43 protein-coding genes, 3 pseudogenes and 2 riboswitches are annotated in these 46758 nt (G+C 70.6%); of the genes and pseudogenes, 28 read left to right on the top strand and 18 right to left on the bottom strand.

Features of this window, described 5'->3' with window-relative positions; all coding sequences use genetic code 11:
* The 5 genes from AS96_RS11015 to ribH form a co-directional block, all read left to right on the top strand.
* Positions 1-189: zinc finger domain-containing protein (locus AS96_RS11015; protein ID WP_036289652.1), on the top strand; the 189-nt coding region annotated here is incomplete at its 5' end.
* Positions 190-258: 69 nt separating this feature from the next.
* A riboswitch (FMN riboswitch) is annotated at positions 259-411 on the top strand.
* A gap of 69 nt (positions 412-480) precedes the next feature.
* The gene (ribD, locus tag AS96_RS11010; protein WP_036289650.1) at positions 481-1560 is read left to right on the top strand and encodes a bifunctional diaminohydroxyphosphoribosylaminopyrimidine deaminase/5-amino-6-(5-phosphoribosylamino)uracil reductase RibD; all 1080 of its coding nucleotides are present in this window, start codon (positions 481-483) and stop codon (positions 1558-1560) included.
* Positions 1560-2213: a riboflavin synthase gene (locus tag AS96_RS11005; RefSeq protein ID WP_036289648.1), complete on the top strand. Its 654-nt coding sequence runs from the start codon at positions 1560-1562 to the stop codon at positions 2211-2213. The genes ribD and AS96_RS11005 overlap by 1 nt, the downstream gene beginning before the upstream one ends.
* Positions 2210-3490, top strand: a complete 1281-nt coding sequence (locus tag AS96_RS11000; protein WP_036289646.1) for a bifunctional 3,4-dihydroxy-2-butanone-4-phosphate synthase/GTP cyclohydrolase II — start codon at positions 2210-2212, stop codon at positions 3488-3490. Before AS96_RS11005 ends, AS96_RS11000 begins: the two co-directional genes overlap by 4 nt.
* The gene (gene ribH / locus AS96_RS10995; protein WP_036289644.1) at positions 3487-3960 is read left to right on the top strand and encodes a 6,7-dimethyl-8-ribityllumazine synthase; all 474 of its coding nucleotides are present in this window, start codon (positions 3487-3489) and stop codon (positions 3958-3960) included. Before AS96_RS11000 ends, ribH begins: the two co-directional genes overlap by 4 nt.
* 106 nt (positions 3961-4066) lie before the next feature.
* On the opposite strand, the gene AS96_RS10990 is transcribed toward ribH, so the two are convergent.
* Complete coding sequence (locus AS96_RS10990) at positions 4067-4351, bottom strand: GIY-YIG nuclease family protein (RefSeq protein ID WP_036289642.1); 285 nt, start codon at positions 4349-4351, stop codon at positions 4067-4069.
* 122 nt (positions 4352-4473) lie between these two features.
* Between AS96_RS10990 and AS96_RS10985 the strand changes: the two genes are divergently transcribed.
* Positions 4474-4824 carry a hypothetical protein gene (locus AS96_RS10985; protein ID WP_036289640.1) on the top strand — a complete coding sequence of 117 codons (351 nt, stop codon included), beginning with the start codon at positions 4474-4476 and terminating at the stop codon, positions 4822-4824.
* Positions 4825-5026: 202 nt separating this feature from the next.
* Positions 5027-6420: pseudogene (locus AS96_RS10980) on the top strand (MFS transporter).
* A gap of 25 nt (positions 6421-6445) precedes the next feature.
* On the opposite strand, the gene AS96_RS10975 reads toward AS96_RS10980, so the two are convergent.
* The 3 genes from AS96_RS10975 to AS96_RS10965 are packed head-to-tail and all read right to left on the bottom strand — an operon-like array spanning position 6446 to position 9080.
* Entirely contained in the window at positions 6446-7273 is an 828-nt protein-coding gene (locus AS96_RS10975) for an ABC transporter permease (RefSeq protein ID WP_036289638.1), read from the bottom strand.
* A complete protein-coding gene (locus AS96_RS10970; protein WP_036289636.1) occupies positions 7270-8142 on the bottom strand; it encodes an ABC transporter permease in 873 nt (290 codons plus the stop codon). The genes AS96_RS10975 and AS96_RS10970 overlap by 4 nt, the downstream gene beginning before the upstream one ends.
* Positions 8139-9080 (bottom strand): ABC transporter ATP-binding protein, encoded by a 942-nt coding sequence (locus AS96_RS10965; protein ID WP_036289634.1) that lies wholly within the window; start codon positions 9078-9080, stop codon positions 8139-8141. The genes AS96_RS10970 and AS96_RS10965 overlap by 4 nt, the downstream gene beginning before the upstream one ends.
* 97 nt (positions 9081-9177) lie before the next feature.
* Between AS96_RS10965 and AS96_RS10960 the strand changes: the two genes are divergently transcribed.
* On the top strand, positions 9178-11094 hold the full coding sequence (locus tag AS96_RS10960) for an ABC transporter ATP-binding protein (protein WP_036289632.1): 1917 nt from the start codon (positions 9178-9180) through the stop codon (positions 11092-11094).
* 36 nt (positions 11095-11130) lie between these two features.
* On the opposite strand, the gene AS96_RS10955 is transcribed toward AS96_RS10960, so the two are convergent.
* Positions 11131-13035, bottom strand: coding sequence for a phosphoenolpyruvate carboxykinase (GTP) (locus tag AS96_RS10955; RefSeq protein WP_036289656.1), 1905 nt, complete (start codon positions 13033-13035; stop codon positions 11131-11133).
* Positions 13036-13162: 127 nt separating this feature from the next.
* On the opposite strand from AS96_RS10955, the gene AS96_RS10950 reads away from it, so the two are divergent.
* The 4 genes from AS96_RS10950 to efeB all read left to right on the top strand — a co-directional run bounded on the left by AS96_RS10950 (position 13163) and on the right by efeB (position 18216).
* Positions 13163-14605 carry an XRE family transcriptional regulator gene (locus AS96_RS10950; protein WP_005048065.1) on the top strand — a complete coding sequence of 481 codons (1443 nt, stop codon included), beginning with the start codon at positions 13163-13165 and terminating at the stop codon, positions 14603-14605.
* Positions 14606-14732: 127 nt separating this feature from the next.
* Complete coding sequence (efeU, locus tag AS96_RS10945; protein WP_036289630.1) at positions 14733-15677, top strand: iron uptake transporter permease EfeU; 945 nt, start codon at positions 14733-14735, stop codon at positions 15675-15677.
* Complete coding sequence (efeO, locus tag AS96_RS10940) at positions 15674-16903, top strand: iron uptake system protein EfeO (protein ID WP_036289628.1); 1230 nt, start codon at positions 15674-15676, stop codon at positions 16901-16903. Before efeU ends, efeO begins: the two co-directional genes overlap by 4 nt.
* Positions 16900-18216 carry an iron uptake transporter deferrochelatase/peroxidase subunit gene (efeB, locus tag AS96_RS10935; RefSeq protein WP_036289626.1) on the top strand — a complete coding sequence of 439 codons (1317 nt, stop codon included), beginning with the start codon at positions 16900-16902 and terminating at the stop codon, positions 18214-18216. The genes efeO and efeB overlap by 4 nt, the downstream gene beginning before the upstream one ends.
* A gap of 18 nt (positions 18217-18234) precedes the next feature.
* On the opposite strand, the gene AS96_RS10930 is transcribed toward efeB, so the two are convergent.
* Complete coding sequence (locus AS96_RS10930; protein ID WP_036289624.1) at positions 18235-19323, bottom strand: winged helix DNA-binding domain-containing protein; 1089 nt, start codon at positions 19321-19323, stop codon at positions 18235-18237.
* Between the two features lie 140 nt (positions 19324-19463).
* Here AS96_RS10930 and AS96_RS10925 point away from each other — a divergent pair, with 140 nt between their 5' ends.
* Together AS96_RS10925 and AS96_RS10920 are read left to right on the top strand one after the other, a co-directional pair.
* The gene (locus AS96_RS10925; RefSeq protein WP_036289623.1) at positions 19464-21128 is read left to right on the top strand and encodes a thiamine pyrophosphate-binding protein; all 1665 of its coding nucleotides are present in this window, start codon (positions 19464-19466) and stop codon (positions 21126-21128) included.
* A gap of 309 nt (positions 21129-21437) precedes the next feature.
* A complete protein-coding gene (locus AS96_RS10920) occupies positions 21438-23216 on the top strand; it encodes a Na+/H+ antiporter (RefSeq protein ID WP_036289620.1) in 1779 nt (592 codons plus the stop codon).
* 23 nt (positions 23217-23239) lie between these two features.
* Here the strand turns inward: AS96_RS10920 and AS96_RS16005 are convergent.
* Positions 23240-23359: pseudogene (locus tag AS96_RS16005) on the bottom strand (hypothetical protein); the annotation flags it as partial.
* Here AS96_RS16005 and AS96_RS15740 point away from each other — a divergent pair.
* The 7 genes and pseudogenes from AS96_RS15740 to AS96_RS10890 form a co-directional block, all read left to right on the top strand.
* A pseudogene (locus tag AS96_RS15740) lies at positions 23354-23458 on the top strand (2-dehydro-3-deoxyglucarate aldolase); the annotation flags it as partial. The pseudogenes AS96_RS16005 and AS96_RS15740 overlap by 6 nt on opposite strands.
* Positions 23459-23539: 81 nt before the next feature.
* On the top strand, positions 23540-24337 hold the full coding sequence (locus tag AS96_RS10915; protein ID WP_036289618.1) for a transglutaminase-like domain-containing protein: 798 nt from the start codon (positions 23540-23542) through the stop codon (positions 24335-24337).
* Between the two features lie 66 nt (positions 24338-24403).
* Positions 24404-24856, top strand: coding sequence for a MarR family transcriptional regulator (locus AS96_RS10910; RefSeq protein ID WP_036289616.1), 453 nt, complete (start codon positions 24404-24406; stop codon positions 24854-24856).
* Entirely contained in the window at positions 24853-25539 is a 687-nt protein-coding gene (locus AS96_RS10905; RefSeq protein WP_036289614.1) for an NAD(P)H-dependent oxidoreductase, read from the top strand. The genes AS96_RS10910 and AS96_RS10905 overlap by 4 nt, the downstream gene beginning before the upstream one ends.
* 106 nt (positions 25540-25645) lie before the next feature.
* On the top strand, positions 25646-26509 hold the full coding sequence (locus tag AS96_RS10900; RefSeq protein WP_036289612.1) for an ABC transporter substrate-binding protein: 864 nt from the start codon (positions 25646-25648) through the stop codon (positions 26507-26509).
* A gap of 22 nt (positions 26510-26531) precedes the next feature.
* Positions 26532-27377, top strand: coding sequence for an amino acid ABC transporter permease (locus AS96_RS10895; RefSeq protein WP_036289610.1), 846 nt, complete (start codon positions 26532-26534; stop codon positions 27375-27377).
* Positions 27374-28132, top strand: a complete 759-nt coding sequence (locus AS96_RS10890; protein ID WP_036289608.1) for an amino acid ABC transporter ATP-binding protein — start codon at positions 27374-27376, stop codon at positions 28130-28132. Before AS96_RS10895 ends, AS96_RS10890 begins: the two co-directional genes overlap by 4 nt.
* Before the next feature lie 128 nt (positions 28133-28260).
* On the opposite strand, the gene AS96_RS10885 is transcribed toward AS96_RS10890, so the two are convergent.
* Both AS96_RS10885 and AS96_RS10880 read right to left on the bottom strand, forming a co-directional pair.
* Complete coding sequence (locus AS96_RS10885; RefSeq protein ID WP_231477238.1) at positions 28261-28872, bottom strand: GntR family transcriptional regulator; 612 nt, start codon at positions 28870-28872, stop codon at positions 28261-28263.
* Positions 28873-28897: 25 nt separating this feature from the next.
* A complete protein-coding gene (locus AS96_RS10880; protein ID WP_036289604.1) occupies positions 28898-29836 on the bottom strand; it encodes a DMT family transporter in 939 nt (312 codons plus the stop codon).
* A gap of 154 nt (positions 29837-29990) precedes the next feature.
* On the opposite strand from AS96_RS10880, the gene AS96_RS10875 reads away from it, so the two are divergent.
* On the top strand, positions 29991-30803 hold the full coding sequence (locus AS96_RS10875; RefSeq protein WP_036289602.1) for a cytochrome c oxidase assembly protein: 813 nt from the start codon (positions 29991-29993) through the stop codon (positions 30801-30803).
* Between the two features lie 48 nt (positions 30804-30851).
* On the opposite strand, the gene AS96_RS10870 is transcribed toward AS96_RS10875, so the two are convergent.
* A complete protein-coding gene (locus AS96_RS10870; RefSeq protein WP_036289600.1) occupies positions 30852-31736 on the bottom strand; it encodes a bifunctional methylenetetrahydrofolate dehydrogenase/methenyltetrahydrofolate cyclohydrolase in 885 nt (294 codons plus the stop codon).
* A 146-nt stretch (positions 31737-31882) separates the two neighbouring features.
* Positions 31883-33157 carry a serine hydroxymethyltransferase gene (gene glyA / locus AS96_RS10865; RefSeq protein WP_036289598.1) on the bottom strand — a complete coding sequence of 425 codons (1275 nt, stop codon included), beginning with the start codon at positions 33155-33157 and terminating at the stop codon, positions 31883-31885.
* A 66-nt stretch (positions 33158-33223) separates the two neighbouring features.
* Positions 33224-33307, bottom strand: a riboswitch (ZMP/ZTP riboswitch).
* A 136-nt stretch (positions 33308-33443) separates the two neighbouring features.
* Between glyA and AS96_RS10860 the strand changes: the two genes are divergently transcribed.
* The 6 genes from AS96_RS10860 (at position 33444) to AS96_RS15995 (ending at position 39658) form a co-directional block, all read left to right on the top strand.
* The gene (locus AS96_RS10860; RefSeq protein ID WP_036289596.1) at positions 33444-35018 is read left to right on the top strand and encodes a beta-N-acetylhexosaminidase; all 1575 of its coding nucleotides are present in this window, start codon (positions 33444-33446) and stop codon (positions 35016-35018) included.
* A complete protein-coding gene (nagA, locus tag AS96_RS10855) occupies positions 35015-36151 on the top strand; it encodes an N-acetylglucosamine-6-phosphate deacetylase (RefSeq protein WP_036289595.1) in 1137 nt (378 codons plus the stop codon). The genes AS96_RS10860 and nagA overlap by 4 nt, the downstream gene beginning before the upstream one ends.
* Positions 36152-36590: 439 nt before the next feature.
* Positions 36591-38366 (top strand): sigma-70 family RNA polymerase sigma factor, encoded by a 1776-nt coding sequence (locus AS96_RS14735; RefSeq protein ID WP_051498851.1) that lies wholly within the window; start codon positions 36591-36593, stop codon positions 38364-38366.
* 38 nt (positions 38367-38404) lie between these two features.
* Positions 38405-38827: a YrdB family protein gene (locus tag AS96_RS10845; protein WP_036289593.1), complete on the top strand. Its 423-nt coding sequence runs from the start codon at positions 38405-38407 to the stop codon at positions 38825-38827.
* A 13-nt stretch (positions 38828-38840) separates the two neighbouring features.
* A complete protein-coding gene (locus tag AS96_RS16000; RefSeq protein WP_442921707.1) occupies positions 38841-39296 on the top strand; it encodes an FAD-binding oxidoreductase in 456 nt (151 codons plus the stop codon).
* Complete coding sequence (locus AS96_RS15995; RefSeq protein ID WP_363331269.1) at positions 39260-39658, top strand: FAD-binding oxidoreductase; 399 nt, start codon at positions 39260-39262, stop codon at positions 39656-39658. The genes AS96_RS16000 and AS96_RS15995 overlap by 37 nt, the downstream gene beginning before the upstream one ends.
* A gap of 10 nt (positions 39659-39668) precedes the next feature.
* Here AS96_RS15995 and AS96_RS10835 read toward each other — a convergent pair whose 3' ends face one another.
* From AS96_RS10835 to AS96_RS10805, 7 genes are all read right to left on the bottom strand, one after another.
* Positions 39669-40304, bottom strand: a complete 636-nt coding sequence (locus AS96_RS10835; RefSeq protein ID WP_036289591.1) for a hypothetical protein — start codon at positions 40302-40304, stop codon at positions 39669-39671.
* An 82-nt stretch (positions 40305-40386) separates the two neighbouring features.
* The gene (locus AS96_RS10830) at positions 40387-41166 is read right to left on the bottom strand and encodes a glucosamine-6-phosphate deaminase (protein ID WP_036289589.1); all 780 of its coding nucleotides are present in this window, start codon (positions 41164-41166) and stop codon (positions 40387-40389) included.
* Positions 41159-42115, bottom strand: a complete 957-nt coding sequence (locus tag AS96_RS10825) for an ROK family protein (RefSeq protein ID WP_036289588.1) — start codon at positions 42113-42115, stop codon at positions 41159-41161. Before AS96_RS10825 ends, AS96_RS10830 begins: the two co-directional genes overlap by 8 nt.
* On the bottom strand, positions 42115-42954 hold the full coding sequence (locus AS96_RS10820; RefSeq protein ID WP_036289586.1) for a carbohydrate ABC transporter permease: 840 nt from the start codon (positions 42952-42954) through the stop codon (positions 42115-42117). The genes AS96_RS10825 and AS96_RS10820 overlap by 1 nt, the downstream gene beginning before the upstream one ends.
* A complete protein-coding gene (locus AS96_RS10815; protein ID WP_036289584.1) occupies positions 42954-43880 on the bottom strand; it encodes a carbohydrate ABC transporter permease in 927 nt (308 codons plus the stop codon). The genes AS96_RS10820 and AS96_RS10815 overlap by 1 nt, the downstream gene beginning before the upstream one ends.
* A 135-nt stretch (positions 43881-44015) precedes the next feature.
* Positions 44016-45293 carry an extracellular solute-binding protein gene (locus AS96_RS10810; RefSeq protein WP_036289583.1) on the bottom strand — a complete coding sequence of 426 codons (1278 nt, stop codon included), beginning with the start codon at positions 45291-45293 and terminating at the stop codon, positions 44016-44018.
* A gap of 58 nt (positions 45294-45351) precedes the next feature.
* Positions 45352-46527, bottom strand: coding sequence for an ROK family transcriptional regulator (locus tag AS96_RS10805; RefSeq protein WP_036289581.1), 1176 nt, complete (start codon positions 46525-46527; stop codon positions 45352-45354).
* Positions 46528-46758 lie beyond the last annotated feature (231 nt).

The raw sequence follows: 46758 nt of genomic DNA, 5'->3' as shown, positions 1-46758 counted from the left end.
CCCGCCGATCTGAAGGACGCGAAGCGCCGTGGCATGGCGGTGCACGGCCGGCGCGGCGAGGCGTGCACGGTGTGCGGCGACGAAGTGCGCAGCGTCTTCTTCGCGGACAACTCACTGGAGTACTGCCCCACCTGTCAGACGGGCGGAAAGCTACTCGCCGACCGGCGGCTGTCGCGGCTGCTGAAGTAGCGCAGCGTCCCTTGCGACCGACATGGAATGAAAACGTCGTCGGGGCGTTGAGTAGGATCAAGTGCAAGAAACGTGCTCCGGGGTCGGTGTGAATCCGAACCGGCGGTGACAGTCCGCGAGCCCCTCTCACGAGGGGTTGATCCGGTGGAACTCCGGGACCGACGGTGATGCATGACGGTTCGACAGAACCCGATCGCTAGTCCGGATGGGAGGCAGCACGGACGTGGTCGCGCGCACGCGGCGGCGTCTGCGGTGTCGGCCGTGCCCCGGAGCCTCACAGGAGGACGACGGATGGCCGCGACAGACCGCGACGACACGGCGATCGACCGTGCGATGCAGCGCGCCCTCGAGATCGCTCGACGGGGGCCGCGCGGCATCAACCCGCAGGTCGGCGCCGTGCTGCTCTCCTCCGACGGCGAGGTGCTCGCCGAAGGGTGGCACCGGGGAGCCGGCACGGCTCATGCCGAAGTCGACGCGCTGACGAACCTCGCCGCCGCGTCGGGGGCGGATGCCGCGCGCGGTGCGACCGCCGTCGTCACCCTCGAACCGTGCAACCACACCGGCCGCACCGGTCCCTGCAGCGAAGCGCTCATCGCCGCCGGTATCGCGCGCGTGGTGTTCGCCGTCACCGATCCCGGCGAGGCCTCTTCGGGCGGCGCCGCACGTCTGCGCGAGGCCGGGGTCGACGTGATCGGCGGCTGGCGCGCCGACGAGGGTGGCGCGCTCTTGGCCTCCTGGCTGGAGGTGCAGCGGCTCGGCCGCCCCCAGGTCACCGTGAAGTGGGCGCAGTCGCTCGACGGCCGCGGCGCCGCCGCCGACGGCACCAGCCAGTGGATCACCGGTCCGGCAGCCCGCACCGATGTGCATCGCCGCCGCAGCCTCGCCGACGCGATCGTGGTCGGCACCGGCACGCTGCTGGCCGACGATCCCGCCCTCACCGCACGCCGCCCCGACGGCTCGCTCTATGACGAGCAGCCGCGGCCGGTAGTCGTCGGGACCCGAGCCGTGCCGCAGGAAGCCGCCGTGCGCCGGCATCCGCGCCCGTTCATGCAGGACGAGGGCGAGGATCTGCCCGACCTTCTGGAGCGCCTCCGCGAGCTCGGCGCACACCGCGTCTTCGTCGAGGGGGGACCGACTCTCGCATCGTCCTTCCTCCGCCAGCAGCTCGCCGACGAGGTGCTCGTGTACGTCGCTCCCACCCTGCTCGGGGGGCCTCGCCTGGCCCTCGGCGATATCGGCGTCACCTCAATCGGCAACCAGCGGCGACTGCGCGCGGCATCCGTGGAACATCTCGGCGACGACCTGCTCATCGTCGGCCGGTTCGACGGCACGGCCTGCTCACACACCTCCACCACGAAGGAAGAGAACTGATGTTCACCGGAATCATCGAAGAGCGCGGCGAGATCGTCGCCGTCGAGCCGTCGGGTGACGGTGTGCGGATGACCGTCCGTGCCCCGCTGGCCGTCTCCGACGCCCACCACGGCGACTCGATCTCGGTCAGCGGCGTCTGCTTGACCGTCGTCGACCAGGGCGAGGACTGGTTCACCGCCGACGTGATGCGCCAGAGCCTGGACATGGCGACCCTCGGCGCATTCGGCCCCGGCACCCGCGTCAACCTCGAGCGCGCAATGGCCACACACGGCCGCCTGGGCGGACACATCGTTCAGGGACACGTCGACGGGACCGGCACGGTGCGGGAGGTGCGCCCCGGCGCCGAGTGGCGCGTCATCCGCATCTCGCTGCCCGCGGACCTCGCTCCGCTCGTCGTCGACAAGGGATCGATCGCCGTCGACGGGGTCTCTCTCACGGTTTCGAATGCGTCGGATGCCGCCGCCGCCGATGCCTGGTTCGAGGTGTCGCTGATTCCCGAGACCCTGGAGGCGACGACCCTCGGCGACCGCGTTGCCGGCGACCGCGTCAACCTCGAGACCGACATCCTGGCGCGCCACGTGCAGCGCCTGCTCGCCTTCGCCCCCACCGTTTCCGATTCCGCCGACTCCCTCACCGAAGGAGGCTCACGATGAGCCTTGCCACCATCCCCGAGGCCCTCGAGGCGCTGCGCGCCGGACGTCCCGTCATCGTCGCCGACGATGAGAACCGCGAGAACGAGGGTGACATCATCCTGTCGGCCCAGCTCGCCACGCCCGAGTGGCTCGCCTGGACGATCCGCTGGTCCAGCGGCTTCATCTGTGCGCCCATGCCCGCCGAGTGGGCCGACCGCCTCGACCTGCCGCCGATGGTCGCGGTGAACGAGGACGCCCGCGGCACCGCCTATACGGTGAGCGTGGATGCCGCCGACCGCGTCTCGACCGGCATCAGCGCGACCGACCGCTCGCACACCCTCAATGTGCTGGCCGACCCGGCATCCGTGCCGTCGTCGGTGATCCGGCCGGGTCACATCCTGCCGCTGCGCGCGGTGGACGGCGGCGTGCGCGAGCGTGCGGGTCACACCGAGGCCGGCGTCGAGCTGATGCGTCTCGCGGGTCTGCAGCCTGTCGCGGCGATCGGCGAGGTCGTCGCCGAGGACGGGTCGATGATGCGTCTGCCGGGTCTGATGGAGATGGGCGAGCGGGAGGGCGTTCCGGTGATCACGATCGAACAGCTCATCGCCTACCTCGACGAGGTCGAACCGGTCGCCGCGCCCGCTGCGCAGGCGGCGGCCCAGAAGCGCCGCGTGAGCCTGCGCGCCGAGGCGACCGTGCCCACCTCGCACGGAACGTTCCGCTTTCTGGCGTACAAGGACCGCGTGACCGGCACCGACCACATCGCGGTCGTCTCGGGTGACCTCACCGAGAAGGCCCCGCTCGTGCGCGTGCACTCCGAGTGCCTCACCGGTGAAGCCTTTGGCTCCCAGAAGTGCGAGTGCGGCCCGCAGCTGGACGCCGCGCTGGAGCGCATCGACAAGGACGGCGGCGTCGTCATCTACATGCGCGGCCACGAGGGCCGCGGCATCGGCCTCATCAACAAGCTGCGCGCCTACAGCCTGCAGGAGCGGGGCCTCGACACCGTCGATGCGAACCTCGCGCTGGGCCTGCCCGCCGACGCCCGCGACTACGCGGCAGCCGGCGGCATCCTCGCGGATCTGGGTGTGGACAGCATCCGGCTCCTGACCAACAACTCCGACAAGGTGAAGCAGCTGCGCGAGCTCGGACTCGATATCGTCGAGCAGGTGCCGCTGCTCGTCGGCGTCGGCGCCAACAACCATCAGTACCTGGCCACCAAGCGCGATCGCATGGGCCACATCATCAGCGCGGCAGAGCTCGACGCGGCTCTCGCCCACAGCACGGAGGAGCACGCATGAGCGGCGACGGAGCCCCCCAGACCGTCCCGATCGACGCGACCGGACTGCGGGTCGTCGTCATCGCCGGCCTCTGGCACGACGTCATCACCGACGGCCTGATCGCCGGCGCGGAGCGGGTGCTCGCGGCATCCGGGGCCGAGTGGAGCCTGGAGCGCGTTCCCGGCTCGTTCGAGCTGCCCGTCGCGGCGAAGGCGGCCCTGGATGCCGGGGCGGACGCCGTCGTCGCACTCGGTGTCATCATCCGCGGGGGCACACCCCACTTCGACTTCGTGTCGTCGGCGGCCACCGACGGCCTCACCCGTGTCGCCCTCGACACCGGCAAGCCGGTCGGCTTCGGGGTGCTGACCCTGGACGACGAGCAGCAGGGCATCGACCGGGCGGGCCTTCCGGGCTCGAAGGAGGACAAGGGCGCGGAAGCCGCGGATGCCGCGCTGCGCACCGCGCTGCTGCTGCAGCGCCTTCGCGGCTGACACCGCACCGACCAGAAGCCGCGTTTCGACTCGCTGCGCTCGCTCAACGACCGGGGCTCTCATCCCGGTCGTTGAGCGAGGCGCGCAGCGCCGAGTCGAAACGCCCTCAGCCTCGGCGGTGACGCGCGCTCCACCCGCGCACGGCATCGATGCCGCCCTGCGCGTAGGCGAGCCGCTTCGCGTGGCTCCATCCCTGCAACCGCTTCTTCCACGCGAAGGCATCGGAGACACGCGCCATCTCCGCACTCCACACCAGCTCGACCGGCAGGCGTCTCCGCGTGTAGACGGCTCCCTCCCCGGCGGCATGCTGGGCGAGGCGCCGATCGAGATCGAGCGTGCTGCCGACGTACAACGTGCCGTCGGCGCAACGGAGCATGTACACGAACGGCATAGCGGGACCGTCATCGTCCGCGACGGTTACGGCGGCGACAATCCACAGGAACCGCGTTTCGACTCGCTGCTCGCTCAACGACCGGGGGCGCGGACGCGCGCACTATCAGTTAGGCTGAAGGCATGGAGATCCTGCGTCACGTCGTCGTCCTCGTCCATCTCACCGGATTCGCCATCCTCTTCGGCGCCTGGGTCGTCGAGGCGGTGGGACAGCGGCGCGTCACCCGCCTGATGACGTGGGGCATGCTCGTCGCCGCCGTCGCCGGCCTCGCCCTGGCCGCGCCGTGGGGCATCGACTACCCGCTGAACTACACGAAGCTGGGCGTCAAGCTCGTCGTGCTGCTCGCGATCGGCGCGCTCCTCGGAATCGGCACCGCTCGCCAGCGCAAGACCGGATCCGTGCCGCCGGCCATGTTCTGGCTGGTCGGCATCCTGACCTTCCTCAACGCCGCCCTCGCCGTCCTCTGGCGCTGACCGCGTCGACGCCGGCAGGTTCCCGCTGCACGAACGAGACGCGCCACGCGGCGTAGACTCGATAGCCGTGCGCCGGGAACCTGCCGGCGGCCCGGTGACCTCATTGTCGCGGCGCCCGCTGCACACACCCCTGCCCCGGACGCCCACCACCGGTGCGTCCCACGAGGACCTACGATCTCTCATCGATAGGTAGCCTCTGCGCATGTCCTCAGCCACCGCGGCCCCCACCGCACCCGTCAACTCCCGCGCCCGCGTGATCACCGCGAGCCTGGTCGGAACGACGATCGAGTTCTACGACTTCTACGTCTACGCGACCGCCGCCGTGCTCGTCTTCCCCGCCCTCTTCTTCCCGACCGGCAACGAGACCACCGCCCTCCTGTCGTCGTTCGCCGTCTTCGGGGCCGCGATGATCGCGCGCCCCATCGGCGCGGTGGTCTTCGGACACTTCGGCGACCGCTTCGGTCGAAAGGCCACGCTCGTCGCGTCGCTGCTCACGATGGGCATCGCGACCTTCCTGATCGGGTGTCTGCCGACGTTCTCGGGCATCGGCTGGTGGGCGGCCCTCCTGCTGCTGATCCTCCGCCTGTTCCAGGGATTCGCCCTCGGCGGCGAGTGGTCGGGCGCCGCGCTCGTGGCCACGGAGAACGCCCCGAAGGGCAAGCGCGCCTGGTACGGCACCTTCCCGCAGCTGGGCGCTCCGATCGGCTTCATCATCGCGAACGCGCTCTTCCTCGTGATCAACTTCGCCCTGCCGCACCCCGACGGCCCGACGCAGCGCTCCGAGGCCTTCCTCGCCTGGGCTGGCGCGTGCCCTTCCTCTTCTCGGCCGTGATGGTGATCATCGGCCTCTGGGTGCGCCTGAAGCTCGTCGAGTCCGAGACCTTCACGACCGCCGAGAAGAGGGGCGCCATCCGCCGCTTCCCCCTGGGGGAGGTCGTCCGCGGACACTGGAAGAACCTGATCCTCGGCACGTTCATCATGCTCGCCACGTATGTGCTCTTCTACCTGATGACGAGCTTCACCCTCGCCTACGGCACGAAGGCGACGGATGCGCCGGTCGCCGGCCTCGGATTCGGCTACACCGACTTCGTGATCATGCAGATCATCGGCGGGGTGTTCTTCGGGGTGTTCACCCTGCTGTCGGGCCCCATCGCCGACGCGGTCGGCCGCCGCAAGCTCCTCATCTGGGTCACCGCGTTGATCGGCGTGCTCGGCCTCACGTTCAACGTCTTCCTGCTTCCGGCCGTTGATCCGAAGTTCACGGGTGCGCTGGTGCAGGCCTTCCTCGTGTTCGGCTTCATGCTGATGGGAGCCACCTTCGGCCCCATGGGCGCCGTGCTGCCGGAGCTCTTCCCGACGAACGTCCGCTACACCGGCTCGGCGATCGCCTACAACGTCTCGTCGATCCTCGGCGCCGCCGTCGCACCGTCGATCGCACTGGGGCTGTGGGCCGCCGGCGGCGGCGAGCCGTGGCTCGTGGGCCTCTACCTGTCGGGCTCCGCCGTGCTCACCCTCATCGCACTGATCCTCTCCCGCGAGACCAAGGACGTCGACTACGAGACGAACATCGGCCTCGGCGAGACCGGCTCACTCTGACGACTCACGCACGAACGGCGGCCGCTCAGTCGAGGAACAGCGCGCGCAGCCGCTTCGTGGTGAACACGAGACCGATCGCGATCATCGCGACGTAATAGAGGACGTGCCACAGCATGTCGACGTTGAGGATGCCGGTCGTCAGCCCCCGGATCAGCTCGACCCCGTGCCACAGCGGCAGCGCCATGACGATCTGCTGCACCCAGCCCGGGTAGACCGTGATCGGGTAGAAGGTGGCGGAGAAGAGGAACATCGGCAGCAGCACGAAGTTGATCCAGTCCATCTGCTGGAACGTCTTCATGTAACTGGTGACGGCCATGCCGAGACTCGCGAAGCCGAACGCGATCAGGACCACCGCGGGCAGGGCGAGCACCGCCGTCCAGGCGAGGTTGAGCCCGAGGATCTGCATGATGATCATGAACCCGGTCGCATACGCCAGCCCACGCAGCAGCGCGTAGAGGATCTCGCCCAGGGCGACATCGAGCGGGCCGAGCGAGGTGGCGAGCATGCCCTCGTAGAGCTTGCCGTAGTTGAGCTTGAAGAAGACGTTCCACGTGGAGTCGTAGATCGCCCCGTTCATCGCCGAGACGGCCAGCAGCGCCGGCGCGATGAAGGCGGCGTAGCTGACGCTCGCGCCCTGGGCGGTCTCGACGTCGCCGATCAGCGCGCCGAGACCGATGCCCATCGAGGCGAGGTAGAACACCGGCTCGAAGAAGCCCGAGAGCACGACCGCCCAGCTGGAAGACCGCGCGGCGATGAGGCCGCGCTGGACGACGGCACCGGGGTTGCCCGCCCACAGCGCGCGCACGCCCCCGCGACGGGCCACGGTGGAGGACACCTCGACGACGGCGCTCACTTCGCGAGCCTCTCGGTGAAGACGCGGCGGGCGAACAGGTAGCCGACCACCGCGAGGGCGAGCAGATAGACGAGGTGGACCGTGACCATCACCGGGTCCACCGCCGCGCCGTATGTGGCGACGCGTCCGAGTTCGGCGCCGTGCCAGAGCGGTGAGACCCACCCGATCCACTGCAACCACAGCGGCAGCGAGTCCAGCGGATAGAACGTTCCGGAGAAGAGGAACATCGGCATGAAGAGGAAGCGCTGCACGAGAGCGAACTGTCCCTTGTCGTCTTCGATCGAGCCCGCATAGGCCATGAGCGGGATGCCGAAGGCGAGCCCGGCCAGCACACCGGCGAACACCGCGAGCCATCCCGTCGCGGGGTGAGGCACCGCGCCGAAGGGCAGCAGCCACACGATGAGGTAGTAGGCAGCCGAGGCGACGACCATCCGCGCCGTCGCTCCGGCGACGACGCCGTTGGCGATCTGCGGGCTCGACAGCGGCGAGGCGTTGAAGCCGTAGAAGTAGCGGCGCCATTTGAAGCCCGCCATGACCGGGTAGGTGAGCTCCTCGCTGGCCACCGAGATCGTCGCGGTCGCCAGCAGCGCCGGAGCGACGAATATGAGGTAGCTCACCTCCTGGCCGTGATCGACGATCGGCACGCGGATGAGGGCCGCCAGGCCCACGGCGAGCCCCAGCAGGTACAGGATGGGCTGACCGACCGCGCCGACGATGATCGTCCACCCGTAGGCGCGCATCGCGCGGACCATGTGCTCGGTGACGTACCACCCGCCGCGGCGGCGGGGCTTGCGCCCCCACTGCATCGCTTCGGCACGCAGTTCGTCCAGGCTGGGGTGCGTCCCGGCATCCGTCTGGGCGGCGCTCATTCGATCAGCGACCTTCCCGTGAGGCGCAGGAACACGTCTTCCAGCGACGAGCGCCGCACCAGCGAGGTGATCGGCTCGAGCCCCTGTCCGGTGATGCGTTCGAGAGCGGCCTCGCCGTTGTCCGCGTAGATGAGAATGCGGTCGGGAAGCACCTCGACCCGCTCGCCGATGCCGCCGAGGCTGCCCGCGACCTGGGCGTTGCGGTCGGAGCCGAAGCGCACTTCGAGCACTTCCCGGCTGGAGTGCTCGCGGATGAGGGATGCCGGGGTGCCCTCCGCCATGATGCGGCCCTTGTCGACGACGATGAGTCGATCGCAGAGCTGTTCGGCCTCGTCCATGTAGTGGGTCGTGAGAACCAGGGTCGTGCCCCGCTCCTTGAGGCGGAACAGGCGATCCCAGAGGACGTGGCGTGCCTGCGGGTCGAGGCCGGTGGTCGGCTCGTCGAGCAGCAGGATGCGCGGGTCGTTGATGAGGCCGCGCGCAATGGTGAGGCGCCGCTTCATGCCGCCGGAGAGCTGGTCGACCTTGTTCTTCGCCTTGTCCTCGAGCTGCGCGAAGGCGAGCAGCTCATCGGCCTTCTCATGGCACACCTTGCTCGAAAGACCGAAGTACCGGCCGTAGATGTACAGGTTCTCGCGGGCGTTGAGCTCGCCGTCGAGGTTGTCCTGCTGCGGCACGACGCCGAGCCGCGAGCGGATCTCGGGACCGTAGCGGTCCGGGTCGAGGCCGAGAATCTGCAGGTCGCCGCCGGAGCGGGTGGAGACCGCACCGATCATCTTCATCGTCGTCGACTTGCCGGCGCCGTTGGGACCGAGAAGACCGAACGACTCACCGGGCGCGACCTCGAAGCTGAGCCCGTCGACGGCGACGAAGTCGGGCTTGCCCTTGACCTTGTAGGACTTCACGAGCTGATGCGCGGAGATGACAGGAGCAGGCACCGATCCACCCTACCCAGGGCCTGCGACACCGTGCGGCACCGGCAGCCGTCGCCGAGAGGGAAGATAGAAGTACCCGAACACCGCAGGAAAGCGCCTCATGTCCTCTGCCAGCACCACCCGCCCTTCCCGCTCCCGCCGCCGCGCCCCCGATGACGGTCCTCGCGCGAGTCTGCGACAGCTGCTCCCCTTCGTCTTCGAGCAGAAGGGCGTCCTCGTCGTCGTCGCGGTGCTGAGCGTGCTCGCCGCCGTCGCGACCCTCGCCCAGCCGCTGGTGGTCGGCCAGGTCATCGACCGGGTGCAGAAGCAGAACCCGCTGGGTCTGCTGGTATGGGTGCTGGTGGGTCTCGTCGTCGCCTCCTCGGTGATCAGCGGCATCCAGCACTTCCTCCTGCAGCGCACGGGCACGGCGGTCGTCTACTCGAGTCGGCGCCGTCTCATCGCACAGCTGCTGCACCTTCCCGTGCAGGAGTACGACGCGCGGCGCACGGGCGACCTCGTCTCGCGCGTCGGCACCGACACGACCCTGCTGTACGCGGTGCTCACCCAGGGGCTGGCGGACTCGATCGGCAATGCGCTCATCTTCGTCGGGGCGATCGTGGCGATGTTCATCATCGATCCGGTGCTGCTGGTGCTCATCCTGGTCGTCGTCGGCGCATCGGTCGCCGTCGTGGTGGCGCTCAGCGGGCGGATCCGCCGGGCGACCGCCGTGCAGCAGGAGAAGGTGGGCGAGCTGGCCTCGGGGGTGGAGCGCGCCGTCGGATCGATCCGCACGATCCGCGCCTCGGGTGCGTCCGAACGTGAACGCGAGAGCATCGAGCACACGGCCCGCGGTGCGTACGAGGCCGGCGTGCAGGTCGCGAAGGCATCGGCGTTCGTAGTGCCGGTCGCCGGCGTCGCCCTCCAGCTGTCGCTGCTCGTCGTCCTCGGCGTCGGCGGCCTCCGCGTCGCCTCCGGCGCGATCACGATCGCCGGGCTGGTGACGTTCGTGATGTTCCTGTTCTTCCTCGTGCAGCCCCTCGGCTCGTTCTTCGGAGCGATCACCTCGGTCGGGCAGGCCCTGGGCGCACTGGGACGCATCCAGGAGATGCTGGACCTGCGCACCGAGACGGCGTGCGATGCGGAGGTCGCGGCATCCGTCGCCGTCGGCACCTCCCCGATCTCGACGGCCGCCGCGCACGAGAACCACGAGACGACGTCGGCGATCGAGTTCCGCGACGTGCATTTCGCGTATCCGGATGCCGTGGTCAGCGCGCGCCGTCGCTCGGAGACCGAGGCGGCGGCCCTGCTCGCCGAGGCCCACGCCGACGCGACGGTGGCGGTCTCGGAAGCGGCCGGCGAGGTGCTGCGCGGCGTGTCGTTCCGCGTCCCGCGCGGGGCGCGCGTCGCCCTGGTCGGGCCGTCGGGTGCGGGCAAGTCCACCACCCTCGCACTGATCGAGCGGTTCTACGACCCGACGGCCGGCTCGATCCTGCTCGACGGCGTCGATCTCCGCGGCATCGACCGCACGCGGCTGCGCGCCCAGCTCGGCTATGTCGAGCAGGATGCACCGACCCTCGCCGGGACGATCGCCGACAACCTGCGGTTGGCGTCGCCGTCGGCATCCGACGAGGAGTGCGTGCGCGTGCTGCGCGCCGTGAACCTCGGCGAGGTGCTGGAGCGCTCGCATCTGGGCCTGGACGCACCGGTGGGTGAGGCCGGTGTCATGCTGTCGGGCGGCGAACGGCAGCGGCTCGCGATCGCCCGAGCGCTGCTGGCTGCTCCCCCGATTCTGCTGCTGGACGAGTCGACGTCATCGCTCGATGGCCTCAACGAGCAGCGCATGCGCGAGGCGATCGACGCCGTCGCCTCGGGGCGGACGCTCGTCGTGATCGCGCACCGGTTGTCGACCGTCGTGGACAGCGATCTGATCGTCGTGATGGACCACGGCAGGGTCGTCGGGCAGGGCACCCACTCCGAACTCGTCGAGACCGTCCCGCTGTACCGCGACCTCGCGAAGCACCAGCTGCTCGTCTGAGCCGCGATCACGACACACGCGTGCGCGTCAGCCGTATCACCCCACCGCCGCGAGCTTGAGGCGGTAGCGAAGAGCGGCGAGTTCGGCGTACAGGGCCGGCGGCACCCGCCCCTCGAACGTGCGGTAGAACTCCTCCGTGAGCTCGGCCTCCTGCAGCCACAGGTCGCGGTCGATCGCGAACAGGGCGTCGAGGTCGGCATCGGGCACCTCGATGCCGTCGAGGTTCAGATCCTCCGTGCGCGGCAGCCGTCCGATCGGGCTGTCGATGGCGGGGACCACTCCCTCGATGCGGCGGATGATCCAGTCGATCACGCGTGCGTTGTCGCCGAATCCCGGCCAGAGGAAGCGGCCGTCCTCGCCCTTGCGGAACCAGTTGACCTGGAAGATGCGCGGGGCGCGGTCGAAGCGCAGACGCTGGCCGACCTTGAGCCAGTGGCCGAAGTAGTCCGCCATGTTGTAGCCGCAGAACGGCAGCATCGCGAAGGGGTCGCGGCGCAGCTCGCCGACGGTCCCTTCGGCAGCGGCGGTGCGCTCGGAGGAGATGTTCGAGCCGAGGAACACACCGTGGGTCCAATCGGTGGCCTCCAGCACGAGCGGGACGTTCGTAGCGCGGCGCCCGCCGAACAGGATGCCGTCCAGCGGCACGCCCTCGGGCGTCTCCCAGTCGGGGGCGATCTGCGGGCACTGTCCCGCGCTGACGGTGAAGCGCGAGTTGGGGTGGGCGGCCGGGCGGCCCATGGCCGGGGTCCAGGGCTTGCCCTCCCAGTCGATCAGCTCCTGCGGCACGTCGTCGGTGAGACCCTCCCACCACACGTCTCCGTCGGGACGCAGAGCCACGTTCGTGAAGATCGTGTTGCCCCAGAGCGTTTCGACGGCGGCCACGTTGGTCGACGCGCCCGTTCCCGGCGCCACCCCGAAGAATCCGGCCTCGGGATTGATGGCCCACAGCCGACCGTCTTCGCCGGGGCGAAGCCACGCGATGTCGTCGCCGAGGGTCTCGACCCGCCATCCCGGGATCGTGGGACGCAGCATTGCGAGATTGGTCTTGCCGCACGCCGAGGGGAAGGCGGCGGCGAGGTGGAAGCGCTTGCCCTCCGGGCTGATGACGCGGATCAGCAGCATGTGCTCGGCGAGCCACCCCTCCTCACGTCCGATGACCGAGGCGATGCGCAGTGCGAAGCACTTCTTCGCGAGGATCGCGTTGCCGCCGTAGCCCGATCCGAACGACCACACCTCGAGCGTGTCGGGAAAGTGCACGATGTACTTCTCGTCGTTGCAGGGCCAGGCGACGTCTTCCTGGCCGGGGGCCAGGGGCGCGCCGACCGAGTGCACCGTCTTGACCCAGGGCTTGCCGGCGGCGATCTGCTCCAGCACCGCAGTGCCGACGCGCGTCATGATGCCGATCGAGGTCACCGCGTACGCGCTGTCGGTGATCTGTACGCCGATGTGCGAGAGCGGACCGCCGACGGCGCCCATCGAGAAGGGCACGACGTACATCGTGCGTCCCCGCATCGACCCCTCGAACAGCGGGGTGATGGTCGCCCGGATCTGATCGGGCTGTGCCCAGTTGTTGGTGGGGCCGGCATCCTCCTGTCGCGCCGAGGCGATGAAGGTGCGCGCCTCCGTGCGAGCGACGTCACTCGGGTGCGAGCGGGCGAGGTAGGAGCCCGGTCGCCACTCGGGGTTGAGCTTGATGAGCTTGCCTTCGTCGACCTGCTGGCGAAGAAGAGCCTCGTTCTCGGCGCGGGAACCGTCGACCCAGTGGATGCGCGCGGGCTGCGTCAGGGCGGCGACCTCGTCGACCCAGGCGAGCAGCGCCTCCAAGCCTGCGCCGGCCAGGACCGGTCGCATCCCGAACCCGCCGCGGGGCTCGTCGGCCGCGTCGGCCCCCGTGGCGGTGCGAATGGCGGTCGGGCGGGTGAACATGTCGGCGATGGCCATGTCGGGCTCCTTCAGCGTGGCGTCGGTGGGGCGATCCGGAGGGGTCTCTTCCAGATTGAGCTCCTCACGACGGATTTGCATGCCCTGACGTCGTCAAGAAACGTGATTCTTTCGCTATGCTCAAGGAATGCCACCCACGTCCCTAGAGCTGTCGACGCTCGGTCATCGCATCCGCCACCAACGGGTGTCGCACGGGCTCACCCTCGACGAGCTCGGCGCGATCGTCGGCGTCGCCGGCAGCCAGCTGAGCCTGATCGAGAACGGCAAGCGCGAGCCGAAGCTCTCGCTGTTGCAGGCGATCGCCGCCGCCACCGGCACCGACGTCACCGATCTGCTCTCCGCCGAGCCGCCCAACCGCCGGGCCGCCCTCGAGCTCGAACTCGAACGTGCGCAGCAGTCCCCCGTCTTCCGCAGCCTCGGTATCCCGGCTCTGCGGGTGACCAAGGCGACCTCCGACGAGACGATCGAGTCTGTGCTGGGGCTGCACCGTGAGCTGCAGCGGCGCGAGCGCGCGGCGATCGCTACGCCTGAGGAGGCCCGACGCGCCAACACCGAGCTGCGGCTGCGCATGCGCGCCAAGGACAACTACCTCCCCGAGATCGAAAAGCTCGCGGAGAAGCAGCTGAAGGCCGCCGGCCACGTCTCGGGCGCCCTCACCCACCGCACGGTCAGCATCATGGCGTCCCAGCTCGGTTTCGAACTGATCTACGTCGATGATCTCCCCCACTCGGCCCGCTCGGTCACCGACCTGGAGAACGGCAGGATCTACCTGCCGCCGGCATCGATCCCCGGCGGCCACGGCCTGCGCTCGATGGCCCTGCAGGCCATGGCCCACCGGCTGCTCGGACACACACCGCCCAGTGACTACGCCGACTTCCTCCAGCAGCGGCTCGAGATCAACTACTTCGCGGCCTGCTGTCTCATGCCCGAGACCGCCTCGGTCGCCTTCCTGACCCAGGCGAAGAAGGATCGCAACCTGGCCGTCGAGGACTTCCGCGATGCGTTCGGCGTGACCCACGAGGCCGCCGGCATGCGGCTGACGAACCTCCTGACGCAGCACATCGGCATCCGCCTGCACTTCCTGCGGGTCGACGGCTCGGGCGCCATCACCCGCGCCTACGAGAACGATGACCTGCCGCTGCCGATGGACGTCACCGGATCGGTCGAGGGACAAGTCGTGTGCCGGCATTTCGCCGCGCGCGCCGCCTTCTCGGAGCAGAACCGCACGGTCGAGCACTACCAGTACACCGACACCCCCGCCGGTACCTTCTGGTGCTCGTCGCAGACCGGACGCACCTCGGACGGCGAGTTCTCGATCACCGTCGGGGTGCCTTTCGACGACGCGCGCTGGTTCCGCGGCCGCGAGACGCAGAAGCGCGCGATCTCGACGTGCCCCGACGAGTCGTGTTGCCGACGGCCGGATGCCGATCTCACGGCACGCTGGGAGGGTCGCGCGTGGCCGAGTGCCCGCGTGCACATGCAGATGTTCTCACCGCTGCCGCGCGGCGCCTTCCCCGGCGTCGACGACGGCGAGGTATACGCCTTTCTCGACCGGCACGCCCAGGGCTGACGACATCCGGCACCGGCATCTGCCCGGGAGCAGGCGCGACGACGGTTGAGTGGGCGCGACGCAGCGGTGTACGCTCGCTGTTTGTGAGGTTCGCCTAACCTCACTTCCCCTCCCCGACGAAACGCTCGTGCTTGCCACCTTCCTGATCGGCCTCCGCGAAGGCCTCGAAGCCGCTCTCGTCGTCGGCATCCTCGTCGCCTACCTGCGCCGCATCGATCGCCGCGATGTGCTCCCGCGCCTGTGGGCCGGAGTGGGCCTCGCCGTCGCCCTGGCCGTCGGCATCGGCGCGATCCTCACCTTCGGTGCCTACGCCCTGACGTTCGAAGCGCAGGAGCTGATCGGAGGCCTGCTCTCACTGGTCACCGTCGGCATGGTGACCTGGATGATCTTCTGGATGCAGAAGACCGCCCGTACGATGAAGAAGACCCTCGAGGGCGGTGTCGACCGGGCGCTCGCGACGGGTGGCCTCTGGGGAATCGTCCTCATCGGATTCATCTCCGTCGCCCGCGAAGGCATCGAGACGACGCTCCTGCTCTGGTCGATGGTGCAGTCCTTCGGCGACACGCCGTCCGCCCTTCTCGGCGCGCTGCTCGGCCTCGCCGCCGCCGTCATCCTCGGGTGGCTCCTCGCCCGCGGAATGGTGCGCCTCGACCTCCGCGTCTTCTTCGCCTGGACCGGCGGCTTCCTCGTGATCGTCGCCGCCGGCGTTCTGGCGTACGCGATCCACGACCTGCAGGAGGCCGGCGCCCTCCCCGGCCCGTTCTCCGCCCTGGCGCCCATCGTGGGCGGCACCGTCGCCGTGGGGGCGGCGGGCTTCCCGTTCGGCTGGGCGTTCGATCTCTCGGCGGCGATCCCGCCGGGAAGCCCTCTCGCTGCGATCCTGCAGGCCACCGTCGGCTTCATGCCGCAGATGTCCTGGCTGCAGGTCATCGCCTGGGCCCTGTACATGGCCGTCGTCGGCACCCTCTTCGTCCGGGGACTCGGTCGCCGGCCCGCCCGGGCCTCGGCATCCGCACCCCTCACGCCGGTTCCGCACCACGCGGGCCTCTCCCACCACCAAGGAGCATCATGACCCGCACACGCACCTGGGGAGCCGTCGCCGCGCTCGGCGCGACCGCCCTCGTGCTGGCCGGCTGCGTCGCCAAGACCGACGTCGCCGCGTCCGACGCCCTGACCGTCACCTCCACCGACACGGCGTGCACGGTGTCGACCGCGACCGCCACCAGCGGCACGCTCGCGTTCGCGGTGACCAACGCCAGCTCGGAGGTGACGGAGTTCTATCTCCTCGCCGCCGACGGTCTGCGCATCGTCGGCGAGGTCGAGAACATCGCTCCCGGCGCCTCACGCACCCTCACCGTCGTCGCCCAGCCCGGCGACTACGTCACCCTGTGCAAGCCCGGCATGGTCGGTGAGGGCATCGGACGCACCGCCTTCACGGTCACGGGCGACGCCGTCACGGCCACGGGCGACGACGCCGCGCAGAAGCAGAAGCCCGTCGATCTGTACGCGTCGTTCGTCAAGGATCAGGTCGAACAGCTCGTCCCGGCCGTGGCGAGCTTCGTGAGCGCCTACGAGGCCGGCGACGATGAGAAGGCGCGGAGCCTGTTCCCCACCGCGCGTGCGTTCTACGAGCGCATCGAACCCATCGCGGAGTCGCTGGGCGATCTCGATCCCCGCATCGATTACCGCGAGGTGGATGCCGCCGCGGAAGGCCTCGACTGGACGGGCTTCCACCGCATCGAGAAGGACCTCTGGGTTCCGGCGCCCGATGCCCTCAACTCCGACGGGTCAACCCCGGCCTGGAAGGACTGGGCGCCCTCGACGCCCGCCGAGCGCGCGACCTATGGGGCGAAGCTGATCGCCGACGTGGGCGAGCTGAACGCGTACGTGCACGGCGACGCGTTCCAGAAGGCGCTCGACGCGCAGGGCATCGGCGGCATCTCCAACGGCGCGATCTCTCTGCTGGACGAAGTGGCCACGGGCAAGATCAGCGGCGAAGAGGACTGGTGGAGCGGCACCGACCTGTACGATTTCGCGGCCAACGTCGAGGGATCGAGGATGGCGTTCTCGCTCGTCAAGGACTTCGCCGTCTCCTCCGGGGCGACCGGAACGGAGCTCGCCGGCCGGATCGACAGCGGCTACGCCGCCCTCGAGGCCGCTCTCGCGCGCCACGGCTCGCTGAGCGCCGGTTTCGTGAACTACCGGCAGCTCAGCGAGGCCGACAAGCGCGAGCTCACCGACCTGATCAACGCGCTGGCCGAGCCGCTGTCCAAGCTGACGTCCACGATCCTGCAATGAGCACCGACCCCGCCCTCGCAGGCGACGACCGCCTCGAGCCCGCGCCGCGCGCCGGCCTCAGCCGTCGGGGCCTGCTGGGCCTCGCGGCCGGTGTCGGTGCGGCCGGGCTCGCCGTCGGCGCCGGAGCCGGAGCGGCGGCCGGCGTCGCCGTCGGCCGCACGCGCGGCGCCGCCGGCGCGGCGTCGCCCTACGCGTTCTACGGCGCGCACCAGGCCGGGATCACGACGCCCGTCCAGGACCATCTTCACTTCGCGTCGTTCGACATGATGGCGGGGACCACCCGCGGGGATCTGATCGAGCTTCTCCAGGACTGGTCCTACGCGGCGGCGCGGATGACCCAGGGTCTCGATGTGTCGGCCAGCGGCGCGGTGGGAGGCTCGCCGGAGGCGCCGCCGGACGACACCGGTGAGGCGCTGGGCCTTGCCGCGAACGGGCTGACGATCACGTTCGGCGTCGGACCGACCCTGTTCACGGCCGTCGACGGCACCGACCGCTACGGACTCGCCGACCGTCGGCCCGCCCTGCTCACCGCGTTGCCGGCATTTCTCGGCGACGACCTGGAGCCCGATCACACCGGCGGCGACCTGTGCATCCAAGCCTGCGCCGACGACCCGCAGGTCGCCGTGCACGCGATCCGCAATCTGAGCCGCATCGCCTTCGGCCGAGCACGGCTGCGCTGGTCGCAGCTCGGCTTCGGAAAGACGTCGAAGACGACCGCCGATCAGGCCACGCCCCGCAACCTCTTCGGGTTCAAGGACGGCACGGCCAACATCCTCGCCGACGGCCAGACGGCGCTGGATCAGCACGTCTGGGTCGGCGACGGCGACGAACCGGCCTGGCTCGTGGGCGGCTCCTATCTCGTGGCGCGCAAGATCGCGATGCTCATCGAGACGTGGGATCGCGTGCGTCTGAGCGAGCAGGAGCGCATCACGGGCCGTGACAAGGCGCACGGCGCGCCGCTCTCGGGCGGGCAGGAGCAGACGGCGCCGGACTTCTCCGCCGTCGGCGCCACGGGCCAGCCCGCGATCGACGCGCGCAGCCACGTGCGCCTCGCCCATCCCGACCTCAATAAGGGCATCCGCATCCTTCGCCGCGGCTACAACTACGTCGACGGCAACACCGATCTCGGACGACTCGACGCCGGCCTGTTCTTCCTCGCGTACCAACGCTCTCCCGCGCAGTTCATCGCCCTGCAGCGTGCGCTGTCGAGGGATCTGCTGAGCGAGTACGTCCGCCACATCGGCTCGGGGCTGTGGGCCATTCCCCCGGGAGCCGAGGAGGGCTCGTATGTGGGGGCCGGTCTGTTCGCCTGAGGCGGGCGCGCAGCACCCCTATCCGCGCAGGAATCTCGCGACGCGGCCGAGGGCGGACGCGATGGATGCCGCGTCGGCTGCGGGCCCGAAGGGCTCGGGTTCCGGGTCCAGGTGCTGCGTGCCGACCGCGGTGGAATGCCGCCAGGTGCCGATCACCTCTCCCTCGGCGACGAGCACGGGACGAACCAGTCCGTTGAGGGTCGGCCCGATCGCCGCACAGTGCTGCGGCGGGCAGACGCGGGAACGATCCGCGTACGAGAGGTAGTACTCGTCGAACGGCGGCAGTGCGAGCACCTCGGCGCAGCACTCCGCCGCGCCCCTCGGCGCGTCGGCGACGGCCACGTCGGCGACGACGACGTCGGCGACGACGAACAGGTCCTCCTCAAGCGCGGTTACCCGATCGCCCGCGGTCTCTCGCGCCGCCCGCGCGACACCGACGGGGACGCCCGCCCACCAGCGGAAGTCCTCGAGCGTGGCGGGGCCGTGCCCCGCCAGATAGCGCACGAGCAGCTCCGCCCAGGGCTCGGCGGGCGCCGCGGCATCCGGCAGCCAGTCGTCGGCGGCGATGAGGTACTGCTCCCGCGTGGGCGCACCCTCACGCGGGACGACGGGGCCGAAGGCCACCTGTCCGCGGACGGCGAGCGCCGAGAGCAGGTGGTTGCCGCGGGAGCCCGCAACATCCGCGCCGGCGGCGGCCATCACGCCCGCCACCTCCCCGCGCGTCAGGCAGTTGCCGCCGGAGAGTGCCGCGTGGACGGCCCGCGTGATGTCGTCGGCCTCGATGCCGAACCTGCGGTGCATCCCCGCCGCCTGCCGCAGCTGGCGATCACGCGTCAGCTCCAGGATCCAGGCGAGGTCTTCGGCGGCGACGATGTGCAGCGTCCCGCGCTGCGTCCACGAGCGCACGAGCACGCCGCGCGCGAAGGCGTCGTCGACGTCCGAGAGGCTGACCTCCGCCGCCGTCCGGATGCCGAGAGCCCACCGCCCCGCCCAGAACTGCTGCGCCTGGGTCGCCGCCATCCGGCGCGCGGCAGCACCGAGATCGGTCTCGGGAGCGACCAGGGCGTGGTGAGCCAGACGCACGGCACGAAGGCGGGCGGATTCCATCGCCCCATCCTGCCCGCCGCCGCCGACACCCGTCCCTCTATAATCGACGGGTCCGGACGCGACGCGGCATCCGGTGCTCGAAAAAGGGGCACGCGAGACACATACGGCATCCATTCACCGTTTCGTCTCCCGGAGGACCCATGCCCACCGTCTCTGCGCACGTCGCCCAGACCCTCGCCGCCCACATCGACCACGTCTTCGGCGTGATGGGAAACGGCAACGCCTACTTCCTCGACGCGCTGGAACGCTCCACCGACGTGCACTACACGGCGGTGCGCCACGAGGCGGGCGGCGTCGTCGCGGCGGACGCCTACCATCGCGCGAGCGGACGCCTCGCCGCCGCGACCGCCACCTACGGCGCCGGCTTCACCAACACGCTCACCGCCCTCGCGGAGTCGGTCCAGGCCCACGTGCCGCTCGTGCTCGTCGTCGGGGACGAACCCACGTCGGGCCCCCGCCCCTGGGACGTCGATCAGATCGCGCTGGCCTCGGCCGTCGGCGCGCGCACGTACACCGTCGGACGGGCGGATGCCGCGGCCACCACGGTCATCGCCATCGAGCACGCGCTGGCCTACCGCGTGCCCACGGTGCTGGCCATCCCCTACGACGTCGCAAAGCTCGAGGCGGGACTGGTGCCGGCTGCGCCGCAACCGACGCTTCCCGCACCGATCGCACCGTCTCCATTCGCCCGTGCAGCGATCGCCGACCTGGCCTCCGCACTGGCCGCCGCGGAGCGTCCGGTGCTGATCGCGGGTCGCGGCGCGTGGATCTCGGGGGCCGCGGATGCTCTCGGGCGTTTGGCGGACGCGACGGGCGCCGTCACGGCGACCACGGCGCTGGGTCGCGGGATGTTCCCTCGGCCGGAGTTCGACCTCGGGGTCACCGGCGGGTTCGGCGCCGACGGCGCCATGGAGCTGATCTCGACGGCGGACGTCGCGGTGGTCTTCGGCGCGGGACTCAACCAGTTCACGATGCGCTTCGGCGCCCTGTTCGCTCCGGGCACCCGCGTCGTGCAGGTCGACATCGCTCCCGCCGCCACGCACCCCCACGTCGGGGGCTTCATCCGCGGGGACGCGCGCCTGGTCGCCGAAGCCCTGTGCGACGAGCTGTCCCAGAGGGATGCCGCGCCCAGCGGTTGGCGCGAGCGCGTGGACATCGCCGCGTCACGCGCCCGCGAGAGCGGCGACCCGCTGGCACCCGACGGCCGCCTCGATCCGCGTTCTGTCGCGGAGCGGATCGGTGAGCTGCTGGAGAGCGCGCCGTCCACCCGCGACCGCGTCGTCGTCACCGACGGCGGCCATTTCCTGGGCTGGGCGAACATGTACTGGCCGGTAGCGTCGCCCGACCGGATGATGATGGTCGGCACCGCATACCAGTCCATCGGCCTGGGATTCCCCTCCGTCGCGGGCGCCGCCCGGGCTCGGCCAGAGGCCACCATCGTGCTGTCCACCGGCGACGGCGGCGGACTGATGGCACTGTCGGATCTGGAATCCGCGGTGCGCGTGGCGGCGGGCCGCGGATTGGCCGTCGTGTGGAACGACGCCGCGTACGGCGCCGAGATCAACCTGTACGGCCTGCAGGGCCTCGCCCGGGAGCCCATGCTCATCCCCGAGGTCGACTTCGCGGGTCTCGCCTCCGCGGTCGGGGCCCGAGGTGTCGTCGTGCGCACGCTCGCCGACCTCGACGAGCTCGCGCGGTGGGTGCAGGTCCCGGCATCCGACCGGCCCTTCCTGCTGCTGGACTGCCGGATCTCCGGCGAGGTCATCGCCCCGTACCAGCAGGAGATCATTCGCGTGAACTCCTGATGTGAGGCCCGCGGCGGGTCCACCTCGACCCGCGAGGCCCCGTCCGGGAGGCGCCGCCCGTGAGACGGCGCGCCCGTCCCCTGTGCCGTATTCAGTCTGCGCACGCGCCCGCCTCCGCGGCGACCCCGGATTCGCGCAGCCGACCGGCACCGGGCACGGCGCCGAGACGGAATACGGAACCGCCGAGACGACCGGCTGCAAGCGGGCCGCCGCGCCGGGAATGCGCAGACCTGTTGAAACGCTGTGTCTGTGGCGCACACTGGGCTGCGACGGAAATCCGTCGGGAGGTCTGCGCGGAATCGGGGTGCCATGGAAGGTCTGGAAGTCACCGTCCTGCTCGGGCTGTCGGTGCTGGCGGGAACGATCCTCGCGCCGCGCCTGCGCGTAGCGACGCCGCTGGTGCTGCTGGTCATCGGGTTGGTGCTGGGATTCGTGCCGGAGCTGCGCCGCATCGAGCTGCCGCCCGAGACGGTGCTGCTGTTGTTCCTGCCCGTGATGCTGTTCTGGGAGAGCCTGACGACGTCGCTGCGGGGCGTTCGCCGGTCGCTGCGCTACATCATCCCGATGAGCACCCTGCTCGTGGTCGCCTCGGCGTTCGCGGTCGCGTGGGTGGCCACGCTCTTCGGGCTGCCCTGGCCGGCAGCCATGATCCTCGGTGCCGCCGTCGCGCCCCCCGATGCCACGGCTGTCGCCGCGCTCGGACGGCTGCTTCCCCAGCGCACGTTCATGAAATTGAAGGCGGAGAGTCTGACCAACGACGGCACTGCATTGGTGCTCTACGCCATCGCGATCTCCGTCGCACTCGGCGACACCGTCACGGGCTGGTCGATCACCGCCACCGTGCTCGTCTCCTACCTCGGCGGAGCGATCGCCGGCATCGTCATCGCGGCTCTCGCGTACCTCGCGCTGCGGCGCATGCGCAATGCCCTCTCGATCAACGTGACGCTGCTGCTGGTTCCGTTCACGGCGTTCCTGCTCGCCGAACTGGTCAACGCCTCGGGCGTTCTCGCCGTGGTGTTCGCGGGCCTGATCATCGCCTGGGCCTTGCCGCGCATCACCACCGCCGCCTCCCGCCGCACCGCGATGGCGGCGTGGCCGTTCGGCGTCTACCTGCTCAACGGAGCGCTGTTCGTGCTGATCGGGTTGGAAGTGCAGCTCGTCCTGCACGAGATCTCCCCGACCGAGGTGTGGGGCCTCGTGCTGCTGACCGTGGCCGCGTGGGCGGCGCTGCTGGTGGTGCGCTATGTGTTCCAGCTGTTGATGGCCCCCTTCTCGCGCCCGCGTACGCCGGCGCTGACCGCACGTTCCGGCCCGGGATCGCTGAACCGCGCGCGCATCGTGAGCACGATGGCCGGGTTCCGCGGTGCCGTGTCGCTCGCGATCGCGCTCTCGGTTCCGCTGACGACGTCGTCCGGTCAGCCGCTCGTCGGCCGCGACGCCGTGGTCTTCGTGACGGCCGGGGTGATCGTGCTGAGTCTTCTCGTGCAGGGACCGCTCCTTCCCGCCATCGTCCGGTGGGCGAAGCTTCCCAGCGACGACTGGGCCGCCGACGAGATCGAGCTGGCGCAACGGACCATCTCGGGTGCGGCGATCGCCGCTCTCGACGACATCGCGGCCGAGCACGGTATCAGCGATGAGGTGCGCGAGCGCGCTCGTCAGGATGGCTACGACATGCTCGAGCTGGCCAACGCGCGTGCCTTCGCCCGTGCCCAGGCCACCGCGGATGCCGACCAGATCGCACAGCTCGAGGGCATGGTGGCGGCGCCGTCGGCCCCCGACACCGGTGCGCAGACAGTCGTGGACGGCGCGGGGCCCGTCGTGGGGCTCAATCCGGCCGCGGCGGGGGTCGATGCCGCGACCTCGCTGACGATGCTCGCCGCATCGACCGGAATCGACCTCACCCAGCGATCGCCGCTCGTGCGCTTCGAGGAGATGACGCGACTGAAGCTGGCCCTGCTGGATCGCAAGCGCGAGGTCCTTCTGCGTCTTCGGCGTGAGGGTACGGTCGACGACCTTCTCGCCCGCCGGCTGGAAGCACACATGGATGCCGAGGAGCTGCGCCTCAGCGGGTACGACGACCTCGACTGAGCGTCACTCGGCGTCTCAGCCCGTCACCCGACGGGGAGCATCCACCGGCTGAAGAAGTCCGTCAACTCGTCGGTCGCTTCCAGCGGCAGCACCGCCGCGACGTACTGATCGGGGCGCACGACGACGACCACACCGTCTTCATTCTCGTCGGCGCCGATGTGGCGCTCCTGGCCCGCGGGTCGGAGGCCCTCGCGGCGCGATGGGTGACGGAGTACGACGACACCGAGCGCGACTCCTACTGACACGGGGCGCCGCGCGTCGAAACGCGTCGAGCTGCTGTCAACCCCCGCGCGGCCGGCGCGGCGCCATGCCACCCTGTGAGCATGCAGAGGATCGTCACCGCCCGCATCGAGCTCGACGTCACCGACCCCGCCGACCTCGTGTTCGCCGTGGCCGCATCCCGGGCGTATGCCCCGGCATCCGAATCCCTCGACGTGCGCGTCGACGGCTCGCCCGTGCCGGTGCACGAACTCACCGACGCACACGGAGGTCGCCTCCACCGGGTGGACGCTCCGATCGGCCGCCTGCGACTGGACTACGCGGCGACCATCGACGGCGCGGCCACGCCGCTGGACGCGGACGAGACGGAACTGCTCGTCTACGGCCGCCCCAGCCGCTACGCGGAGTCCGACGCACTCGCGCCGACGGCCGCGGCCGAGTTCGGCGGCATCAGCGATTCGAGCGACCTGCTGACGGGTGTGTCGTCGTGGGTGGGCACCGAGCTGTCGTACGTCAGCGGCTCGAGCCTGCCGACCGACGGCGCCGTCCGCACGCTCCTGGCCCGCCGCGGCGTCTGCCGCGACTACGCCCACCTGTGCGTCGCCCTTCTGCGCGCGGGCGGCGTACCCGCACGACTGGTGGCGGTGTACGCGCCGGGACTCGACCCCATGGACTTCCACGCCGTCGCCGAAGCATGGGTCGACGGCGCCTGGCGCGTCGTCGACGCCACCACCCTGGCACCCCGCGACACGCTCGTTCGCATCGCGACGGGCCGGGATGCCGCGGACACCGCCTTCCTCAACATCCTTCGCGGACGCGCCGACCTCGTAGACCTGCAGGTGACCGCGACCGCCGACACCCTTCCCGACGACGACCTGGATCGGCTGATCAGCATCTCCTGATCAGCATCCGCTGACCGCGGGAGTCAACCAGTTGACACCAGGGATGTCAACTGGTTGACTCTGGCTATGGCCGCCCGTCTCACCGTCACCCTCCACGAGCTCGTCGGCGAACTGGATCTGTTCGCGGACGCCTGGTTGCGAGACAGACACGGCGTGACCTTCAACCTGTTCGAGATCCTGGCGACCCTCTCCGAGCGGGCGCCGATCGACATCACCGGGCTCGCACGCTGCCTGCGGGTGACGAAAGCCGCGGTCAGCAAGCGCGTCCCGGCCCTGGTCGCCGACGGGTGGCTGCGCACCACCGCGGGCGAAGGGCGCCGCATCCTTCTGGAGCTGACCCCGAAGGGCGTCAAGCTGGTGCGCGTGGCCGGCGGCGAGCTCGAGGCCGAGTTCGCCCAGATGCTCGCCGATCCGCGCCTGGATCCGGTCTCCTCCGGCACCGGCATCACCCCCGCCGCGCTCAACGCCCATCTGTCGGCACTCACCGACATCGTCCTCGCGAAAGGTCGCACGCCATGAACCGCCGCCTGCTCGTCCTCGTCGGCACGCCCCTGCCCGATACCCTCACCCACGCGCTCGCGGAGAGCTACGTGTCGAGTGCCCGCGCCGCCGGCGCCGAGGTGCGCCTGATCGATCTCGCCCACGACCCCATCCCCGACCATCCCCGCACGCGCGACCAGCTGCGCGCGCCGCGCGTCGGCCGCACCCACGATCTGCCGCTCGATCCGGACGTCGCCCGGTACCTGGACGACCTGTTCTGGGCCGATCACATCGCGATCTTCCATCCGCAGTGGTGGGGCACCGTACCGGCAGCTCTGAAGGCGTTCATCGACCGTGTCTTCCTTTCGAACGCGACGTTCCGCTATCGCGAACGCTCTGCCCTGTCCGACCGCCTCCTCGCCGGTCGCACCGCGCGCATCGTCATGACGATGGACTCTCCTCGGTTCTGGAACCGCCTCGTCTACCGCGGTGCCGCCGAAGCATCGCTCTCCCGGGCGACTCTCGGCTACTGCGGCGTGCGCACGGTGGGCATCGCACGCTTCACGCCCGTGCGCTTCAGCGATGACACTGCCCGCCGCGGCTGGATCGAGCGCGTGGCGCGGCACGGCAACACCGACGCCGCATCACCCCGCCGCGCGCGGCGCCCCTCGACCGACGACACCTCTCGCCCAGCTCGGGCGGCGCGGGTGAAGACCCTGTAACAAAGCGTCGCCCGGCGACGCCCGACACCGCGCCAGCGGCGAAGATGGATGTCGCGGCATCCGCACACAGCGTTCGGCGCGCCGCTCATCCCACCCGGAGGTCTCCATGCCGCGTCCCATCCTGCGCACCGCCCTCGCCGCCACCGCGGCCGCCCTCACCCTCGCCCTCGCCGGCTGCGCCGGAGGGACCTCGAGCCCGGGAGGTGCCGCGTCCGACTCCGCGAACGCGGATGCCGGCTACATCACCCCCGGAAAACTCACCTTCGCCACGGGTGAGACGGCGTACGAGCCCTACGTGTACGGCGACGACCCGGCATCCGGAAAGGGCTTCGAAGCAGCGGTCGCTTACGCCGTGGCCGATCAGCTCGGGTTCGCGAAGGACGACGTCGTCTGGGTGCGCACCTCCTTCGAGTCGGCCATCGCGCCGGGACCGAAGAACTTCGACATCAACATCCAGCAGTACACGATCACCGACGAGCGCAAGCGGGCCGTCGACTTCTCGACGCCCTACTACGAGGCGAGCCAGTCGGTCGTCGCGATCAAGGGCGGAAAGGCCCAGGGCATCACCGACATCGCGGGACTCAAGGGCCTCGCGATCGGCGCGATGACCGGCTCGACGAGCGCCGCCACCTTGGAGAAGGCGATCGCCCCGACCACGGCGCCGTCGCTCTACAACTCCAACGAAGACGCCGTCGCCGCCCTCAAGGCCGGCCAGATCGACGCGATCGTGCTCGACACGCCCACCGCGTACATCGCGGTCAACGCGCCCTACATCGACAACTCGTTCGTGGTCGGCGAACTGCCCGCCGCCGGCATCCCCGACCAGTGGGGACTGCTGCTCGCGAAGAACTCGCCGCTGACCGCGAAGGTGAGCGCCGCGGTCGACACCCTTCGCAACAACGGCACCCTCGACGAGCTGAAGAAGCAGTGGCTGTCGGTGCTGACCGAGGGCGTACCGCAGCTGAAGTGACCCGCTCGGGTAACGTCGGTCCGTGACCATTCACTCCCCCAGCGCGCTCGAGCTCGAGCGGCGTGCGTTCCGCCGCGGGCGGCAGCGGCGCTCGGTGCTCGTCGCGATCGCCTCGAGCCTCGTGTTCGCGGCGATCGTCTGGGCGAGCGTCATCAACACGCCCGGGTGGGCGAGCGTGCAGCAGGCGTTCTTCGACCCGCAGATCGCACTGCAGTCGCTGCCGAAGATCTGGGACGGCTTCCTCATCAATCTGCAGGTGCTGGGCCTCTCGCTCGTCACCGTGTCGGCCGTGGCCCTTCTGATCGCGGTGCTACGCACCGCGCGCGGGCCGGTGCTGTTTCCGCTGCGCGTCCTCACGGCGGCCTACACCGATCTCTTCCGCGGTCTGCCGTTCATCATCGTGCTCTACCTGATCGGCTTCGGCGTGCCGACGATCATGAACACGCGGATCCCCGTCGTGGTGCTCGGCGTCGTGGCGGTCACGCTCACCTATTCCTCGTACGTGGCCGAGGTGCTGCGCGCGGGCATCGAGGCGGTACACCCGTCGCAGCGGCTGGCGGCCCGTGCCCTGGGCCTCGGCTACGTGCAGACCCTCCGGCGGGTCGTGCTGCCGCAGGCTGTCCGCAAGGTGACGCCGCCTCTCATGAACGACTTCATCTCGATGCAGAAGGACGTGGGACTGATCTCGATCCTGGGCGCGATCGACGCCATCGCCGCCGCCCGTTCGGCGGCGTCGTTGAGCTACAACTTCACGCCCTATGTCGTCGCCGGCATCCTGTTCATCCTGCTGGCCATCCCGACGATCCGCGTCACCGACTGGTACACCGCGCGGCTGCGCGAGCGCGAGCAGCAGGGATCGATCCTGTGAGCGGGCACGTCGCGGCATCCGGCGCCCCCGTCCTGCGCGCCGACGACCTCTGGAAATCGTTCGGCGAGCGCGACGTTCTGCGCGGCGTCTCGGTCTCGTTGGCCGCGCACGAGGTGGTGGCCCTGATCGGCTCGTCCGGATCGGGAAAGTCGACGCTGCTGCGCTGCCTCGGACTCCTGGAGCCCATCGACGACGGGCGCATCTGGCTGGGCGAGCTCGACATCTCCGACCCCCGCGTCGACGGCAACCGCGTGCGGGCACGCCTGGGCGCCGTCTTCCAGAGCTACAACCTGTTCCCCCACCTGTCGGTGCTCGACAACGTCACACTCGCCTCGCGGGTCGTGCACCGGATGCCGCGGGCACGGGCCGAGGAGCGCGCCCACGATCTGCTGGCACGCGTAGGCCTCGCGGAGTTCGCGACGGCCCACCCCGACCGCCTCTCCGGCGGCCAGCAGCAGCGCGCGGCGATCGTGCGGGCCATCGCGACCGATCCCGAAGTGCTGCTGCTCGACGAGATCACCTCCGCGCTGGACCCCGAGCTCGTCGGCGAAGTGCTGGAACTCGTGCGCGCCCTGGCCGCGGAGGGAACGACGATCCTGATGGCGACGCACGAGATGGCCTTCGCCCGCGACGTCGCCGACCGCGTCGTCTTCCTCGACGACGGCGTCATCGTGGAGGAAGGTACCGCGGCATCCGTATTCGCCGCGCCGCAGCATCCGCGCACGCAGGCATTCCTCTCGCGCTTCTCCGGCTGACGGTCGGCGGGCCTCACGCGCGACCCAGCGCGGCGCACGAACTCCGCAGAATCGCGCGAACTCCGCACGGATGCCGAGAAAACGTGCGGAGTTCGTTACTTTCTGCGGATGACGTCCGCGCGTGCCGGTCAGCGCGCGGCGCGGATGAGCTGCGTCGAGTGGTCGAGATGCGCGCGGACGGCCGCTCCCCCGTCGCGGGGCAGCGCGTCGAGGTAGGCGCGATGCTCGGCGGCGAGCGCACCCGGCGCGTAGTGGGGACGCACGTGCGTCAGCAGAAGCAGCACCTCCGACTCGAGGCCGGCGTGGGCCTCCGCGAGACGAGGGCTGTCGGCGGCATCGACGATCGCGCGATGGACAGCGGCGTGCGCGCGGATCGTCGCGGGCCAGTCGGCGCGGGCCTCGGCATCGGCGAGGTCATCGATCGCGGCCTCGATCGTCGCGCGCGTCGCGGGCGACCACACCGAGCCCTGCGCCTCGGCGATGAGGCGTACGGCCTCGGTCTCCAGCGCCGCCCGCAGCTGCTGGAGTGCCCGCAGATCGTCGTCGTCGAGCGCCGAGACCCGGGCGCCGGCGTAGGGGACGAGCTGGACGAGGCGTTCCGCCCCGAGCGCGGCCAGGGCCGCACGCACGGTATGCCGCGACACGTCGTGCGCGCGGGCGATCTCCTCTTCGCGCAGCGGCGCGCCCGGCGCCAGCGCGCCGCTGAGGATCTCGCCGCGCAGCGCGTCGGCGACGCGCACGTCCGCCGTCGGCCGCCGCGAACCGTCACGCCGGCGCGGAGACACCGTCGCTCCGCGCGCGCACCGGGGCGGCGACCAGCGCGAGCCCCACCGCGATGACGATGAGCCCTGCCACCGAGACGGCGGAGAGCTGCTCGTGCAAGACCACGAGGCCGAGCACCGTGGCCGCGAGCGGCTCGGCGAGCGTGAGGGTCGAGACGGTCGCCGGGCTCAGGCCGCGCAGGCCCGCACCGAACAGGAGATAGGCGATCGTGACGGTGACGACGCCGAGCCACAGGGCGAGCGCCGCGCCGTTCGCGGTGCCCAGCCACGCGGTCGAGGTCGACACGAGCACGGGAACGCTCAGCACCGCGGCGGTCCCGAACACGGCGCCCATCGCCGCCGGCGCCGTCCAGCCGCGCTCGAGCAGCATCTTGCTGGCGATCGCGTAGAGCGCGTACGACGCGCCGGCGCCCACGGAGGCGGCGACGCCGACGAGGCTGGTCGGCGCGGCGGAGCCGTCGCCGACCACGCCCGACACCAGCACGACACCGACGATCGCGACGGTCGTCGCCAGGCTCCACCGCAGGCTCGGTCGTCGTCGGCGCAGCACGCTGTCGAGAACGCCGGTGACGATGGGCGCTGAGCCGAGCGCCACGACCGTGCCGACGGCGACGCCGTTGAGCCCGGTTCCCGAGAAGAACGTCGGCTGGTACGCCAGCACCCCGGCGGCTCCGACGAGCACGATGACGAGCGCAGGGACCCCCCGTCGGACCGGGAGGCTGTCGACCGCCGCCGGCGACGCTGTGCGCCGCGCCCGCGAAACGAGCGCGATCACGCCCAACAGCGCGCCGCCGATGAGCACGCGCGCCGCGCCGATCGAGAGGGCGTCGGCATCCACGCCGGCGAGCGCCCGCGACGTTCCTGTCGTGGCGAAGCACAGCGCCGCGACGAGGACGGCGACGACGGACAGGGACCGACTCACCGGAACATTGTTACACAATCCTGCTGGTGGCGATGCTGATTCACCGCGCACGCATAGCCGTCCGCCGTAAGCTGGGCCCACGCCTCCCATCGATGCCCTGCTCACGACCTGGCGCGCCGACCCCGTCACGATCGCGGTCCTGGTCGGCGCGGCGTTGCTCTACGCCCTCGGGGTGCGACGCGCACGGCGACGCGGCACCTCCTGGCCGCCCCATCGCACGGTGCTCTTCTTCGCCCTCGGGCTCGGCTCATACGCCGTGGTGGAACTCGGCTTCCTCGGCACCTGGTCGGCCGAGCTCCGCTGGGCGTTCGTCGCCCGCATCGCGCTGCTGCTCATGGCCGTCCCGGGTCTCATCTCCCTCGGCCGTCCGCTCGACCTGCTGCGCGCGGGCCTGTCGGATGCCGGTCGCCAGCGCCTGGACGCCGTGCTCGACGGTCGCGTGTTCCGGTTTCTCGGCAACGCGATGTTCGCCACGATCTTCGTCGCGGCGATCTTCTGCGTGTTCCTCACGCCGCTCGCGGGAGTTCTCCGCACCTCCCCCGCGATCGGTGAGGCGCTCGGGCTCGTCTCGCTCGTGGTCGGGCTGCTGCTCGTGGTGCCCCTGATGGCACTCACCGGCATCCACACCAGCACGTTCCTCGCGGTCGAGTTCCTGCTGGCCTTCGTGGAACTCGTCATCGACTCCATCCCCGGCATCCTGCTGCGCCTGAACGACACGGTCGTCGACGGCGTCGCGGCCGCGACGGACGCCGGCTGGTGGCCGAACCCGCTGCACGATCAGCACCTCGCCGGAGACCTGCTCTGGTTCATCGCCGAGGTCGCCGACGTTCCCATCCTGATCATCCTGCTGGTGCGTTGGGGACGCCGCGACCGGGTCGAGGCGGCCGGCTACGACGCGCTGAGCGACGAGGAGCACGACGCCCTGGTCCAGGCGCACCTGCGCGGCGAGCGCACCGCCGAGGCTTGACCGGCTCCCAGCCGGGTGGATGCCGCGGCATCCGCGCGCCGCCGGCGATCAGGCCCGAATGCTGCGCTCGGCCGCCTCGACGACGTTGGTCATGAGCAGGGCGACGGTCATCGGCCCGACGCCGCCGGGGTTCGGCGAGAGCCAGCCCGCGACGTCCTCGACGCCCGGGGCGATGTCGCCGTAGACCTTCGCCTTGCCGGTCTCGGGGTCGCTCTCGCGGGTCACGCCGACGTCGAGCACGGCGGCGCCGGGCTTCACGTCCTCCGGGCGCACGAGGTGCTTGACGCCCGCGGCGCCGACGATCACGTCGGCCTGGCGCAGGTACGACGGCAGATCGCGGGTGCCGGTGTGGGTGAGCGTGACCGTCGCGTTGACGGCGCGGCGCGTCAGCAGCAGACCGATCGAGCGGCCGATCGTGACCCCGCGGCCGACGACCACGACGTGCGTGCCGGCGAGGGCGAAGCCGTTGCGCTCCAGCAGCTCGATCACGGCGCGCGGCGTGCACGGCAGCGGCGAGGTGATCTCGTCGTTGACGTTCAACACGAGCTTGCCGAGGTTGGTCGGGTGCAGGCCGTCGGCATCCTTCGCCGGATCGATCCGCTCGAGGATGCGATCGGTGTCGATGTGCCGCGGCAGCGGCAGCTGCACGATGTAGCCGTGGCAGGTCGGGTCGGCGTTGAGGCGATCGATCGCGGCTTCGACGTCGGCCTGTGTGGCGTCGGCCGGCAGCTCGACCTGGATCGAGTTCATGCCGATCGCCTCGGACTCGCGATGCTTCATCCCGACGTACAGCTGCGATGCCGGGTCGGCCCCCACCAGCACGGTCGCGATGCCGGGGATGACCCCCGCGGCCTTCAGCTTCGCGACGCGTTCGGCGAGCTCCGCCTTGATGGCCGCGGCCGTCGCGCGGCCGTCGAGCTTGTGTGCAGTCATGCGTTGTCTCCTCCGTGTTCTCCCCGCGAGACACGGTTCCCGCACCGAGACACGCGTCGACGGCGCGTGTCTCGGTGCGCAGGCGGTGTCTCGCGGACCGTGGATGCCGCGGCGCACCCGCGCGGGCGGGGAATGCCGCGGGCGGGTTACTGCGTGAGGCCGGGGTACAGCGGGAACGCGGCGGTCAGGGCGGCCACGCGCGTGCGCAGCGACTCGACGTCGGCGTCCGGCAGCAGCGCCAGCGCGATGATATCGGCAACCTCGGTGAACTCCGCGTCGCCGAAGCCGCGGGTCGCGAGCGCCGGGGTGCCGATGCGCAGGCCCGAGGTCACCATGGGCGGACGCGGGTCGTTGGGCACCGCGTTGCGGTTGACGGTGATGTGGATCTCGTGCAGGAGGTCCTCGGCTTGCTTGCCGTCGATCGCGGCGTCGCGGAGGTCGACGAGCACGAGGTGCACGTCGGTACCGCCGGAGCGGACGGAGATCCCGGCATCCTTCACGTCCTGCTGCGAGAGGCGATCGGCGAGGATCGCCGCACCGCGCACGACGCGCTCCTGGCGCTCCTTGAACTCCGGGGTGGCGGCGAGCTTGAACGCGGTCGCCTTCGCGGCGATCACGTGCATGAGCGGACCGCCCTGCTGGCCCGGGAAGACGGCCGAGTTGATCTTCTTCGCGAGGTCGGCATCGTTGGTCAGGATGAAGCCCGAGCGCGGGCCGCCGATCGTCTTGTGCACCGTGGAGCTCACGACGTGCGCGTGCGGCACCGGGGAGGGGTGCAGGCCCGCCGCGACGAGGCCGGCGAAGTGCGCCATGTCGACCCACAGTAGCGCACCCACCTTGTCGGCGATGGCGCGGAAGCGCGCGAAGTCGAGCTGACGCGGGTAGGCCGACCAGCCGGCGATGATCACCTTCGGCTGGTGCTCGACGGCGAGGCGCTCGACCTCGTCCATGTCGATCGTCGAGGTCTCGGGGTCGACGCCGTAGGCGACGATGTTGTAGAGCCGGCCGGAGAAGTTGATCTTCATGCCGTGCGTGAGGTGCCCGCCGTGATCGAGCGAAAGACCCAGCAGGGTGTCGCCGGGGCGAGCGATGGCGTGGAGCACCGCGGCGTTGGCGGAGGCTCCCGAGTGCGGCTGGACGTTCGCGAACTCGGCGCCGAACAGCGCCTTCGCGCGCTGGATGGCGAGCTCCTCGGCGACGTCCACCTCTTCGCAGCCGCCGTAGTAGCGGCGGCCGGGGTAGCCCTCGGCGTACTTGTTCGTCAGCACGGAGCCCTGCGACTGCAGCACCGAGACGGGAACGAAGTTCTCCGAGGCGATCATCTCGAGGTAGCCGCGCTGACGCTCGAGCTCGCGCTCGAGAACCTGCGCGATCTCGGGGTCGACCTCGGCGAGCGGGGCGTTGAAGTACGGATCGGTCATGACGGTCTCCTGCCATTCGTCGGGTGGATGCCGGTGTGCGCCGGGCGCACGCCGGTGTATCAAACGAAGGCCGGCCCAGGCGTGCGGTCGATTGCCGTGTTCGCCGCTCCCCGATGGTGACCCACCTCAACGCCAGTCGCGACAGTGCGAGCATATCGGATGCGACGCCGCCGGCACACGGCTAGGCTGGCGTCATCGGATTTGTTAGGACTCCTTACATCACCGCCGACCCTCGGGCCGCAGCCGCTGGCTCCGATCCCCGGCCGCCACGCAGAATGGAGACACCGTGTCGCAGCCCTGCCTCGTCCCCGCACCCGCGCGGCTGACCCTCGACGAGGGCAGCCCCTTCCTCCTCGCGAGCGACGTCGCACTCGTGATGACGACGGATGCCGTGGGAGTCGCCGACGCCGCCGCGGAGCTCCGCCGGCTGATCGCGGCGCGCACCGGCATCCGCCTCGCCGCTCCGACACCCGCGAACGGCCAGGTGCCACACCTCCGATTGAGCCTCGAGCACGACGGACCCGCCGAGTCGTACCGACTGTGCAGCGACGCCGGCGCCGTGCACGTGGCCGGCGCCGATGCGGCGGGCCTCTTCTACGGCGTGCAGACCCTCGTGCAGGCGATCACGACAGACGCCTCGGGCTGGCGGATCCCGGCGATGGAGGTCGAGGACGCTCCCCGCTTCGCGTATCGCGGCGTCATGCTCGACGTCGCCCGTCACTTCCTCGATGTCGCGACGGTGTGCGGCTACATCGACCGCGCCGCCGGCTTGAAGTTCAACGCCCTGCACCTGCACCTGACCGACGACCAGGGATGGCGCATCCAGATGCACTCCCGCCCCCGGCTGACGGAGAAGTCCGCGTCGAGCTCGGTCGGCGCGTACGGCGGCGGCTTCTACACCCACGACGACTACCGCGCCATCGTCGCGCACGCCGGCCGCCACCACATGATCGTCGTGCCCGAGATCGACGGCCCCAGTCACACCCACGCCATCTCCCTCGCCTACCCCGAGCTGTGCGCACCGCCGGTGGTGAGCGCGCAGCTGCGGCGGCAGTCGGAAGAGGACGGCAGCGCCCTCCCGCTCGGCGGCGTCGCCTACGAAGGCATCGGCGTGGGCTTCTCGTCGTTGCGGATCCGCGACGAGGCGACGTACACCTTCCTCGCCGACGTCCTCACCGAGTTGGCGGCTCTCACTCCCGGTCCGTACCTGCACATCGGCGGCGACGAGGCGCTGGGGACGGATGCCGATGACTACGACCACTACATCGAGCGCGTCTCGCGGCTGGTGGCCGAGACCGGCAAGACCGCCATCGCCTGGCACGAGGCCGGCGTCTGCGGCGGCCTCGCGGAGGGAACCATCGGACAGTACTGGGGTTTCGTGTCGCCGACCGACGGCATGGACGAGAAGACCCGGGGCTTCGTCCGCCGCGGCGGACGCGTCATCCTCTCACCCGCCGACGCGATCTACCTCGACATGAAGTTCGACCCCGACTCGCCACTCGGGCTGACGTGGGCGCGTGGAGTGACGATTGCCCGCCGCTCCTACGAGTGGGAGCCGACTGCCGTCATCGACGGCATCGATCAGGCGCAGATTCTCGGCGTGGAGGCGCCGCTGTGGAGCGAGACCGTCCGCACATCCGCCGACATCGACGCCCTCGCCTTCCCGCGCATCGCCGCCGCTGCAGAAGCGGCGTGGTCCCCGGCGCTGGGAGCCCTCCCTCTGCGAACATGGGAGTCCTTCCGGGCCCGCGTGGGCGGGCTCGGGCCGCTGTGGAGGTCACTCGGCATCCGCTTCACCGCGCTGTCCGAGATCGATTGGACACCCGCGGAGCCGATCACCGTGCAAGGGGACAACACATGACCACCGTCATCCACTCGGCGCAACTGGTCACCGCCGGAACACTCACCCCCGACGCCTGGATCGCCTTCACCGATGGCATCATCGACGGCCGCGGGACGGGCACGACGTGGCGCACCCTGACGGCGGCCCACGTGATCGACGCCGCGGGAGGGGTGCTCGCTCCCGGGTTCATCGACATCCACGGTCACGGCGGCGGGGGCGCCTCGTTCGATGAGGGCGCCGAGGCCATCGCCACGGCGCGGGCCGTGCACCGTGCGCACGGGACGACCCGCGCGGTGCTTTCGCTCGTCACGGCATCGCTCGACGATCTCGCCGCCCGCGCCGCCGTCATCGCCGATCTCGTCGAGCGCGACGCGACGATCCTCGGCTCCCACCTCGAAGGGCCGTTCCTCGATCCCGGCCACAAGGGCGCCCACACTCTCAGCCTGCTGCGCCCGCCCGATGCCGCGGCCGTGGGACGGCTGCTCGACGCCGGGCGCGGCACCGTGCGGCAGGTCACCCTCGCACCCGAGCTGCCGGGCGCGCTGGCGGCGGTGTCGCAGTTCGTCGCCGCAGGTGTCGCGGTGGCGGTCGGCCACACGAACGCCACCGAGGACGACGCCTTTGCCGCCTTCGACGCCGGCGCGACGATCCTCACGCACGCGTTCAACGCCATGCCCGGTATCCACCACCGCGAACCCGGGCCGGTGGTGGCCGCGCTCCGCGACGAGCGGGTGACGCTGGAGATCATCGCCGACGGGGTGCACGTACATCCGGATGTCGTCGCGCTGGCGTTCACGCAGGCGCCGGGTCGGGTCGCGCTCATCACCGACGCGATGGCGGCCGCCGGCGCCGCCGACGGGCATTACGAGCTCGGCGGGCTCGCCGTGACGGTCACCGCCGGCACCGCACGGCTCGATGACGGCGGCGCCATCGCCGGCTCGACGCTCACCCAGGACGCTGCCCTGCGGCTCGCCGTCGGCCACGGCATCGCACTGACGAGCGCCGTCGACGCGCTGACCCGCGTCCCCGCGCGTGCCGTCGGCCTCGAGGATCGCTACGGCACTCTCGAGAGCGATCGCGTCGCCGACGTCGTGCTGCTCGACGAGTACCTCCGGGTGCGGACGGTGTGGGTCGACGGCATCCGCGTCTGACGGCATCCGCGCCCGACGGCGACGGGGACCGGATGACAGAAGCGGGGCGGAGGGCGCCCCCGCGCCGTCCGCCCCGCTCTACCCCGTCCACCGGTACCGCGCGGATCCTCCCCCGAGATTCCGCGCTTCCGGTCCTGGCCACGGATCGCTCCGTTCCCCTGGCCGTTCCCGTCGGCGCTGCTCCTGAATCCCCCTGGAGAGCACGCGACGGGAAGCCCTTCACCCCAAGAGAGCGCGCACCGCACGATCCATTACGCGGGTTAGAGGATTTTTCTCGAACTTTTTCCGACGGCGCTCAGATCGCTCCCCCGCCACCGGCCGTTCCCCCGCCGGACCTGTGAAAATAGGAACCGATGGCGCGACCCGCGTCATAATCCGCCGCCGTGGCCGTCTCTTGGATGACAACGAACGACGCCCACTCCGACAGGACTCTCTCGTCATGGACACGCCCGATCAGCCGCGCCCCGATGCCGCCGACATCGCCGACGCCGACCTCGTGCTGCGCACGCGCGCCGGAGACCGTCAGGCGTTCGCCGAGCTGTGGCGCCGCCACTACCGGTCGGGGCTGACCGTCGCCTCGTCGATCACCTCGACCTTCGACGCCGACGACCTCGTCCAGGAGGCGTACGCGCGCATCTACCAGGCGATCGTGAAGGGCGGGGGCCCGACGGGCTCGTTCCGCGCGTACCTGTTCACGAGCATCCGCAATACGGCAGCCGGGTGGGGCCGCGCCCGTCGTGAGACGGCCATCGACGAGCTCGAGGCCCTTCCCGATCCGGATGCCGACGCGCACGCAACCGACGAGGCGCTCGATCGGAGCCTCACGCACCGTGCGTTCCGGAGCCTGCCGACGCGGTGGCAGGAGGTGCTCTGGTACACCGAGATCGAGCAGATGAAGCCGGCGGAGATCGCTCCGCTGCTGGGGATGAAGGCGACGGCGGTGGCCCAACTGGCCTTCCGCGCGCGCGAAGGCCTGCGTGAAGCGTGGATCCAAGCGCACCTGCAGACAGTGGCCGACGGGTCGGACTGTCAGTGGACGATCGAACGGCTCGGCGCCTACGCCCGCAACAACCTGGGGACCCGCGACCACAAGAAGCTCGAGGCGCACCTCGCCGATTGTGCGCGATGCACGATCGTGGCGGCCGAGGCCACCGAGGTCTCGCACCGCCTTGCGCTGGTGCTGCTGCCGTTGACGATCGGTGCCGGCGCCGCCACCGCCTACCTCGCCACCCTCCAGGGCGGCGCCGCGCCGCTGGTCGCTCTCGCGGCGGGCGCCTCGGGGACGGTGCCGGGCGCCGTGACGGTGGGCGCCGGATCTGCGCCACTAGTGGGAGCGGCCGGAGGAGCCGGCGCGGGAGGGTCCGCGGGCGCCGGTGGCTCTGCGGGCGCCGGTGGCTCGGCCGCTGCGGCCGGGGCTGCCGGATCCGCCGCGGGCGGCGCACTCGCCGGCACCGGGGCTGTCATCGGCCTCGTCGCCGCCGGCGTGCTGGTGGCCGGTGCGGCCGTGGCTGCCGTGATCGTCGTGCCGCAGGTGGTCGCCAGCAGCGCATCCGCGCCGAGCGACGGGTCGGGTGCGAACGGGGGCGCGTCCGCGAACGGCGGGGGCGACACCGTCGTCGCACTTCCGGCGACCACCCCCTCGCCGAGCACGATCCCCTCTGCGGCTCCCACCTCGGTTCCCGTGCCGTCGGCGACGCCGCAGCCCGATGTGAAGCCGCGGCCCGACGTCAAACCGCAGCCCGCGCCGACGCGCCGGGCGGTCCCGCCGCCGACGACGGCGCCGCAGCCGCCCGCCACTCCAGCTCCCACGCCGACGGTGGCGACTTCGCCGGCGCCGACGCCCACACCGACGCCCACGCCCACGCCCACGCCGGAGCCCACCCCGACACCGACACCGACACCCACACCCACACCCACACCCACACCCACGGTCCCGGTGGATGCGCCGAGCTTCGTCAACGGCAGCTATCAGATGTGGGGAGATGCTGGCCAGTTGACGCTCACGTTGCGATTCTCGGGTACACCGGGAAAGACCATCCGTCTGGTTGTCGGAGGCATCGAGCGTGGCCAGCAAGAGCTCGACGCCGCCGGGTCTACAACCTTCGTCTACGACTCCACAGAGATGGAGACCGACGGCGCCACCGCATCGTTCGGCTATGTCGCGGACGGCATCGTCGAGGCTGAGCAGAGCCTCACCATCAACCTCGTCCGCTGACCGATCTGAGTCCCCCTCCCGCCGCGTAAACTGGCGGAATGTCCGAGCTGCCGCACGTCCGTCCCGCCGCCCCCGAGGCCCCGCGATCGGCCGACGGCGCCGCCGCGCGTCCGGCGGGCGTGCGCCCTGCGCTGGATGCGGTGGATCTGCTCGCGTTCCTCTGCGAACTGTTCGCCTTCGCCACCCTCGCGGTCTGGGGCTTCACCGCCTGGCCGTTCCCCTGGAACATCGTCGCCGGAATCGGCGCTCCGTTGATCGCGATCCTGCTGTGGGCACTGTTCGTCTCGCCCCGTGCCGTCTTCGCCGTGCACCCGTTCGTGCGGGCCCTCGTCGAGCTCCTCGTCTACGCTTCCGCGACGATCGTCTGGTGGACCAGCGGCAATGCCTGGATCGGCCTGGCGTACGCGGTCGTCGCCGTGGCCGTCGGACTGGTCTCTGGCCGACGCCGACTCGCCGCCTGAGGCACTCCAGATCATGAGCGCCGTCCTCGACCTGCTCACCGCCGAGCTCGCCGATCGCATCGACACCGACCCCACCGCCCTCGACGCCGCACGCGCGGACAAGTCCGGGCACGCAGCCGCCGGGCCGCCGATCGCGATCGTGCACGCGGCATCCGTCGCCGACGTCCAGGCGACGATGCGCATCGCGTCCGCGACGGGCACACCCGTCGTGATCCGCGGCGCGGGCACGGGGCTGGCGGGCGGCGCGAACGCCGGTGCCGGCGAGATCGTGCTGTCGATGCGCGGAATGGACCGCATCCTGGAGGTGCGGGCCGACGACCTGCTGGCGGTTGTCGAGCCCGGCATCCTCAACGCCGACCTCAACGACACCCTCGTCGCGCACGGGCTGTGGACGACGCCGAGGCCGAGCTGCTGTGGACCATCCGCCGCTCGATGCATCCGGCCATGGAGGCGATGGGCACGACCCTGATCGAGGACGTGTCGGTTCCCCGCAGCGCCCTTCCCGCGATGTTCGACGAGATCGCGCGCATCGAGCGCGCCTACGACCTCGTGATCCCGACCGTCTGCCACGCGGGCGACGGCAACCTGCACCCCAACTTCGTCTTCGACGGCGAGGAGGTTCCCGAGATCGTCTGGCGCGCCGCCGACGAGCTGTTCCGCGCGGCCCTGCGCCTCGGCGGCACGCTCACCGGCGAACACGGGGTCGGCGTGCTCAAGCGCCGTTGGCTCGTCGACGAGCTCGGCGAGGATCAGTGGCAGCTGCAGCGCCAGATCACCCGGGTGTTCGACCCCCTCGGCATCCTGAATCCGGGAAAGGTCTTCACCGACTGAGTGGGACCGCTCAGACGGCCGGCGGGTAGATCTGCGGGCTCGGAGCGGCCTGCCCGCGCGCGCCGAGGACCATGGCGAGGATCCCCAGCGCCAGCGGCACGGTGAGGATCACGAGCGATCCGAGCGCGAACAGCCACAGGAGGCCCTGCGGGTCCTGACCCGACGCCCCGACGAGCACGATCTGGGGCAGCGCCGAGGTGGCGACGATCACCGCGAGCCCCCAGGCGGGCGCCCACTGCCACGGCCGCGGCACGACGGCGGCGCGCCCGATCGCGACCACGGCGACCAGCGCCGCGGCGGCGGTGACGGCCAGCTGCGTGAACGACAAGATCTGCAGGAGTGCGATGTCCTGCCCGGTCGCCAGGGCCGACAGCGCCAGCTCGACGACCGGCGGGAGGACCGCGAGCACGAGCAGCGCCGCCATGCCCGGTGGACGCCGTGCGACGATCGACCCCCGCCCGCGCAGCCCGAAGGCGAAGACGACAAGGGATGCCGCGAACAGCACCGCCGTCACGATCGCGACGCCCGAGCCGAGGCCTCCCGGCGCCACGGCCCGCACCGCCGTCGGCACCACCGCACTGGCGGCGAGCAGCGCGCCGCCCCAGATCCATGCGGGCACGGGCTTTCGGATCTCGGCATCCGTCATGGCCCGACCCTACCGCCGCTCGTCCGTCCCGTCATGTCGCTTTCGCCGACGCCTACCGGCGAGAGGGGACGGATGAGCGCCGTCAGAGACCCTGCCCGGCCGGCTTGTTCGCGTAGGCGTAGCGGTAGTAGTCGGCGTGCTCCAGGCGGGATGCCGCGTCCTCGTCGACCACGACGGTCACGTGCGGGTGCAGCTGGATCGCCGAGCCCGGCAGCGACGAGGTCACGGGGCCTTCGACGGCGCCCGCGACGGCCGCAGCCTTGCTCTCACCGAAGGCGAGGAGGAACAGGTGACGCGCCGACAGGATCGTGCCGAGCCCCTGCGTGATGCAGTGCATCGGCACGTCGTCGATCGTGTCGAAGAAGCGGGCGTTGTCGCGTCGCGTCTGCTCGATGAGCGTCTTCACGCGCGTCCGCGATGCGAAGGAGGAGCCGGGCTCGTTGAAGCCGATGTGACCGGAGGTGCCGATCCCGAGGATCTGCAGGTCGATGCCGCCCGCGTCGGCGATGGCCCGCTCGTAGTCCTCTCCGGCGTGCGCGATGCTCGCCAGATCGCCGTTCGGCGTGTGGATGCGCTCGGGATCGAGGCCGAGCGGCTCGACCACCTCCGTCGTGATGACGGAGCGGTAACTCTGCGGATGCCGCGGGTCGATGCCCACGTACTCGTCCAGCGCGAACCCGCGCACCCGCGACACGTCGGTGCCGGCGAGCCGGGGCCGCAGCGCCTCGTAGACGGGGAGCGGGGTCGACCCGGTCGCCAGCCCCAGCACCGCGTCCGGGCGGGCCGCGATGAGGCGGACGATCTCGTCGGCGACGAGCGCCCCGGCATCCGCCGGCGAGGGGACGATGACGACTTCAGCCATGGCAAACAGCCTCCTGCTCGGATTCGGCGCCGAGGATGGCGGCGCCCAGTGCTGCGACGGGCGATCCCGACGGCAGCAGATCGACGCGCTCGCTGAGCCGCAGCGACCGCAGGAACGGGGATGCCGCGGCGCTGGTGTCCAGTTCGGCGAGCACGGGCCTCAGCATACGGTCGCCGAGCGCCGTGACGCCTCCCCCGAGCACCACGGCGTCGACATCGGTGGACAGCACGATCACGCGGATCGCCGACGCGACGCCGTACGCGAGCCCTCGGCGCAGCTGCACGGCGAGCGGGTCGCCGGCGTCGGCGGCGTCGAACACGTCGCGCACGGGCAGCGCCGCGGGCCGGCCCCATCGCTCCGCGACGGCGGCTCCCCCGCTGAAGGCCTCGATGCAGCCGCGCTGTCCGCAGCGGCAGAGGGGTCCCGTCGGATCGACGGAGATGTGTCCGACCTCCCCCGCGGCTCCGTGGACGCCCCGCCAGAGTCGGCCGCCGTGCACGAACCCGGCGGCGATGCCGGTGCCGAGATTGAGGTACGCCATCGACGTCAGCGTGTCCGCACCGCGCAGCGCCGAGGCACCGACGGCAGCGGCCTTGACGTCGTTCTCGGCCCGCACCGGAATGCCCAGGCGCGGCCCCAGCGCGAGGGCCAGATCGAGCTCGTCGATCCCGAGGTTGACCGCATGGGTGACCACCGCGCCTCCCGACGCGACCTGACCCGGCATCCCGACGCCGAGCGAGGTGAAGGCGGCAGGGGGCATGCCGACGGCGGCAGCCAGCTCGTCCACCGCGTCGAGGATCGTCGTGATCACGGCATCCGCGCCCCACCCGGTCGCCCGGCGCACACGAGCGAGGATCCGCTGATCCGACGCGTCGCCGCCGCGCGGGTCGGATGACGCGACGACCACGGCGTCGGTCTTGGTGCCCCCGACGTCGAATCCGAGTCGCATCAGCCCTTCACCGCTCCCGACACGAGACCGCTGGTCATCTTGCCCTGCACGATGAGGAAGAAGATGATCACCGGAATGGCCATGAGGGTCGAGCCGGCCATGACGACGGCCCAGTCGGTCGCCTTCGTCGCCTGGACGAAGCTGCGCAGCCAGATGGGAAGCGTCTGCGCCTCGGGGCGGGTCATGATCACGAGGGCGAAGATGAACTCGTTCCACGCTTGGATGAACGCGAAGATCCCGGTGGAGACCAGTCCCGGCGCGAGCAGCGGGAAGGTCACGCGCCAGAAGGCCTGTGCCCTGCTGCACCCGTCGATCATCGCCGCCTCCTCGAGGTCGGCGGGGATGCCGTTGACGAACCCGCGCAGGGTCCAGATCGTGAAGGGCAGCACCATGGCGATGTAGACCGCCGACAGTCCGATCACGGTGTTCAGCAGGTGCCAGCCGTCGAGCACGCGGAAGGTCGAGATGATCATCGCCTCGGCGGGGATCATCTGGATCACGAGGATCGCGACGATGAAGCTCTTGCGGGAACGGAAGCGGTACCGCGAGATGGCGATGGCGGCGAGGAAGGCGAAGACCAGGGCCGCGGCGACGGTGAGCACGGTGACGGCCAGCGAGATCCACAGCGCCGGCATGAACCCGCCGTCCCAGGCCGCGCGGAAGCTCTGCAGGGTGAACTGGTCGGGCCAGAAGTGCGGCGTCTCGCTCTTGACGGCCGAGCCGGGCAGGAAGGCGGTGTTGACCATCCAGTAGACCGGGAAGACCGAGCAGACGAAGACGACGACGGCGGCGAGGTTGAGGAGCACACGCCCGGTGGCGCGTCTCGTGCGGGCGCTCATCAGTCGTCCTCCGAGGTCAGCATGGTGCGGATGTAGTAGGCGGAGATGGCGAGCAGCACGACGACGAGGATCACCGAGATCGCCCCTCCCGAACCGAGATCGCCGGTGGCCATCGAGACGCTGTAGATGTAGACGCCGATGGTGTTCGTGTCGGCGCGGATGCCGCCGACGGTCTGCAGCGCATAGATCTGTGCGAACACGCGCAGGTCCCAGATCACCTGCAGGATGAGCAGCACGACGAGGATCGAGCGGATGTAGGGCACGACGATGAAGCGGAACCGCTGCCACGCGCCCGACCCGTCGAGGGATGCCGCCTCGAGCACCTCGTCAGGCACCTGCGAGAGCCCGGCATAGGTGGAGAACGCGACGAACGGGATCGCGCCCCACGTGATGATGATCGCCGCGACGCCGAAGAAGCTGAGGGGGTCGGACAGCCAGCTGTGTCCGATCCAGTTCTGCCCGGTGATCCGCGTCAGCGCGTAGTTGACGAGGCCGTAGGACGTGTCGAAGATCCAGCCCCACACGATGGTGCCGGTGAGCGCGGGCATCGCCCAGGCCAGCAGCAGCCCCACCGAGACGACGGTGCGCATCACGCGGCCGAGTGAGGTCATCATCAGCGCGATCGCAACCCCGAGCACCATGGTGGCGGCGGCACAGACCACCATCAGACCGAAGCTGCGGGCCAGGACGACCCAGAACTCGGAGTCGGTCAGCACACGCACGTAGTTGTCGAACCAGACGAAGGTGGGCGGCTTGCCGAAGACCTGCTCGCGCCCGTACTTCTGGAACGACATGACGATCAGCTGCACGAGGGGCCAGCCGATGAAGACCAGCAGCATCGCCAGGGCGGGCAGCAACAGGACCAGCGGCGTGCGGTCGCGGCGCCGCCGACGCGGAGATGCCGCGGGCGCGTGAGCGGTGGTCATGCCGGCTCTCCTTTCGTGGGTGTCGGGGGCATCTCGACTCGCGGCGCCCGCTCAACGACCGGGGAGGCGATACCACCGCCGATCGTTGAGCGAGGAGCGCAGCGACGAGTCGACACGCAGACGGGTCGAGCGGACTCAGCCGTTGAGGATGGAGTCGATCCGCTCGTCGAGAGCCGTGGCGAGCGTCTTGACGTCACCGCCGGCCGCGACCTGGACGAAGAAGTCCTGCAGCAGGCCCTTCGCCTCCACGTCCGCCCACTTCGGCGAGGCCGGCGTCAGCTTCGCGTTCGCGGCGGCATCCGAGATGATCTTCGCGAGTTCCGGAGTCGCCGCGGCGACCTGGCTGCCGAGGGACTTCTTGGCGGGCACGAGGCCGGCCTTGGCCAGCAGCGTCTGGTAGTCGTCGCTGAGCATGATCTCCAGCGCGCTCTTGGCGAGCTCGGGGTGCGCCGACTTGGCGGAGATGCCGATGTTGGAGCCGCCCGCGAACACCTGCGCGGCGCCTCCGTTCTTGCCCGGCAGCGCGTAGAAGCCCACGGTCTTGGTCAGGGCGGTGTCGGCCTTGTTCTCATCGGCGACGATCGACCAGTACGCCCAGCTGGGCGCCGACAGGGTGGCTGCCTTCTCGGTGCGGAACGGAACCCAGGCTTCGGTCTCGTCGCCGTCCTTCGGAGCGAGCGAGGCCGTGGTCATCAGCTGCTGCACCTGCTCGATGCCCTTGACCGAGGCGTCGCTGGACATCTGCGCCTCCCACTTGCCGTCCTTCTGCACGGCGATCTCGCCGCCGTTCTCCCAGATGAAGGGCAGCGCGTTGTACCAGTCCTTGCCCGGGAAGTAGACGCCCGAGACGCCGGGCAGAGCCTGCGCGAGCTTCTTGCCGTTGGCGACATACTCATCGAGGGTCGTGGGCACCTGGACGCCGGCGGTGGCGTACTGGGCCGTGTTGTAGAACACGATGCGCGCACCGGAGTAGTACGGCGCGGCGTACAGCTTGCCGTCCCACGAGCCGGCCTCCACGAAGCCGGGCAGCAGGTCGTCGCCGCCGATGGTGTCCTTGATGTCGGAGATGTCCAGCAGTGCTCCGCTGGAGGTGAACGCGGGCGACTGGGTGTTGCCCATCTCGACGATGTCGGGCGTGTCGTTGGAAGACAGGCTCGTGGTGAGCTTGTCGACCAGGCCCGTCCACTGCTGCTCCTCGATGACGAGCGTCGAGCCCGGATTCTGGGCTTCGAAGGTCTTCACGAGATAGTCGCGGGCATCCTGCGGCGTGTCGGTGCCGTTCAACCACACGCGCAGCTGGGCCGGCGCCGGAGTGCCGGAGGCGTCGTTGCCGCCCGAGTCTCCGGCCGCGCAGCCGGCGAGAACGACAGCCGAAACGCCGAGGAGCGCGAAGGCGCCGAGCTTCTTGTTCATGGTGTCTTCCTTTGTCTCTCTTGGTGGTGTCGGGGCGCTGTGCCCCGCGGTGATGGGGTCAGGACACCCCGAGTTGTCCGGACAGGACCATGACGGCCGCGCCGCGGAGGACGATGTCCTCCCCCTGCGCCGTCATCCGCACCTGGACGCCGTCGTGGAACGAGGCGAGCGTCCGGGCGCGCAGGGTCTCGACGGTCGCGGTCGCGAGGGTTGCGTCGAGAAGATCGGGCCGGCCGGAGAGGACGATCTCCGACAGATCGAGGACGCCCACGATCGGGGCGAGGGCGATGCCGAGACGAGCCCCGGCGTCGCGCAGCACCGCGTCGCGGTCGGCGCCGGGCTCGGCCACGCGCGCCTCCAGCGCCGGAACCGACAGCCACGCCTCGAGGCAGCCGACCTTTCCGCACACGCATCGCGGGCCGCCGTCCGTGCCGACGGTGACGTGACCGATCTCTCCGGCGGCGAACCGACTGCCGGCCATGGGCTGACCACCCGCGAGCAGGCCTGACCCGACGCCTCGACCCACGCGCACCAACAGCACGTCGTCGGCGGCTCCGCCGAAGGTGTACTCCGCCAGCACGGCCGCATTGGCGTCGTTGGCGACGAGCACCGGCAGCCCCAGGTCGGCACGCAGAGCGCCTTCCAGGTCGACGCCCTGCCATCCGAAGTTCGGCGCCGTGAGAACGACGCCGCGATCGTCCACGATGCCGGGGCTGCCGACGCCGACGCCGAGGACCGGCGCGTGCGCGTCGGCCACGAGGCCACGCGCGAGCTCCATGACGGCGCCGAGGATGTCGGCGGGGTCCGCCGGTACCGTCACGTCCCGACGCGCGACGATCTCTCCGTCGAGCGTGAGGATCGCGCCGAGGAATCGGTCGGTGCCCGAGAGGTCCAGCCCGACGATGCGGTGGCCCTCCCGATCGAGGTCGACGAGGATCGCGGGCTTTCCCGGCCCCGTCACCTCGCGCATCCCGCGCTCGGCCACGTAGCCGTCGTCGATGAGCTCGGCGACCAGATCGGAGATCGTCACCCGGGTCAGACCCGTCTCACGGGAAAGGTCCGCGCGACTCATGGCACCCTGGTGGAAGAGGGTCTGCAGCACGAGCGCGCGATTGTGCGCCCGCGCATGCTCCGGCAGCACCTTCGCTGCGTGGCGCAGTGCGCGACCCGCCACGATGGAGCGGGCCGGCGATGTCGCCTCGACGGCGCCGCGCGGGAGATCAGATCCGGACATGTTTGTTAGTAGACCTTACGAAAGCCGCATCCGCAAGCGTCGACGCGGATTCGGAAGGACGATTTACAAAACTGTTACATTGCGCGACGCCCGCCCAGAGGAGAGAGCTTGTTGACCGTCACGACACGGACCCGCCGCCTCGCCGCGATCCTCCTGACCGCCGTAGCGTTCGCCGGCCTCGTCGGGTGCGCCGCCGACGGCGGGACGGGCCCCGCGCCGTCGGGCGGCGAC

It is taken from the genome of Microbacterium sp. MRS-1, assembly GCF_000585455.1.
In the GTDB taxonomy this organism is placed as follows: domain Bacteria; phylum Actinomycetota; class Actinomycetes; order Actinomycetales; family Microbacteriaceae; genus Microbacterium; species Microbacterium laevaniformans.
The sequence above is the reverse complement of the archived record's forward strand: the minus strand, read 5'-3'. Positions and strand labels throughout refer to the sequence as shown.

Bases quoted from the DNA above. Each gene is read 5' to 3' on its own strand.
- AS96_RS14735 (WP_051498851.1), top strand. From the start codon at position 36,591: ATGGACACGCCCGATCAGCCGCGCCCCGATGCCGCCGACATCGCCGAC.
- AS96_RS10835 (WP_036289591.1), bottom strand. From the start codon at position 40,304: ATGACGGATGCCGAGATCCGAAAGCCCGTGCCCGCATGGATCTGGGGC.
- AS96_RS10930 (WP_036289624.1), bottom strand. From the start codon at position 19,323: ATGGAATCCGCCCGCCTTCGTGCCGTGCGTCTGGCTCACCACGCCCTG.
- AS96_RS11000 (WP_036289646.1), top strand. From the start codon at position 2,210: ATGAGCCTTGCCACCATCCCCGAGGCCCTCGAGGCGCTGCGCGCCGGA.
- AS96_RS10820 (WP_036289586.1), bottom strand. From the start codon at position 42,954: ATGAGCGCCCGCACGAGACGCGCCACCGGGCGTGTGCTCCTCAACCTC.
- nagA (WP_036289595.1), top strand. From the start codon at position 35,015: ATGACCACCGTCATCCACTCGGCGCAACTGGTCACCGCCGGAACACTC.
- AS96_RS15995 (WP_363331269.1), top strand. From the start codon at position 39,260: ATGCATCCGGCCATGGAGGCGATGGGCACGACCCTGATCGAGGACGTG.
- ribD (WP_036289650.1), top strand. From the start codon at position 481: ATGGCCGCGACAGACCGCGACGACACGGCGATCGACCGTGCGATGCAG.
- AS96_RS10810 (WP_036289583.1), bottom strand. From the start codon at position 45,293: ATGAACAAGAAGCTCGGCGCCTTCGCGCTCCTCGGCGTTTCGGCTGTC.
- AS96_RS16000 (WP_442921707.1), top strand. From the start codon at position 38,841: ATGAGCGCCGTCCTCGACCTGCTCACCGCCGAGCTCGCCGATCGCATC.
- efeO (WP_036289628.1), top strand. From the start codon at position 15,674: ATGACCCGCACACGCACCTGGGGAGCCGTCGCCGCGCTCGGCGCGACC.
- AS96_RS10910 (WP_036289616.1), top strand. From the start codon at position 24,404: ATGGCCGCCCGTCTCACCGTCACCCTCCACGAGCTCGTCGGCGAACTG.
- AS96_RS10970 (WP_036289636.1), bottom strand. From the start codon at position 8,142: ATGAGCGCCGCCCAGACGGATGCCGGGACGCACCCCAGCCTGGACGAA.
- AS96_RS10950 (WP_005048065.1), top strand. From the start codon at position 13,163: ATGCCACCCACGTCCCTAGAGCTGTCGACGCTCGGTCATCGCATCCGC.
- AS96_RS11005 (WP_036289648.1), top strand. From the start codon at position 1,560: ATGTTCACCGGAATCATCGAAGAGCGCGGCGAGATCGTCGCCGTCGAG.
- AS96_RS10915 (WP_036289618.1), top strand. From the start codon at position 23,540: ATGCAGAGGATCGTCACCGCCCGCATCGAGCTCGACGTCACCGACCCC.
- AS96_RS10990 (WP_036289642.1), bottom strand. From the start codon at position 4,351: ATGCCGTTCGTGTACATGCTCCGTTGCGCCGACGGCACGTTGTACGTC.
- AS96_RS10815 (WP_036289584.1), bottom strand. From the start codon at position 43,880: ATGACCACCGCTCACGCGCCCGCGGCATCTCCGCGTCGGCGGCGCCGC.
- glyA (WP_036289598.1), bottom strand. From the start codon at position 33,157: ATGACCGATCCGTACTTCAACGCCCCGCTCGCCGAGGTCGACCCCGAG.
- AS96_RS10805 (WP_036289581.1), bottom strand. From the start codon at position 46,527: ATGTCCGGATCTGATCTCCCGCGCGGCGCCGTCGAGGCGACATCGCCG.
- AS96_RS10955 (WP_036289656.1), bottom strand. From the start codon at position 13,035: ATGGCCATCGCCGACATGTTCACCCGCCCGACCGCCATTCGCACCGCC.
- AS96_RS10925 (WP_036289623.1), top strand. From the start codon at position 19,464: ATGCCCACCGTCTCTGCGCACGTCGCCCAGACCCTCGCCGCCCACATC.
- AS96_RS10920 (WP_036289620.1), top strand. From the start codon at position 21,438: ATGGAAGGTCTGGAAGTCACCGTCCTGCTCGGGCTGTCGGTGCTGGCG.
- AS96_RS10905 (WP_036289614.1), top strand. From the start codon at position 24,853: ATGAACCGCCGCCTGCTCGTCCTCGTCGGCACGCCCCTGCCCGATACC.
- AS96_RS10825 (WP_036289588.1), bottom strand. From the start codon at position 42,115: ATGCGACTCGGATTCGACGTCGGGGGCACCAAGACCGACGCCGTGGTC.
- efeB (WP_036289626.1), top strand. From the start codon at position 16,900: ATGAGCACCGACCCCGCCCTCGCAGGCGACGACCGCCTCGAGCCCGCG.
- ribH (WP_036289644.1), top strand. From the start codon at position 3,487: ATGAGCGGCGACGGAGCCCCCCAGACCGTCCCGATCGACGCGACCGGA.
- AS96_RS10845 (WP_036289593.1), top strand. From the start codon at position 38,405: ATGTCCGAGCTGCCGCACGTCCGTCCCGCCGCCCCCGAGGCCCCGCGA.
- AS96_RS10960 (WP_036289632.1), top strand. From the start codon at position 9,178: ATGTCCTCTGCCAGCACCACCCGCCCTTCCCGCTCCCGCCGCCGCGCC.
- AS96_RS10900 (WP_036289612.1), top strand. From the start codon at position 25,646: ATGCCGCGTCCCATCCTGCGCACCGCCCTCGCCGCCACCGCGGCCGCC.
- AS96_RS10830 (WP_036289589.1), bottom strand. From the start codon at position 41,166: ATGGCTGAAGTCGTCATCGTCCCCTCGCCGGCGGATGCCGGGGCGCTC.
- AS96_RS10870 (WP_036289600.1), bottom strand. From the start codon at position 31,736: ATGACTGCACACAAGCTCGACGGCCGCGCGACGGCCGCGGCCATCAAG.
- AS96_RS10985 (WP_036289640.1), top strand. From the start codon at position 4,474: ATGGAGATCCTGCGTCACGTCGTCGTCCTCGTCCATCTCACCGGATTC.